56 protein-coding genes, 1 tRNA gene, 3 pseudogenes, 2 CRISPR repeat arrays and 1 riboswitch (1 of these 63 cut by a window edge) are annotated in these 55,595 nt (G+C 56.9%); of the genes and pseudogenes, 36 read left to right on the forward strand and 24 right to left on the reverse strand.

Features of this window, described 5'->3' with window-relative positions:
- The 5 genes from NF78_RS21780 to NF78_RS21800 all read left to right on the forward strand — a co-directional run.
- Positions 1–575, forward strand: partial view of a sulfurtransferase gene (locus NF78_RS21780; protein ID WP_035991614.1) — the 3' portion only. Its footprint begins 382 nt before the window's first position; only the last 575 of its 957 coding nucleotides appear in the window; the start codon falls outside the window, past its left edge; it ends in the stop codon at positions 573–575.
- A 134-nt stretch (positions 576–709) separates the two neighbouring features.
- A complete protein-coding gene (locus tag NF78_RS21785; RefSeq protein ID WP_035991615.1) occupies positions 710–916 on the forward strand; it encodes a hypothetical protein in 207 nt (68 codons plus the stop codon).
- Between the two features lie 89 nt (positions 917–1,005).
- Complete coding sequence (locus NF78_RS21790; RefSeq protein ID WP_035991616.1) at positions 1,006–2,172, forward strand: YeeE/YedE family protein; 1,167 nt, start codon at positions 1,006–1,008, stop codon at positions 2,170–2,172.
- Positions 2,173–2,195: 23 nt separating this feature from the next.
- Positions 2,196–2,825: a Uma2 family endonuclease gene (locus NF78_RS21795; RefSeq protein ID WP_035991618.1), complete on the forward strand. Its 630-nt coding sequence runs from the start codon at positions 2,196–2,198 to the stop codon at positions 2,823–2,825.
- A gap of 78 nt (positions 2,826–2,903) precedes the next feature.
- Entirely contained in the window at positions 2,904–3,845 is a 942-nt protein-coding gene (locus NF78_RS21800; protein ID WP_052050833.1) for a LysR family transcriptional regulator, read from the forward strand.
- Between the two features lie 312 nt (positions 3,846–4,157).
- Here NF78_RS21800 and NF78_RS31450 read toward each other — a convergent pair whose 3' ends face one another.
- Positions 4,158–4,454, reverse strand: a complete 297-nt coding sequence (locus NF78_RS31450; RefSeq protein ID WP_156119921.1) for a hypothetical protein — start codon at positions 4,452–4,454, stop codon at positions 4,158–4,160.
- 233 nt (positions 4,455–4,687) lie between these two features.
- A riboswitch (Glutamine riboswitch) is annotated at positions 4,688–4,770 on the forward strand.
- Positions 4,771–5,069: 299 nt separating this feature from the next.
- The gene (gene sir / locus NF78_RS21805; RefSeq protein ID WP_035991620.1) at positions 5,070–7,007 is read right to left on the reverse strand and encodes a sulfite reductase, ferredoxin dependent; all 1,938 of its coding nucleotides are present in this window, start codon (positions 7,005–7,007) and stop codon (positions 5,070–5,072) included.
- A 317-nt stretch (positions 7,008–7,324) separates the two neighbouring features.
- Here sir and NF78_RS21810 point away from each other — a divergent pair, with 317 nt between their 5' ends.
- Entirely contained in the window at positions 7,325–7,582 is a 258-nt protein-coding gene (locus tag NF78_RS21810; protein ID WP_035991622.1) for a chlororespiratory reduction protein 7, read from the forward strand.
- A 72-nt stretch (positions 7,583–7,654) separates the two neighbouring features.
- On the forward strand, positions 7,655–7,852 hold the full coding sequence (locus NF78_RS21815; RefSeq protein WP_035991625.1) for a DUF2283 domain-containing protein: 198 nt from the start codon (positions 7,655–7,657) through the stop codon (positions 7,850–7,852).
- Between the two features lie 493 nt (positions 7,853–8,345).
- On the opposite strand, the gene NF78_RS21820 is transcribed toward NF78_RS21815, so the two are convergent.
- The 3 genes from NF78_RS21820 to NF78_RS21830 all read right to left on the reverse strand — a co-directional run bounded on the left by NF78_RS21820 (position 8,346) and on the right by NF78_RS21830 (position 9,318).
- Positions 8,346–8,651 carry a helix-turn-helix transcriptional regulator gene (locus tag NF78_RS21820; RefSeq protein ID WP_318655498.1) on the reverse strand — a complete coding sequence of 102 codons (306 nt, stop codon included), beginning with the start codon at positions 8,649–8,651 and terminating at the stop codon, positions 8,346–8,348.
- A complete protein-coding gene (locus tag NF78_RS21825; protein WP_035993658.1) occupies positions 8,648–8,902 on the reverse strand; it encodes a hypothetical protein in 255 nt (84 codons plus the stop codon). The genes NF78_RS21820 and NF78_RS21825 overlap by 4 nt, the downstream gene beginning before the upstream one ends.
- A gap of 221 nt (positions 8,903–9,123) precedes the next feature.
- Entirely contained in the window at positions 9,124–9,318 is a 195-nt protein-coding gene (locus NF78_RS21830) for a helix-turn-helix transcriptional regulator (RefSeq protein ID WP_318655499.1), read from the reverse strand.
- Between the two features lie 194 nt (positions 9,319–9,512).
- On the opposite strand from NF78_RS21830, the gene NF78_RS31455 reads away from it, so the two are divergent.
- Entirely contained in the window at positions 9,513–9,716 is a 204-nt protein-coding gene (locus NF78_RS31455) for a hypothetical protein (protein ID WP_072016223.1), read from the forward strand.
- 212 nt (positions 9,717–9,928) lie between these two features.
- Here the strand turns inward: NF78_RS31455 and NF78_RS21840 are convergent, their stop codons facing one another.
- The 4 genes from NF78_RS21840 to NF78_RS21855 form a co-directional block, all read right to left on the reverse strand.
- The gene (locus NF78_RS21840) at positions 9,929–11,206 is read right to left on the reverse strand and encodes an FAD-dependent hydroxylase (protein WP_035991626.1); all 1,278 of its coding nucleotides are present in this window, start codon (positions 11,204–11,206) and stop codon (positions 9,929–9,931) included.
- Positions 11,207–11,334: 128 nt separating this feature from the next.
- The gene (locus tag NF78_RS21845; protein ID WP_035991628.1) at positions 11,335–12,018 is read right to left on the reverse strand and encodes a methyltransferase; all 684 of its coding nucleotides are present in this window, start codon (positions 12,016–12,018) and stop codon (positions 11,335–11,337) included.
- 161 nt (positions 12,019–12,179) lie between these two features.
- Positions 12,180–13,313 (reverse strand): glycosyltransferase family 4 protein, encoded by a 1,134-nt coding sequence (locus NF78_RS21850; protein ID WP_035991630.1) that lies wholly within the window; start codon positions 13,311–13,313, stop codon positions 12,180–12,182.
- A gap of 190 nt (positions 13,314–13,503) precedes the next feature.
- Positions 13,504–14,658 carry an NAD-dependent epimerase/dehydratase family protein gene (locus NF78_RS21855; protein ID WP_035991632.1) on the reverse strand — a complete coding sequence of 385 codons (1,155 nt, stop codon included), beginning with the start codon at positions 14,656–14,658 and terminating at the stop codon, positions 13,504–13,506.
- A 203-nt stretch (positions 14,659–14,861) separates the two neighbouring features.
- On the opposite strand from NF78_RS21855, the gene NF78_RS21860 reads away from it, so the two are divergent.
- The 3 genes from NF78_RS21860 to NF78_RS21870 are packed head-to-tail and all read left to right on the forward strand — an operon-like array spanning position 14,862 to position 16,943.
- Positions 14,862–15,344, forward strand: a complete 483-nt coding sequence (locus tag NF78_RS21860) for a MarR family winged helix-turn-helix transcriptional regulator (protein WP_225885392.1) — start codon at positions 14,862–14,864, stop codon at positions 15,342–15,344.
- Positions 15,341–16,150: an ABC transporter ATP-binding protein gene (locus NF78_RS21865; RefSeq protein WP_035991634.1), complete on the forward strand. Its 810-nt coding sequence runs from the start codon at positions 15,341–15,343 to the stop codon at positions 16,148–16,150. The genes NF78_RS21860 and NF78_RS21865 overlap by 4 nt, the downstream gene beginning before the upstream one ends.
- On the forward strand, positions 16,107–16,943 hold the full coding sequence (locus NF78_RS21870) for an ABC transporter permease (RefSeq protein ID WP_263970677.1): 837 nt from the start codon (positions 16,107–16,109) through the stop codon (positions 16,941–16,943). The genes NF78_RS21865 and NF78_RS21870 overlap by 44 nt, the downstream gene beginning before the upstream one ends.
- A gap of 12 nt (positions 16,944–16,955) precedes the next feature.
- Here the strand turns inward: NF78_RS21870 and NF78_RS21875 are convergent, their stop codons facing one another.
- A complete protein-coding gene (locus tag NF78_RS21875) occupies positions 16,956–17,744 on the reverse strand; it encodes a GDSL-type esterase/lipase family protein (protein ID WP_225885393.1) in 789 nt (262 codons plus the stop codon).
- Between the two features lie 317 nt (positions 17,745–18,061).
- Here NF78_RS21875 and NF78_RS21880 point away from each other — a divergent pair, with 317 nt between their 5' ends.
- Both NF78_RS21880 and NF78_RS21885 read left to right on the forward strand, forming a co-directional pair.
- Positions 18,062–18,643 carry an NADPH-dependent FMN reductase gene (locus tag NF78_RS21880; RefSeq protein WP_035991635.1) on the forward strand — a complete coding sequence of 194 codons (582 nt, stop codon included), beginning with the start codon at positions 18,062–18,064 and terminating at the stop codon, positions 18,641–18,643.
- Between the two features lie 148 nt (positions 18,644–18,791).
- A complete protein-coding gene (locus tag NF78_RS21885) occupies positions 18,792–19,328 on the forward strand; it encodes a hemerythrin HHE cation-binding protein (RefSeq protein WP_225885394.1) in 537 nt (178 codons plus the stop codon).
- A 185-nt stretch (positions 19,329–19,513) separates the two neighbouring features.
- On the opposite strand, the gene NF78_RS21890 is transcribed toward NF78_RS21885, so the two are convergent.
- Both NF78_RS21890 and NF78_RS21895 read right to left on the reverse strand, forming a co-directional pair.
- Positions 19,514–20,692 (reverse strand): esterase-like activity of phytase family protein, encoded by a 1,179-nt coding sequence (locus NF78_RS21890; RefSeq protein ID WP_225885395.1) that lies wholly within the window; start codon positions 20,690–20,692, stop codon positions 19,514–19,516.
- Positions 20,693–20,709: 17 nt separating this feature from the next.
- Positions 20,710–22,617, reverse strand: a complete 1,908-nt coding sequence (locus tag NF78_RS21895) for an FAD-dependent oxidoreductase (RefSeq protein ID WP_263970678.1) — start codon at positions 22,615–22,617, stop codon at positions 20,710–20,712.
- A 349-nt stretch (positions 22,618–22,966) separates the two neighbouring features.
- Between NF78_RS21895 and NF78_RS21900 the strand changes: the two genes are divergently transcribed.
- The 5 genes and pseudogenes from NF78_RS21900 to NF78_RS32585 all read left to right on the forward strand — a co-directional run.
- A complete protein-coding gene (locus tag NF78_RS21900; protein ID WP_263970679.1) occupies positions 22,967–23,368 on the forward strand; it encodes a peptidase in 402 nt (133 codons plus the stop codon).
- A gap of 84 nt (positions 23,369–23,452) precedes the next feature.
- Positions 23,453–23,525 (forward strand) — tRNA-Phe (locus tag NF78_RS21905).
- A gap of 218 nt (positions 23,526–23,743) precedes the next feature.
- A complete protein-coding gene (locus NF78_RS21910) occupies positions 23,744–24,250 on the forward strand; it encodes a hypothetical protein (protein ID WP_035990053.1) in 507 nt (168 codons plus the stop codon).
- 65 nt (positions 24,251–24,315) lie between these two features.
- Positions 24,316–24,582 (forward strand): annotated as a pseudogene (locus tag NF78_RS32580) (transposase); the annotation flags it as partial.
- A gap of 24 nt (positions 24,583–24,606) precedes the next feature.
- Positions 24,607–25,098: pseudogene (locus tag NF78_RS32585) on the forward strand (NADPH-dependent FMN reductase); the annotation flags it as partial.
- Positions 25,099–25,163: 65 nt separating this feature from the next.
- On the opposite strand, the gene NF78_RS21920 reads toward NF78_RS32585, so the two are convergent.
- Complete coding sequence (locus NF78_RS21920) at positions 25,164–25,682, reverse strand: FAD-dependent oxidoreductase (RefSeq protein WP_035991643.1); 519 nt, start codon at positions 25,680–25,682, stop codon at positions 25,164–25,166.
- Positions 25,683–25,817: 135 nt separating this feature from the next.
- Between NF78_RS21920 and xerC the strand changes: the two genes are divergently transcribed.
- The 6 genes from xerC (at position 25,818) to NF78_RS21950 (ending at position 33,259) form a co-directional block, all read left to right on the forward strand.
- Positions 25,818–26,429: a tyrosine recombinase XerC gene (gene xerC, locus NF78_RS21925; protein ID WP_081972832.1), complete on the forward strand. Its 612-nt coding sequence runs from the start codon at positions 25,818–25,820 to the stop codon at positions 26,427–26,429.
- 29 nt (positions 26,430–26,458) lie between these two features.
- Positions 26,459–26,917 (forward strand): hypothetical protein, encoded by a 459-nt coding sequence (locus tag NF78_RS21930; protein WP_263970680.1) that lies wholly within the window; start codon positions 26,459–26,461, stop codon positions 26,915–26,917.
- A gap of 135 nt (positions 26,918–27,052) precedes the next feature.
- On the forward strand, positions 27,053–27,448 hold the full coding sequence (locus tag NF78_RS29930) for an HNH endonuclease (RefSeq protein WP_035991647.1): 396 nt from the start codon (positions 27,053–27,055) through the stop codon (positions 27,446–27,448).
- A 346-nt stretch (positions 27,449–27,794) separates the two neighbouring features.
- The gene (mobF, locus tag NF78_RS21940; protein WP_052050835.1) at positions 27,795–31,145 is read left to right on the forward strand and encodes a MobF family relaxase; all 3,351 of its coding nucleotides are present in this window, start codon (positions 27,795–27,797) and stop codon (positions 31,143–31,145) included.
- Between the two features lie 137 nt (positions 31,146–31,282).
- The gene (gene cas6 / locus NF78_RS21945) at positions 31,283–32,410 is read left to right on the forward strand and encodes a CRISPR-associated endoribonuclease Cas6 (protein WP_035991649.1); all 1,128 of its coding nucleotides are present in this window, start codon (positions 31,283–31,285) and stop codon (positions 32,408–32,410) included.
- 72 nt (positions 32,411–32,482) lie between these two features.
- Positions 32,483–33,259, forward strand: a complete 777-nt coding sequence (locus NF78_RS21950) for a DUF4058 family protein (protein WP_035991651.1) — start codon at positions 32,483–32,485, stop codon at positions 33,257–33,259.
- A gap of 12 nt (positions 33,260–33,271) precedes the next feature.
- Here the strand turns inward: NF78_RS21950 and NF78_RS21955 are convergent, their stop codons facing one another.
- From NF78_RS21955 to NF78_RS29935, 4 genes are all read right to left on the reverse strand, one after another.
- Positions 33,272–33,628, reverse strand: a complete 357-nt coding sequence (locus NF78_RS21955) for a four helix bundle protein (RefSeq protein WP_035991653.1) — start codon at positions 33,626–33,628, stop codon at positions 33,272–33,274.
- A 527-nt stretch (positions 33,629–34,155) separates the two neighbouring features.
- Positions 34,156–36,984: direct repeats of the CRISPR family, unit length 34 nt; unit sequence GTTTCCGTCCCCTTGCGGGGAAGTGGTTTGAAAG.
- A gap of 239 nt (positions 36,985–37,223) precedes the next feature.
- The gene (cas2, locus tag NF78_RS21960; RefSeq protein ID WP_035991655.1) at positions 37,224–37,499 is read right to left on the reverse strand and encodes a CRISPR-associated endonuclease Cas2; all 276 of its coding nucleotides are present in this window, start codon (positions 37,497–37,499) and stop codon (positions 37,224–37,226) included.
- Between the two features lie 136 nt (positions 37,500–37,635).
- Complete coding sequence (gene cas1 / locus NF78_RS21965; protein ID WP_035991657.1) at positions 37,636–38,652, reverse strand: CRISPR-associated endonuclease Cas1; 1,017 nt, start codon at positions 38,650–38,652, stop codon at positions 37,636–37,638.
- Between the two features lie 241 nt (positions 38,653–38,893).
- The gene (locus NF78_RS29935; protein ID WP_035991659.1) at positions 38,894–39,127 is read right to left on the reverse strand and encodes a helix-turn-helix transcriptional regulator; all 234 of its coding nucleotides are present in this window, start codon (positions 39,125–39,127) and stop codon (positions 38,894–38,896) included.
- Between the two features lie 250 nt (positions 39,128–39,377).
- Between NF78_RS29935 and NF78_RS21975 the strand changes: the two genes are divergently transcribed.
- Entirely contained in the window at positions 39,378–39,602 is a 225-nt protein-coding gene (locus NF78_RS21975; protein ID WP_035991661.1) for a hypothetical protein, read from the forward strand.
- On the opposite strand, the gene NF78_RS21980 is transcribed toward NF78_RS21975, so the two are convergent.
- Both NF78_RS21980 and NF78_RS21985 read right to left on the reverse strand, forming a co-directional pair.
- Positions 39,599–40,012 (reverse strand): HNH endonuclease, encoded by a 414-nt coding sequence (locus tag NF78_RS21980; protein WP_035991663.1) that lies wholly within the window; start codon positions 40,010–40,012, stop codon positions 39,599–39,601. The genes NF78_RS21975 and NF78_RS21980 overlap by 4 nt on opposite strands.
- Positions 40,009–40,362, reverse strand: coding sequence for a hypothetical protein (locus NF78_RS21985; RefSeq protein ID WP_035991666.1), 354 nt, complete (start codon positions 40,360–40,362; stop codon positions 40,009–40,011). The genes NF78_RS21980 and NF78_RS21985 overlap by 4 nt, the downstream gene beginning before the upstream one ends.
- A gap of 188 nt (positions 40,363–40,550) precedes the next feature.
- Positions 40,551–41,432: a CRISPR direct-repeat array (repeat unit 35 nt; unit sequence GTTTCCGTCCCCTTGCGGGGTAATGAGATTTGAAC).
- Positions 41,433–41,835: 403 nt separating this feature from the next.
- Here NF78_RS21985 and cas10 point away from each other — a divergent pair.
- The 9 genes from cas10 to NF78_RS22030 are packed head-to-tail and all read left to right on the forward strand — an operon-like array spanning position 41,836 to position 50,766.
- Entirely contained in the window at positions 41,836–44,172 is a 2,337-nt protein-coding gene (gene cas10 / locus NF78_RS21990; RefSeq protein ID WP_035991668.1) for a type III-B CRISPR-associated protein Cas10/Cmr2, read from the forward strand.
- The gene (locus NF78_RS21995) at positions 44,169–44,975 is read left to right on the forward strand and encodes an RAMP superfamily CRISPR-associated protein (protein ID WP_052050836.1); all 807 of its coding nucleotides are present in this window, start codon (positions 44,169–44,171) and stop codon (positions 44,973–44,975) included. The genes cas10 and NF78_RS21995 overlap by 4 nt, the downstream gene beginning before the upstream one ends.
- The gene (gene csx10, locus NF78_RS22000) at positions 44,972–46,213 is read left to right on the forward strand and encodes a CRISPR-associated RAMP protein Csx10 (RefSeq protein ID WP_035991669.1); all 1,242 of its coding nucleotides are present in this window, start codon (positions 44,972–44,974) and stop codon (positions 46,211–46,213) included. Before NF78_RS21995 ends, csx10 begins: the two co-directional genes overlap by 4 nt.
- Before the next feature lie 2 nt (positions 46,214–46,215).
- Positions 46,216–46,710: a hypothetical protein gene (locus tag NF78_RS22005; protein WP_035991671.1), complete on the forward strand. Its 495-nt coding sequence runs from the start codon at positions 46,216–46,218 to the stop codon at positions 46,708–46,710.
- A gap of 54 nt (positions 46,711–46,764) precedes the next feature.
- Complete coding sequence (gene csx7, locus NF78_RS22010) at positions 46,765–47,613, forward strand: CRISPR-associated RAMP protein Csx7 (protein ID WP_035991672.1); 849 nt, start codon at positions 46,765–46,767, stop codon at positions 47,611–47,613.
- Positions 47,606–48,613, forward strand: a complete 1,008-nt coding sequence (locus NF78_RS22015) for an RAMP superfamily CRISPR-associated protein (protein ID WP_035991673.1) — start codon at positions 47,606–47,608, stop codon at positions 48,611–48,613. Before csx7 ends, NF78_RS22015 begins: the two co-directional genes overlap by 8 nt.
- Entirely contained in the window at positions 48,610–49,098 is a 489-nt protein-coding gene (locus tag NF78_RS22020) for a hypothetical protein (protein ID WP_052050837.1), read from the forward strand. Before NF78_RS22015 ends, NF78_RS22020 begins: the two co-directional genes overlap by 4 nt.
- Position 49,099: 1 nt before the next feature.
- Complete coding sequence (locus NF78_RS22025) at positions 49,100–50,137, forward strand: RAMP superfamily CRISPR-associated protein (protein ID WP_197064941.1); 1,038 nt, start codon at positions 49,100–49,102, stop codon at positions 50,135–50,137.
- The gene (locus NF78_RS22030) at positions 50,137–50,766 is read left to right on the forward strand and encodes a hypothetical protein (RefSeq protein ID WP_035991675.1); all 630 of its coding nucleotides are present in this window, start codon (positions 50,137–50,139) and stop codon (positions 50,764–50,766) included. Before NF78_RS22025 ends, NF78_RS22030 begins: the two co-directional genes overlap by 1 nt.
- 241 nt (positions 50,767–51,007) lie before the next feature.
- Here the strand turns inward: NF78_RS22030 and NF78_RS22035 are convergent.
- The 4 genes and pseudogenes from NF78_RS22035 to NF78_RS29940 form a co-directional block, all read right to left on the reverse strand.
- Positions 51,008–51,535, reverse strand: a pseudogene (locus tag NF78_RS22035) (IS66 family transposase); the annotation flags it as partial.
- A 92-nt stretch (positions 51,536–51,627) separates the two neighbouring features.
- Positions 51,628–51,915 (reverse strand): DUF4090 family protein, encoded by a 288-nt coding sequence (locus tag NF78_RS22040; RefSeq protein ID WP_035987051.1) that lies wholly within the window; start codon positions 51,913–51,915, stop codon positions 51,628–51,630.
- A gap of 56 nt (positions 51,916–51,971) precedes the next feature.
- Positions 51,972–52,679, reverse strand: a complete 708-nt coding sequence (locus tag NF78_RS22045) for a GntR family transcriptional regulator (protein ID WP_035987054.1) — start codon at positions 52,677–52,679, stop codon at positions 51,972–51,974.
- Positions 52,680–52,795: 116 nt separating this feature from the next.
- Positions 52,796–53,011 (reverse strand): type II toxin-antitoxin system HicB family antitoxin, encoded by a 216-nt coding sequence (locus NF78_RS29940; protein ID WP_072016071.1) that lies wholly within the window; start codon positions 53,009–53,011, stop codon positions 52,796–52,798.
- 371 nt (positions 53,012–53,382) lie between these two features.
- Here NF78_RS29940 and NF78_RS22050 point away from each other — a divergent pair, with 371 nt between their 5' ends.
- Complete coding sequence (locus tag NF78_RS22050; protein ID WP_225885396.1) at positions 53,383–53,961, forward strand: hypothetical protein; 579 nt, start codon at positions 53,383–53,385, stop codon at positions 53,959–53,961.
- 11 nt (positions 53,962–53,972) lie between these two features.
- Positions 53,973–54,113, forward strand: a complete 141-nt coding sequence (locus NF78_RS33095; RefSeq protein ID WP_156119961.1) for a hypothetical protein — start codon at positions 53,973–53,975, stop codon at positions 54,111–54,113.
- On the opposite strand, the gene NF78_RS22055 is transcribed toward NF78_RS33095, so the two are convergent.
- On the reverse strand, positions 54,102–55,547 hold the full coding sequence (locus tag NF78_RS22055) for an iron uptake porin (RefSeq protein WP_081972834.1): 1,446 nt from the start codon (positions 55,545–55,547) through the stop codon (positions 54,102–54,104). The two genes, NF78_RS33095 and NF78_RS22055, sit on opposite strands and share 12 nt — an antisense overlap.
- Positions 55,548–55,595: the final 48 nt, after the last annotated feature.

The following is a 55,595-nucleotide window of genomic DNA, read 5'->3' on the forward strand; positions in this document are numbered from 1 at the left end:
TTCTGGGCAGCACCATGGTGGCCTACCTGCTGGAGCGCGGCGGCTTGGACCGGGTATCGGTACTCGACGGTGGCTTCAAGGGCTACCGCGAAGCCAGCCTGCCCGTGACCAAGGCCTTTCCTCAGTACGAGCGGGGCAACTTTACCCTGGCCGACAACGAGGCCATTCGCGTCACCCTCGACCAGGTGCGCGAGTTCCTCAGCGGCGATGCCGACGTGGTCTTTATCGACCCCCGACCGGCGGCCCTGTTTGCCGGTGAAGAGGAAATCTTCATTCGCAACGGCCACATCCCTGGGGCCAACAACATTCCCTGGCCCACCTTTACCGCTGGCGAAGACAACTTCCACCAGCTCAAGGCCCTGGACGACATTCGGGCGCTGCTGGCGGCCCGCGACATCACCCCCGACGATGACATTGTGGTCACCTGCAGCACGGGGCGTGAGGCCACCCTCCAGTACGTGGTGCTGAAGCACCTGCTGGGCTACCCCAACGTACGGGTCTACGAAGGCTCCTGGACAGAATACTCTGCCCAGCCCGACCTGCCCGTGGCCACCGGACGGGATCCCCGCGCCTAGGATAGGTTGGCTAGCCCGGTCGCTGGACTGGGCTAGCGGCGCCTCGGCCCCAGGCAAAGGCTTGGGGCCTGAAAATACCGTACTTTGATGCTATACCCTTTCAACACAGTTTATTTCTTGGAGAAGTGCGATCTATGCTGCTGCGTCTGCTGCTCATTGCCAGTGCCCTCACCACCGTCAGCCTGGTGAATACGGCCTTTGTGTCCACTGCCCACCGTCCCACCCAATCTGACACCCTTGACCCGGTGGCCGCCTGTGCGCCGACCCCCGAACCCGAGGACGACAAAGATCCAGAACCGCCGCGCCGTCCCCGCCGCACAAGCCGCGTCTTTGAGAGTTAGCGCCAGGTTTTTGGATTCGGTTCTGTCGCCGCTGCTTCGTAACGCTCTGTATTTCACCGCTAACTTCTACTTCTAACTAGACGTGTGCCATGTCCTCTGCTGAGCTGATTCAGGTTCAACGCCCGCGATCGCAGTCGCCGCTGCTCTACCTGCTGCTGGCCCTGGTGGCGGCCCTGGTGCTGGGGGTATCTGGCTTTGGCTGGCAGCAGAGCGCCCTGGCCCTGGTGGGCACCCTGTTTGGCCTGACGCTGTACCAGGCCAGCTTTGGCTTTGCCTCCTCCTACCGCCACCTGCTGGTGCGCGGGGACGGGCGCGGGGTGCTGGCCCAGGTGCTGATGCTGGGGCTGGCGACGCTGCTGTTTGCGCCCCTGATTCTGGGCGGTGTGGGGCGTGGTGCCGTTGCCCCGGTGGCGGCACAGGCAGTGTTTGGAGCCTTTATCTTTGGGGTGGGAATGCAGCTGGGCAGCGGCTGCGCCTGCGGCACCCTCTACACCATCGGCGGCGGCAGCTCGATGATGCTGTTTACCCTGCTCACCTTTGGCACCGGGTCCTTTTTGGGCACCCTCACCAACGAGGCCTGGACGGGGCTGCCCCAGACCGAAGCCCTGTCGCTGATCGGCCTGTGGGGCTGGGTCGGTGTGGTTCTACAACTGGGGGGGCTGGGGGCGATCGCCTACGGGCTCTGGCGCTGGCAGCGCTCTAAGCTAGCCGAGGCCGAGAATTTTTGGTGGCGGCCCAGCTGGCGATCGCTGCTCTACGGTCCCTGGTCGCTGGTGGCCGGGGCGATCGCCCTGGCCCTGCTCAACACCCTCACCGTCCTGCTGGCCGGGCGACCCTGGGGTGTGACCTGGGGCTTCACCCTGTGGACCGCCAAGCTGGCCCAGCTGCTCGGGTGGGACCCGGCCACCAGCATCTACTGGCAGCAGGAGCATGTGGCCACTGTGCTCAACGCCAGCGTTTTTGCCGACGTGACTTCGGTGATGAACTTTGGCATCGTGCTGGGGGCGGCGCTGGGAGCGGCGATCGCCGGGCAGCTCACCGTCCGCAAGCCCCCCTCGCGGCGATCGATCCTGGCTGCGCTGATCGGCGGGCTGCTGATGGGCTACGGGGCCTGGCTGGCCTTTGGCTGCAACGTCGGTGCATACTTTAGCGGTATTGCCTCCACCAGTCTGCACGGCTGGCTGTGGATCGCCTTTGCGCTAGTTGGCACTGCCGTTGGAGTTAAGCTAAGACCACTGTTCCATTTGCAGAACTAGTCCCCCGCCCCGAGGGTCTACCCATGTACGCCGTTATTTCCCGCGACACCATCCAGCTACCGCCGGGCACGGTGGTGCGTATGCCGGGCACCTGGCAGGACTACCAGACCCTCTGTCACAGCCGGGGGAATAGCTCTATCCCTCGGGTCAAATACCGTAGCGGCGAGATTTTGCTCATGAGCCCCATGCCCCGCCACGGTCGGGAGGCCAGCCTGCTTGCCGACATTGTCAAAGCTCTGCTGGACAGCGTCGGGCGCAATTACGAAGCTTTCACCCCAATCACCATGGAGCTGCCTGAGACCAGCGGGATCGAGCCAGACTACTGCTTTTACATCGACAACTGGGCGGCGGCGGTGGGCAAAGACCGCATCCGGTGGGACGCTGAGCCTCCCCCCGATCTAGTGATCGAGATCGACATCACCTCCTACACCGCCGTCGAAGATTACGCCGCCTACCAGGTGCCCGAGGTGTGGCTCTATCAGCGGGGGCAGCTGCAGCTGTTTGCCCTCACCGCTGGGGGCTATCAACTGACCTCCACCAGCCGCTACTTCCCCGACGTCGCTCTGGCCGAGGTGGTGGCCGACACCCTGCAAGTCGCCGCCACCCAGGGCAGCGGCGCGGCCATTCAGGCTCTGCGTCAGCGCCTTCCCTGATGTCGCCAGTGAGCGGTTTTCTGCCCCGACCTGCGGTACGCTCATAGCACTTGTATACCGTGCACATGGCAGGGGGCGATGCGCGACAACACCCAGAACCAGATGAAGCTGTCGCAACTGCGAATCTTAGTTGCCGTTGCCGACCAGCAGACCTTTAGCGATGCGGCACTGCACCTCGATATGTCGCAGTCGGCGGTGAGCCACAGCATTTCGGCCCTGGAAGATCACCTGGGGGTGGTGCTGTTCTCCCGTGGGCGGCACGGGGCCCGGCTGACCCCGGTGGGCGATCGCATCGTCAGCCATGCCCGCACTATTTTGCAGCAGGCCGAGGCGATCGCCCGGGAGGCCGAGCTGGCCCGAGGTCTGCAGGGGGGCCAGGTGCGAATCGCCTCCTTCCGCAGCATTGCCATTCACCTGCTGCCCGATGCGATCGCCCAGTTCAAGCAGCGCCACCCCAACATTGCCGTCAACCTGAGCGAGCATGACAACTACCTCCAGGTTGAAAAAGCCCTGCGCGAGGGCCGGGCCGATATTGGCTTTACCCTGCTGCCCGCCGCCGATGACCTCGACACCTGGGAAGTGCTCGAAAACGCCTACGTGGCCCTTTTCCCCCCCGAGTTCAAATCTGCCGGGCCGCAGATCACCTGGGCCGAAGTAGCCCACCACCCGCTGATCATGCCCCCCGCCGATCGAATCATGATGCGCGATGTCTACGACCACGTGCAGGCCCACGGCTACCAGCTCAACGTCGTCTCCGAGGTTGAAACCGACACCACCATCGTCAACCTGGTGGCCCAGGGGCTGGGGGCCACCATTCTGCCCCGGCTGGCTGCAGAGCCAATTCCAGAGCGGGTGCAGGTGTTTGACCTGCCTGTACCGCTGGTGCGGGTGATTGGAGCCGCCGTACTGGGCAACGGCCTGCACACCCCCGCTATCTACGCCTTTCTAGACGTGCTGAAATCCCTGGGCAATTCCCTGGCGGCTCCCGCCACAGCAGCGGTGGGAGCCGGCCAGTCCTGAGCCAACGACCGTGCGCGACTTGCCGACAAACGGCTTAGTCATCCCCAGCCCAGAGGTGTGATGCTAGATCCGAATCGCATGCCCCCAATTCAAAACAGGTGGCTGGCGTAGGGGCATAGGCGAAGCCAGGCCGTTTTACGGTGTTTGTCCGGCCCCACCGGAGGTCGCCAAGGCGGATTGAGCATGAATCATTCAGGTTAGGGAATTCTGACGGTGGGGCGTCGGCAGCAGGCAAAAAAAGCCCTGCCGTTGGTTGAAACAGCAGGGGCCATGTCATGTCTGGTCGAAGGATTGAGTTGATGCGTAGCCGGTCTACAGTCCGTTGCCAAACCCTTTGCTCATCTCTAGACCAAAGCGGGTGAGAGTATCTGAGGTCCAGGTATTGCCGACCGTGGTTTGGGTTGTATCCGCACCAAAACCAAATGCCCGTGCCAGCCAGTGGCCCAGTTGAGTCAGCTTTCGAGTTGTCCAGGCTTTGATCAGGGTCACAGGAGAAGCTCCAATCGCCGGAGTTGAGTTGGGGAGAGAAGTAACGGTGGTCTTGCTGGCCACTTCTGCATAGTAAAAAAACGCATCGAAGACTACAAAAAGTAGCTTGCATCTTGCCATGAGTAGCTTTCATGAAAACTCTTGTGGCGTTTTGAAAAGCCTATTCGAAATATCTCCAGGACGACCCTGGGACAGCAGCCAACCCCTGCCATAGCGTGGGTTACAGCCCCCAGGGTCCGGGCTAAACGTCGAGTCGCTGAGCCTGTTGTTCGCAACAACCATTGCGGAATTATACAAACGTTGTTGAACCTCAAAAAACACGTTAAACTGTATTTGTAAATACAGAAAATGATGCCGTTCATCCTGTCTGCCCCCTGAGAGTGCTATCGCGAACCGACAGGACGGAAGTAGAGACCCCCTCTCGAAGGAACGCGCCTCAACCACTTTTGCCTTGGGAGGCGAACAACCTATGGATACTGCTCTTGTTGCCGGACTCGAAATTATTGCCGCTGTCACCGTGATGACGGTGGTGGTCTGCCCCATGCTGCTGTGGGTGCTGCCCAACCGCAGCAACCCGGTGGGTTAACAAACTCAAGGGTCGGGTGCCTGGTGGGGAGTGCCAGCAAAACTGGCTTACAACCCCAGACCCCCGACCCCTTCAGCGCTAAACCCTAAAAAAAGGGGATGGATTAAACAATCCATCCCCTTTTTTGCATCAGACGCTCTTGCGTCAGTCTAGCGACCGGGCTGTTGCAGATAGACGGCCAGGGCATCGGCCATCACCTGGGCCATGGGCCGCCCCTCTTTGTCAGCGGTGGCCTGCAGGGTCATAAACAGATCGTGGGAGATGCTCAGCCGGTGCCGCCCTTCCTTAGTGTGGCGTGGGGTGTACTGGTCCGCTTTGTAGGTGGCGGCGAACTGGCGCAGGGCCTCAAAGCCAACGCGATCGCAGAAATCGCCAAAGCTTTCGTCCTTCTTGCGCCCGTCGCGGAAGAACACAAACAAAGGCTCCAGGGTGGTCTCGATGTCGTTGTCGTGGAGGCGCTCCAGGTAGGGGCGGGCCAGTCGGGTCTGGTTGGGCGACCCCCCCAGCCATACTTGGTACGACTCGGGGGCGCTGCCCACAAAGCCCAGTTCGGCCATGTAGGGGCGGGCGCAGCCGTTGGGGCAGCCGGTCATGCGCACCACGAAGTGCTCGTCCTGCAGGCCCAGCTTGGTCAGTAGGCCCCGCAGCCGCCCCAGCACCGTGGGCATAATTCGCTCGCTCTCGGTCACCGCCAGGCCGCACAGGGGCAGCGCCGGGCAGGCCATCGCGTAGCGCACCAGCGGGTCTAGATCGGTCTCTTTGACCACGCCGTGACGGGTGAGAATGGCTTGGATTTCGTCCCGGTCGGCGGGCTTCACCTCGTAGAACAGTACGCTCTGGTTGGGGGTGATCAGCATGGGCAGGTTGAAGCGCTGCACGATCTCCTTCAGCGCTGTTTTGAGCTGTAGCCCCTGGCGATCGAGAATGCGGCCATTTTCAACGGGGACACCCACAAACCAGTTGCCGTCGCCCTGCTCATGCCAGCCCAGGTAGTCGTAGAAGGTCCACTTGGGCAGCTTTTTGAAGGGCTTGAGCGGCTTGCCCAGGTAGGTCTCCACCTGCTGCCGAAAGCGCTCTACGCCCCAGTCGTGGATCAGGTACTTCATGCGGGCGTGGCGGCGGTTGTGGCGATCGCCGTAGTCGCGCTGGGTGGCCACGATCGCCTTCATCAGGTCGTAGACGTCGGCTTTGTCCACGTAGCCAATTTCGTCGGCGGTGCGGGCAAAGGTCTCTTCTTTGTTGTGGGTGCGGCCCAGGCCACCCCCGGCCAGCACGTTGAAGCCCTTGAGCTGCCCCGAGCGATCGGTAATCACCACCAGGGTGACATCGTGGGTGTAGGCATCGATGGAGTTGTCGCCGGGCACCGTCACCGCGCACTTGAACTTGCGCGGCATGTAGTGGGTGCCGTAGATCGGCTCGACGCTGTTGTGGACGATGGTGCCGTTGCCATTGCGCTGGCGGGCCGCCACTACATCCGGGTGCTCCTCGGCGGAGAGGAACTTCTCGCCGTCGAGCCAGATCTCGTAGTAGGCCTCGGTCTGGGGCCGCAGCAGGTCGGCGATGTTGTTGGCGTACTCCTGGGCCAGCTGGTACTCGGGCCGGTTTTTGTAGGGCGCAGGCGGAGCCATCACGTTGCGGTTGAGGTCGCCGCAGGCCCCCAGGGTAGAGCCCAGACTGCGCACGATCGCGCCAATGGTGGCCTTCAGGTTTTTCTTCAGCACCCCGTGCAGCTGAATGCCCTGGCGGGTGGTGGCCCGCAGGGTGCCGTTGCCGTACTCATCCGAGAGGCGATCGAGGGTGAGGTACAGCTCTGGCGACAGGTACCCGCCGGGATTGCGGGTCCGCAGCATCATCTGGTAGTCCTTCTCCTGGCCCTTGGCGCGGTTGTCGCGGTTGTCCTGCTGGTAGGAGCCGTGAAACTTGAGAATTTGAATTGCCGATTCAGAGAAGTGGTTGGTGTCTTGCAACAGTTCACTAGCCACGGGCTCGCGCAAAAAGTGGCTGTTTTCTTTGATCACTTCCAGCTTGGAGGGAGTTGGCCCAGGGGCAGCAGAAGTAGGCGTAGATTTGATCGGGGTCTGAACCATGGCGGCAGGCAAATAACCGTAGACAGAAAACCCCAGGCAACGACACCGCTGAAGCAGCTGTTCCCTGAAGTGAGGACAGGGGAATTCACCGATTCTCCGGTAACTCGGTCGGAATTGTGGTGAATGCCAAACTCATCCTACCATCGGATCCAAATAATCGGCCAGCTTGCCCACGGAAATTCACAGTATTAAGAGTAGTTACCCCTATGCCCCCCGAGGGGATGCCGGCGCTCAGGACCCTCACTAACCGTAACCCAAACCGCGCGAAGGGGGCCAGGGCGTTTACGATCAAACCAAGTTTCCCTAAGGTTTTATCCATGCCCGACGCCATGATGTATCAGGAAGAGATGTTCGTTGTGCTGATGCCCGGCGCAGCGGAGGAATTTCTCACCCCCGAAGAGCTGCTGGAGCGGCTGACGACCATCCTGGGCGATCGCCAGGATGACCTACCCCATGACCTCCAGCGCTTTAGCACCATCGCTGAGCAGGCCCAGCACCTGCGCGACACCGCCTGCGACCTGGAGCTAGCCCCCGGCGAAGCCATGCAGTGGTACGTAGTGCGCTTGGAAAAGTAACGAGGCTGAACCTAGTGTGGTCATTACGGTCTATTAAACCAACCGCACTTTAAAGTATTGAAGGGCTTAGCCATGAAGGTGGTTTACGACACTGAGGTCGATGTCCTACGCATTCTATTCAGCGATGCAGCGATAGAAGAAAGCGACGAAGAAAAACCTGGCACCATATTTGACTATGACGTGGCGGGGAACATCGTCGGGGTTGAGATTTTAGATGCCTCAAAACGCATAGCCAATCCACGATCGATTGAGCATGTGGTAACGGGCTAAAACAATAGAGTTTGAGTCGTAGGGTGCATTCGCGGCTGAAGTCCCCACGTTGCAAAGGTAAGATCGCTTACATAAGCTGCAATACACTGCCTACCCATTGCAAGCCTCTCAACTTACAGACTATATACCCGTCGCTAGCTTGATTGTGAGCAAAACTGTAGAGTAAGGATATAGTATCGACTAAGAATATGATGATATTCTCAAATGAAATAAATGAATGTTTTCCAAAGGGAACAAAAGTTTCTGGGACTGTTTGTCAACATCGTCAATTTGGTTTTTTTTTAAGATTTCTGGGACTGATATTTTAGGTCTTGTTGATGTAAGTGGATGTAAAAATTTGGAAACCTATCCAGAAATAGGCTCGACAATTGAAGCTGTAGTTCTACAGTTTAGGGATTCTGAAAACCCTCTTAAAAGACATTTTCGCCTAGGTGTCAATATATCTACATTGAAAGGAGCCAGGTTTCTTTGAGAAACTAAGTTTCTGACCGTGCTACGGAGCATCATCTAGATACAAACGAACAAACTCATCGGCGGCTTCTGAGTTGATTTCCCGTAATGCATCCCTAAGTTGCAAGACCATCTCAGCTCCTGGGTCGCATACCTTGTTGACCCAGCAACACACGTTCGATCGCCCAACTCCCATCTTGACGGCCACCCGGTTCTGGCTGATGCGGTAAGTCTCTAATACTTGCCGTAGTGCTTTGCCTGCTTGTCCCATGCCATTGATCCTGGCAGAAGGCTGGAGCAGGGTCAGTTCTTGATTGGAGAAGATTTCGATTTGAGGGGTCTTCTTCATTCTTCAAGATCTGGGAGTTGCTCTAATTCATTTGCCAAAGCGTTTTGAAAATCTTCTTCACAGTGGCTGTTCAAATGAATGGCTGAAGCAATTAGTTCAGCCAATATATTTGCCTTTTGATTGTCTTGTAGCTCTGGAAGCTGAAGCTGGTGAATGAGCTCAAGCACCCGGCCACATTCATCTCCTAGTTCTTGAATCAAGACATTAAGGGTTTTATCCTGAATGGCCAAATTACGAATACCCAGTTGCATGGTCATCTCCCTAGACGTTTTCTAGCCTGTCGGATTCCTTTTTCAAAAGCCAAAATTTCTGTTTCCCAATGTTGGATGAGTCCTGAGTCAGGAAAATCTTTTTGGCGTTCTTGCCTGATCTTCGATAAGTGTTCATCAATGCGTTTTTGCAAGCTCTCAATTGTTTTTCGATGTTTCTTTTTACCCATAAAGACTTAGAGACACTTTCATCATAGTGATTTCTATCGCATGTCACCCAGATATAGGCGAACAAATTCTTCGGCAGCGATGGGGTTAAGTTGTCTCAAAGCTTCCTTAATTTCAAAAATTACATCTCCGGCTGGGTCACGGAGTTCTTTTACCCAGCGGTTTACGTTAGCGCGATCGGTGCCCATCGTCACCGCCAGTTTGTTTTGGCTAATGCCGTAGGTTTCCAAAACCTGCCGTAATGCGCTGCCTGCCCTTCCCATGCCCAAATTTTGGCAGAGGGGGCTAGGCTCGTCCATGTTGCCAAAGTGTCAGCGTTCGTTTATGCTGCCAATATGTCAACGTTGTTTTCGCCATGCCACAAGCTAACCATTCACTTGCCGACGCAACTTCCCAACTTCGCCACTCTGCTTTTCTTGCTGCTATGCCACAATCCACCAATGAGCCTGTTGGAAATCGTGAACCTGTGCAGCTAATGGTAATCGGCAGCGCTCAGGGCATTGAAACCATCGTGCAAACGCTGCACCTGCGGGGCTTTGCCCACGTCAGCGAGTGGAGCGTGGCCATGCCCCACAGCTCTGGCAGACTCATGCGAGTGCTCACCCGGTGGGTCCAGCAGAAGCGCTAAAACCCCGTTCTAGCGTTGACAGCACCCTAGAACGGGGCTCAAACCTATTAGTCTGCAAAGCCAAAGGTGCCAGGCCAAAGGTGCCAGGCCAAAGGTGCCAGGCCAAAGGTGCCAGGTTAGTGGGGCTTACGGTGTAGGGTGTACGGTTCACGGCAGTCCTTGAACCGTACACCGTGTACCCTGCACCTTTAGACCGTTAGAGCCTGTCACAATCAGGTCTGCCGTCCCAGACGGGCCAGGCGGGGCACTCGCCCCAGACGCCCGGTCATCAGCCGCAGGGCCAGACGCTTCAGGGGGGGCACCGAGCCCAGCACCCACAGCCCCGTCCGCCGCAGGACCACCAGTGGCCACAGTTGATTAGAGAAGGTGCGGGTCAGCAGGTCGGTAAAGCTTAGAATGACCCAGTTCTCTACGCGTCGCCAGCGCTCGTAGCGGCGCAGCACCGCCACGCTGCCCAGGTCCTGCCCCCGCTGGTGGGCGGCGGTGAGCACCTCCGCCAGCGCCGCCGCATCGCGAATGCCCATGTTGAGCCCCTGGCCACCGACCGGGTGGCAGCTGTGGGCGGCATCCCCCACCAGGGCCAGGCGGGGCTGTACGTAGCGATCGCACTGCATCAGCTGCACTGGAAACATGGCTGGAGCGGTCAGCCGCTTCAGGTGCCCCATCTGGGTGCCGTAGCGGCGCTCTAGCTCAGCCATAAACTCGGCTTCGGGCATTGTCAAAATCGCCTCCGCCTCGGCGTGGGGAGCCGTCCACACGATCTGGCAGCGCTGACCCGGCAGGGGCAAAATGGCAAAGGGGCCGCTGGGCCAGAACCGCTCGTAGGCGGTGTTCTGGTGCGAATGCTCCGGTTCTAGCACGGTGGTGATACAGGACTGGCGGTAGCGCCAGCCAACGCTGCCAATGCCCGCCCGCTGCCGCAGCAGCGACCCTTTGCCATCGGCGGCGACAAACAGGGGCGATCGCACCGCAATTTTCCCGTCGGGCAAACTCACCTCGGCAACCATTCCTGCACCCTGCTCGTAGGTTGCGCCCAGGCTGGCCGAGCAGAGGTAGTGAATGTTGGGAGCAGCGGCGATCGCCCCTTGCAGCGCGGCCATTAGCACCCCGTGCTCGGCCCCGTAATACACGGCATCGGTGCCCAGGTCGGTGGGTAAAAACTGCACCACCCGACCGTAGTCCCCGTCGGAGAGCTGCACTTTGTCAAAGTGGCAAATGTGCGGCCCGATCTGGGGCCACAGCCCCAGGCCCTTAAAAATATCGGCTGAGGTCAGTGAAAAGGCGTAGGCCCGCTGCCGGGAAGCGGCCCCCGCCGCCGTTTGGGCTTCGATCACCGCCACCTGCAGGCCGCTGGGGGCCAGCGTTGCCGCCAGAGTCAGCCCCACAATGCCGCCGCCGACAATGGCCACATCGACCGCCAGTTCAGAGCGTAGATCCGCCGGGCGATCGGCGGAGACCGGAGAGCGAAAGTGAGGAGTGGTAGCGGTCATAGGGGCAGGGTTCACCGTGGCTATAGATCTATTCTGGCCCCATGATCTATCAGAAATCAAGGCTAGCCAGGGCAATGGCGAGGTTCGGATCGGCGGTTGAAAGGAGTTTCCCCAACGGTGGGCAATGCCTAATCCTGACCATACAACAGGTCCATATCCGGGGCTTCTGTGCAGTAGAAGTGCACCCAGACGTAGGCGTGTTGAAACAGGGCCACCGCCAGGGCCGCCTGAGACCCGATCAACAGAGCGATCGCCCACAGGCCCAGAAAGGCAAAGACATACATGGCATTGCCGCTCCAGGCAAAGGCTCCCTGCTGTACCAGCGGCATGGTCCGGTAGTGCGATCGAAAGTGGTCGCCGCCAATGGCGCGGGGAATGCCAAAGTAGCGTGCCACTGACCAGAGGGTGTAGAGGGCCGGAATTAGCAGCGCCAACCCCAGCCCCAGGGCAATAGGCTGGGGCAGCGCTAGAGAGCCGCGATTGGCGATCGCCAGCCCGACAACCAAAATCGGACGGGCCACCAGCAGGGGCAGAAAGAGCAGTCCCCAGACCACCAGGTCATACTGGCCAAATGCTCTGGACAACAGGGACCAGCCGAGCTGCGATCGCCAGACCAGCCAGACCGCCACCTGATGCACAATGGCGGCCCCCACCGCCAGCCAGAACCAAACCTCGTCTTCAAGCCCCAACCAGGAACTGACCCCGAGGGCAGGAGCGGCAAAGGCCCAGGCCAGCGGTAGCAGTAGAATTAGCGCCACCAGGTGCCACGGCTGCCGCTTGAAGAAGAACTGGATAGAACGAGCCGCTTCCATGCCTGCTTCCTCCCTGGCTGATACTAATCACCGTCAGGGCAAGCCTCGAAACGTTGCCCTACACCCTCTTTATCTACCTCAAAAGTGGGCTGTGCAGAGTTCTTAAAAGCGAAAGAGCAGGTTGGGTGAAAAAGGCTTTTGGTCCGAAGTGATGACCCTTGCTAGGCGGCCATCGGCAGCGACGACTGACTCAAAATGCCCTGGTAGAACTGCTGCAGCTGGCGGGTGGCGGCGGCCCAGCCCCAGCGCTCGGCCTCGGCCACAGCATTGCGGCGCATGACTTCGCGCTCGGCGGTGGCCTCTATCAGGCGACGGGTGGCGGTAATGGCTCCCTCCTCGTCCTGGGGATCAAACAGGAAGCCGTTTTCGCCATCGGTGACGATGTCGGGGATGCCGCCAGAATTGGCTGCCACCACCGGGCAGCCCGCCGCCATCGCCTCCAGCAGCACCAGGCCCAGGGTTTCGGTGCGCGACGGGAAGACAAAGGCATCGGCAGAGGCGTAGGCGGCGGCCAGATCTTCCCCGGCCAGGTAGCCGACAAAATTAGTATGGGTGCCCTCAAAGTGGGCCTCTAGCTCAGCCCGGTAGGGACCGTCACCCACCAGCGCCAGCCGCGCGTCGGGAATGGCCTCCAGCACGGGCTTAATGCGATCGATCTCTTTTTCGGCGGAGAGGCGACCAATGTAGAGCAGCAGGGGCGCTTCGGGGTGGCCTTCGGAAAGGCGATCGCGCATCGCCGAGCTAGCCAGCTCGGGCCGAAACAGCTCGGTATCGACGCCGCGCTGCCACACCTGAATATTTTCGACGCCGTGCTCCGACAGCTCGCTCTGCATCGCCGTGGAAGTCACCAGGTTGATCTGGGCCTGGTTGTGCATGGCCTTGATCAGCTCCCACATCACCCCCTCCAGCATGCCCAGGCCGTAGTGCTCCAGGTACTTGGGCAGGTGGGTATGGTACGACGCCACCAGGGGCAAATCCATTGACTTGCTGTAATAAATGCCCGCCAGCCCCAGGACGGCGGGATTGACGACATGGACTAAATCGGGCTGAAAATTTTCCAGGGCTTCGCCGATGGAGGGGCGGGGCAGCGCCAGCTTTAGCTCGGGATAGAGCGGCAGCGGAAAGCCCGACACCCCGTGGATCTTGGCTCCCCGGTACTCCGTCAGCCCGCCCTCGGGGGAAAACACCAACACCTGGTTACCCTGGCGCTGGAGGTGATCGACGGTGTGCTTCAGGCGGGTGACAATGCCGTCAACTTTCGGCAAAAAGGTCTCAGTGAAGAGAGCAATTCGCATAGGGGGCTTGGGGGAGTGGATGGGTGGGCGGGTGGATGAGTGGGCGGGTGGATGAGTGGGCGGGTGGATGAGTGGGCGAGTATGGGCGCGTAACTTTTGCGATTGGCTGGTCTGGGCTGACTATTCCAGGAATAGCTTGGCTAAGCGTCAACTAACCCATCTACCCATCCACCCGTCTACCCATCCACGATCAGTCCCGCCGCCACTTGACCTTGGGCAGAATCTGGCTGTGGTCGACGCGGTCTTTGTACTTGATGGCAAAGTTGAGCAGACTGTCGAGCAGGGAGTCGGACAGCATGTGGGGTTGCAGGCCCAGATCCAGCAGGTTGGTGTTCTTGGCGTTGAAGTAGTGGTCTTCGGCCTCCACCCGGGGGTTGTCCAGGTGGTTGATTTCCACGTCTAGCCCCAGGGTATTGCCCGCCTTCTTCACCATCATGGCCAGGTCGCCGACGCTAAACATTTCGGTGAACTGGTTGAAGACGCGGAAGACACCGGGGTCGCCGGGGTTGGCGATCGCGATTTCAACACAGCGCACGGTGTCGCGAATGTCGAGGAAGGCGCGGGTCTGGTTACCCTTGCCGTAGACGGTCAGGGGGTGACCCACGGCGGCCTGAATACAGAAGCGGTTGAGGGCGGTACCAAAGACGCCGTCGTAGTCGAGGCGGTTGATCAGCAGCTCATCCATGCCGGTCTCTTCGGTGAGCACACCGTAGACCACGCCCTGGTTGAGGTCGGTGGCGCGCAGGCCCCACACCTTACAGGCAAAGTGAATGTTGTGGGAGTCGTGGACCTTGCTGAGGTGGTAGAAGGAGCCGGGCTGCTTGGGGTAGGGCAGGGTGTCCTTGCGACCATTGTGCTCAATGGTGATGTAGCCCTCTTCAATGTCGATGTTGGGGGTGCCGTACTCGCCCATGGTGCCCAGCTTGACCAGGTGGCACTCGGGGAAGTGGTCGCGCAGCACGTAGAGCAAATTCAGGTTGCCCAGCACGTTGTTGGCCTGGGTGAGCACCGCGTGCTCGCGGTCGATCATGGAGAACGGGGCGGAGCGCTGTTCGCCGAAGTGGACCACCGCACCCGGCTCAAACTCGAGCATGGTCTCCTCTAGGAAGGAGTAGTCGTTGATGTCGCCAATATAGAGGTCGATGTGCTTGCCGGTGAGGTCTTTCCAGCGCTGCAAGCGGCTCTGAATAGGAGCAATCGGGGTCAGCGTCTCGATTTGAAGCTGCGCGTCCCAGTGACGCCGCACCAAACTATCGAGGATGCCAACTTCGTAGCCGCGATTGGAAAGATACAGGGCAGTGGCCCACCCGCAATAGCCGTCGCCGCCAATTACAAGGACTTTCATATCAATGCTTCAATCTCTTTGCCGATACCAAGACAATCTACCAGGTTTAGCGGACCTGTAAACCACTGAATAGTAGATTCCGGGATCAGAGCTTTTTTTGCAGTTAGCGAATTGAACAGGGTTTTTTGCGTTTGCCGCACCTGCCGACTGCGGCCCACGTCGCCAAAATAATCAGCTAGACTAACTGTTAGTTTGGCTAACCAATGCAAAACCGCACTTTCCCAGCCGTGATGAGCTCAGCCCTGACCACTGACCACTGTGCGATCGACCTAATGACTGTGGTACCTGCGGTAACCCGGTTTTTGCGGGCGGGCATTCGCTGTCACGGCAAGCCCCACCTGTCGCTGTCGCAGCTGCGGGTGCTGTATTTTTTGCGGCGGCGATCGCGCGCTTCGCTCTCCGAGGTGGCCGACTATTTAGATGTCACGCGACCCACCATGTCGGCCATGGTGGAGCGGCTGGTGCAGCGGGGCCTTGTCGATCGCAGCGTCGATCCCGCCGAGCGGCGGCGGAGCATTCTCACCCTGACGCCCGCCGGTGAGGCCGAGATGAAGCGAGTCTACGATGCCACCTTGAAGACCGTTGCCGATCGCCTCGCGGGGCTGTCCGCAACCGATCTGCAACAGGTGCAAGCCGGGCTGGCAATTTTGGGCGGCCTATTTGATGAACCTAACGTGCAGAAATGATCGAAATCTACGAACTCACCAAACGCTTCGGCCCCAGGCCAGCGGTAGAGGGTTTCTCCCTCACCGTGGAACCGGGCGAGGTCTTTGGCCTGCTGGGACCAAACGGCGCGGGCAAAAGCACTTTAATTAAAATGCTCACCACCCTGCTGCCCGCCAGCAGTGGCCGAGCCGCGATCGCCGGATGCGACATTGGCCGCCAGCCCGCTGGAGTGCAGCGCCGCATCGGCTATGTGCCCCAGGCCCTCTCGGTGGATGGCACCCTGACCGGCTACGAAAACCTGCTGATTTTGGCCAAGCTCTACGGGGTGCCCCGCAGGCAGCGGCTGGAGCGCATCCACGCCGCTCTGGCCTACGTGGGCCTGGACTCGGTGGCCGATCGCCTGGTGAACACCTACTCTGGCGGCATGATTCGGCGGCTGGAGATGGCCCAGGCCACCCTGCACCGGCCCCCGGTGCTGTTCCTGGATGAGCCCACGGTGGGGCTGGACCCGGTAGCCCGCAAAGCCATGTGGGACTTGATTTTGCAGCTGCGGCGCGACTACGGCACCACGGTGTTTCTCACCACTCACTTTATGGAAGAGGCGGATGTGCTGTGCGATCGCATCGCCATGCTCTACCAGGGGCAGCAGGTAGCGATCGGCACCCCCGCCGCCCTCAAGGCCACCGTGCCCCAGGCCGAGGGCACCCCTGGGGCCACCATGGATGACGTATTCATCCACTACACCCAAAATTCGCTCACCCCTGAAACCGAAGGACGCTACCGTGACACGTCAACCACCCGCCGTACCGCTAAACGACTGGGCTAACCGAGGCCCAGTTACCGCCCCGATCGCAGACTTTATCGCTAAGGCCCTGGTGGCCGCCGAGCTGGAAATCCGCAAGCTGCGCCACGACCCCATCCAGCTGTTCACCCGCGCAGTGCAGCCGGTGCTGTGGCTGACCATCTTTGGCCAGGTGTTTACCCAGGTGCGGGGCATCCCCACCGGCGGCCTCAGCTACATCGACTTTATGACGCCGGGCATTCTGGCCCAGAGCGTGCTGTTTATGTCTATCTTTACCGGGCTGCTGGTGATCTGGGAAAAAGACCTCGGTATTTTGCACAAGCTGATGGTCAGCCCCGCCCCGAAGGCGGCCCTGGTGCTGGGCAAGGCGATCGGGGCCGGGGTGCGCTGCCTGTCGCAGCTGCTGATTGTCTATATTGTGGCGGCCCTGCTGGGGGTGGGGCTGAACTGGAACCCGCTGGCGGTGCTGGGGGTGGCCCTGGTGGTGATGCTGGGGGCGGCCCTGTTTTCCACCTTCTCGCTGATTGTGGCCTGCTGGGCCCAGACCCACGAGCGAGTGATGGGGGTGGGCCAGCTGATGATGATGCCGCTGTTTTTTGCCAGCAATGCCATCTACCCGATTGAGATCATGCCGGGGTGGCTACAGCTGGTGTCGCGGCTCAACCCGCTGACCTATATGGTCGATGCCCTGCGCCAGCTGATGCTGGTGGAACCGGCGGGCCACTACAGCCTGGGGCTGAGCCTGGCGGTTCTGGTAGGCATTGCGGCGGTGCTGATCGCCTTTTGCGGCCGCCTGTACCCGCGCCTGGTGCGGTAGAGCCCGTATTCCTCAGCGCAGGTAGCTGGCCAGCAGGCTGTAGCCCTGGGGGTTGAGGTGCAGGCCGTCGGTGGTGAGGTCGGTGCGCAGCAGCCCCTGGCTGTCCCTAAAGGCAGGCTGGAGATCGACAAACTCGACGCCGCGGCGGGGGAGGGCGATCGCCAGCTGCCCATTCACCTGCGCTACTTTGGCCGGCGGTATCGTGGGCCATCGCGTGGGCAACACTGACAGCACCACAATGCGGGCCTGGGGATGCTGTACCTTCAGTCGCTGGGCGATTAATTCAAGGTTTGAAACCGTGATGCTAGGGTCTGTGCCATTTTTGAGATCGTTGACTCCGGCCATGACGTAAACGTTGCTGGGCTGAACCGTCGCAAAGTAGGTGAGACGACGCACCACGTGGGTTGTCGTTTCCCCTGAGATGCTCTGGTTGAGCCAGAGGCGATCGCCCGCCAGCTGATCCTGCGGCAGCCAGAGGTAGAGCGAATCGCCCACCAAAACCGTCAGTGGGCTACGGCCCTGGCGGGCCGCCATGATAGTCGCCTCGTGGGCCAGCAGACTTTGCCACTGCTCATGGGTGGGCTGCTGGGAGGCGGTCTGCCACTGCTCGGCAAAGGTGCTGGGGGGGATCTGACTGTACAGTTGTCCGGCTTGCAGAGTCGCCAACCGCTGTACGTAAAGCTGGCCGCCCGTGCGGGGGCGCACCATCTCCGCCGCTGAGGGGATGGCGACAGAAGCATACCCCAATACCATAGCAGCGCTTGCCATAGCCAAAACCGTCAACCGTACCCAGCGTTTCATGGCCCCTTCCCCAGTGGATAAACGTCTCAGTGCGCCCACAGCATAGTCAGTCTTGAAACGCTGTCAAGTTTAAACTCACACAGCATTTCCTACGTCGGGAAATTGGGGCGCATGGCTGTTGGTGTACCTCACACGGCAGAGAAATTGTAAGGATATGTTCAACGTTTACTCAGAATCTGAATTTAGATTTGATTTGAGTTAGGTCGATAAAGCCTGCTAGGGTTGGGGCATCGATATCAATGTACTTTACCCAAGCTCAATCCGCTATAAACGACTGTTTTTAGCCGGGAAATGTCCTATTACCAAGGTGCTTTGCAATGGCTTTCAAGACAGTTGTTTTTTACGGCTCTTATCGGCGCGATCGCAACGGCATCCGTGCGGCCAAGTTTCTACTCAATCAACTGGCCCAGCGAGGCCACAATGCTATCTTTGCTGATGCCCTGGAGTACGACTTTGGCCTGCTCGATCGCATGTACAAAGAGCACGAGCCTGGTCAGGTTCCAGTCAAAATGGAGGAACTGGCTGAGCACATTCGTAGCGCCGATGGGTTTGTGGTGGTAACGGGCGAATACAACCACTCTGTTCAGCCGGGGCTGAGCAATTTGATGGATCACTTTCTGGAAGAGTACTACTTTCGCCCGGCGGGGATTGTGTCGTACTCGGTGGGGGGATTTGGCGGGGTGCGGGCCGCTGTGCACCTGCGGGTGATGCTGGGGGAGATGGGTATGCCCACCATTTCGTCGATGTTTGCGATCTCAAAGATTACCGAGGCGATCGACGCCGATGGCAAGGCCCAGGATGAGTCATTGATCAAACGCCTGGGTTCCTTTTTAGACGAGCTGGAGTGGTACGAAGAGGCCCTCAAGCGGCAGCGCGACGAAAAGGGAAGGCCCTTTTAGACAACTTGCGAGAGGGATGGTTTTCGACTCGAACCCTTCCAAAGAGGGAGGGTAGCTCTAAATTCCTACGGAATCATGAAAATTGTGGGCAATGAGACATCATCAAACTTCTCGGTAGGAAATATCTCCAATGACTGATATGACAACCATGGCAACTAAGCTTGCTGACCTAAAGCTGTTCCAAAATGTCTTGATCGACAGTGAGCAGAAGCTAATGGCGGCCACCAACGATCACACCATTCGTGAGCGTTTGGAAGGGATGCTAAAGAGCGATCGCGCCAACCTCACCAACATTGAAGAAGCTGCCACTAAATTAGGCTCCGCCGCAGAGCCGCGCGACATCACTCAAAAACATGCTGAAGCCGTCACTAAAATGATGAACGGTTCAGAATTGTCTCTATACGACAAGTTTTTTCAGCTTGAATTGCTGAAGCACCAGCAGACGATGAATGGTTTGGTGTTGCACAAAGTAGGCCAGTCCTTGAGCGATGACCTGCAAGACGCCATGGAGCCGCTCAACAAAGTCAACTTTGAGAATCGGGCCCACCAGGAAGTGCTCAAAGGCGTTCTCTACTTTGTAGGCACCCGCGAAATCGCCGGTAAAGAGCCTGACATGGGCCTGTGGGCCAGCGTTGAGCAGGGGATTGCCGCCCTCAAAGGGGCGATCGGCAGCGCCGTTAGCTAGTCAACTTCAGGGATCTCGAGGGTTGCTGAACCCAGGTGTGAATCAACAATTCAATCCCTTCCGTAGGCGCAAACGAGCGCTTGCGCCTACCCAAATTCATGTCTTAATTCAGCAACGCCGGATCTCGTAGGGGCATTGCACTGCAATGCCCCTAGCAATCGGGTGCAGCTAAATAGAATTCGGTACTACATCTGCAAGCGCAGCAGTAGCAGCTGGGTGGCGCGATCGCCCTCAAAGTTGTTGTCGCTCACCATCAGCAGGCTCTGGCTGCCGTCGCTCAAGCGCGGTCCTAGGGTCATGCCCTCCAGGTTGTCCACCGCCAGGGGGGTGTTGGCAAAGTCCAGCACCAGCTGCTTGCGAATCGGGGCAATGCCCGACACATCCCCGGCCAGGCTGGGGATGGTGGAGGTGTCGGTGGCCCCGCCCGTGGCCAGCTGAAACAGCTTTACCTGTAGGCCCCGCAGCCCAAAGGCGCGCTCCAGGGCCAGAAAGTGGCCCCCCTGATCGATCGCCAGCAGGGCAGTCAGGCCGTTGATCACCGCGCCCGACGGCTCAAGCTCAAGCGGGTAGCGATGCTCGGCAATCAGCGTGGCCTGGTCGTCGCCGATCAGGTAGTGCAAGAAGCGGCTGTTGAGGGGCTGGCTGGGGTCGTCGTTGTAGTCCTGCACCAGGGCCGACTCGGTGGCGGCAAACAGCCGAAACGGTTCGATCATACCCGCGCCGCCGGCGGTGCCCGCCACCGTCAGCGCCTCAAAGCTGAGGTTGTTTTGCACGCCGCGGGTGGGGCGATCGGGGTCATCGGGCAGGTAGCGCTCTGGGAGCCGCAGGGTGCTGATAATCTGCCCCGTCTGACGGTCAAACTCACCGATAAAGGGCGGCGCATTTTGCCGCACATCGCCTTCGCTGCTGATGAACAGGGTGTCGCGGGGCGAGAGGGCCATCCCCTCCGCATCGACACTGCCCCTGGGGTAGGGGGTGCCGTCTGCATCGAGCAGGGGGGTAAAGGACTGAAGGGTGACGGTGTCGAACCGGGGCTGACTGGCGCTGCCGCCCAGGCCGATCGCCAGGGTGTAGAACCGAACCGGGCCAAACCGACCGCGATCGTCGGAGAGGGCGTAGAGTAGGTCGCGGGGGCGATCGTAGACCAGGGCCGACAGGCCGCCGACGGTGGTGCCCTCAAAGTCCTGGGGCGGCAGGTTGTAGACATCCAGCAGCTCGACGGTGAGGGGAATAAACAGCCGATCTTCAGCTTTAATCTGGGGAATGGCGCAGCCGGTTGCGATTAGCACTAAGCCCAGCAGTAGACCCAGAACCAGCGATCGCCGCCCCACCATCCGCCACCCCCGGCACATCCCCTCCACCATCAAATCACCCCACCTCGTTACCAGGTAAACTGTAGCCCCTGCTCAATTAAAAAGGCCTGGAGGACCGGCATCTGCCCTGTCACCACGATCTGGGCCGGGGTCAGGTCGTTGGGCTTGCCGTAGCGCAACAGCCACCCCGCCGTCGCCCCCGCCGCGCCGCCAACGCTCCACTCGCCGTAGTGGACTCGCGTCACCCCGTTGACAATGTGGCTAACAGCCATGCTTTTACCGCCAATCAGCACATTGTCTACACCCTGGGGCACCAGCGCCTCCAGGGGAATCTGCAGAGGCCGCACCACAAACTCTTTGATACTCGCCCCCGCCGCCTCGTAGGTGGGCCGCCAGGACCGATAGCGACAGCCGTGGATATCGATATCGTAGTGGGCCAGGGCCACGGCGGTAGCCCGAAAGTCGCGCCCTCCGGTCATGTCTTCGCGCAGGTCGGCCTCCACCGCCATGAAGCTGTCCTGACCGTAGGCAGGGCGACCCAAAATCCGCCGCCCCTCCCGAATGTAGGGCACCATGCTGAGGCCCGACAGGGTTCCTAGGGGGGAGTCGCCGCCGCTCAACAGGGTGAGAGGCAGCTTGTTGGTGGCCTCGGTTTCGATCAGCCACTCGGCAAACTGCAGGGCGTGAATTTCGCCATAGTTGAGCGATTCGATCGATAGGCCCCCCAACCAGTCCTGCTGCTGCCCCGAAAGGCGCACATCCTCGTCGGTGAACACCAGGGGCGGGTCCATAAAGTGCCAGTCGTTGCCCTTATTCCAGTTGATCAGGGTCATTTCTCCCGGCTGGGTGTTATTGACATTGGAGTTGCCGGGTTTCTGGCTGACAATGCGGCGATAGTTAAACACGCTGCCAAAGTTAAAAAACGGAAAGCCCTCCAGGTCAAACTCCTGGCGGTGCTCAGCCTTGCTCAGGGCCGGGGGAATTTTTTGCAGCGCCTTCAGGCTCTCGTTTTTGTCGTTCAGGGTGGCCAGCACAAAGGGATAGGTGTAGGCCTGGGTGCAATCGGGGTTGTCCTGGCTGGGCGCGTTGACTTCGCCCGTAAACGCCTGGCTGTCGGACCCCAGCCGATGGGGCAGGTTGGCCCAGCCCACCAGCTCCCCAGTATCGGTGGCGTCGATCACAATCATGGGGCGATCGTTCGGTGACTGAAGCCGGATCGGAATTTTGTTGTAGGCGTCATCGTCGGACCAGGCATACCAGCGCTCCAGCTCCTGGGAGAGCCGCCCAGTGGGCACATAGCCCGGATCGAGGGGAATCCGGCGCACTCCATATACCGCCGTCACATAGCGACCCGAGGCATCAAAGGCCGCCCCCTTAAACGCCGTGGAGGTGGCCCAGCGGCTTTCGGGAGCGCTCTTGGCCGAATCGCGCAGCAGCATTTCGGCAGCAGTGGCCCCGGCTCGGGGGGAGAAGCACAGTTCGCCGACCCAGCAGCTGTTGGTTTTTTCAACCGGCAGCTGAGCCGGCAGCCCGGTCCAGGCCGGCAGGTACACCGGCTGGCGCTTGATCAGAGCCTTAAAGGATTCCCAGCTGGGGGAAAAGTTGCGCCGCCAGCGCATGGCCCGCGACTCGTCAATGGCCGACACCCCCTGGGAGCTGATCTGCCCCCCCAGCCAGGGCGTTAGCTCAATCATGCAGGTGGTGGCTCCGGTTTGCATCGCGTGGGAGGCCGCCGCGACCCCGCCCAGGGTGCCGCCAATCACCACCACCTCGCAGGTCCAGACTTCCTCGGCCAGGGGTAGCGGCATCAGGGTGGGGCGACCGTTGGCGGTCTGAATTTGGCGAATACCGGTGGCCAACTCGGCTCGGTTGACAATTTGCCCCACCGGGCGCTGGGAAAAGGTCAGAGGCTGCCGCCAATATTCGGTCGCCCCACGAAAGGCCACCAGCAAAAGCGTGCTGCTCAACAGGGCCATGGTCATCAGCGCTCGCCGACGCTGAGCCCGACGCCGACGCCGACGCTTGGTTTTTGGAGTTGATGGCAGTGGAGGATGGCGACGGCGATCCGGCATGGACAAAGACAGCGTACCTGCGGCATTGGTCGTCTGTGAGTGTAGCAACGATACGGCTAAACGACGCACCTAACCCGCAGTAAAATGCCAGCAATAGTAGCCTGGATATGTATAGTCTTTGTTTAATTCCTGAAGCAACTCAAGGATTTAGGCCATAATGGGCACGACCTCATGCCTGCTGGCATATTTGTCTCCCATCCTCTCAGAATCTATGCAATTTAACCTTCGGCGCGGTTTACTGCTTCCCCTCGCGTTGACAACTCTGGCTTTGACGGCCGTGCCGACTATGGCCCAAAACGCTGTATACACACCGATTCCCCTGCCAGCCTCGCGGGAAGTCAACGACAGGTTGAGCGATCGCGATATTCCCACCGGGGTCGGAGGCTTTGCCCGCGACTACACCGTTTATTTTGAGGCCGGTGACCAGGTGGCGATCGATGTCACCTCCGACGACTTCGACACCCTGGTGATCCTGATGAACAAAGACGGCGTCATCATCGGCGAAAACGACGATGGTCCCGACGGCACCACGAACTCCCTGCTCTTCGCTCGCATCAAAGAGTCCGGTACCTACACAGTGCGGGTGCAGGCCTACGCAGGCCAGGGCACAGGCAACTTCTTTCTCAAAGTGGCCCGCCTGCGGGAGGTCCAGTAGAGATTTCAGTATTTTTTCCCCGGAGCCTTGTCAGGGGTGACACCAGCTTGCTATCTTAAGTGAGCGCTGGAAATTGCGCTCCCTGCCGGGATAGCTCAGCTGGTAGAGCAGAGGACTGAAAATCCTCGTGTCGGCGGTTCAAGTCCGCCTCCTGGCATTCAACCAAACCAAGTGAAAAGCTCTGAATCTCAACGGTTCAGGGCTTTTGCTTTGGGGCCTCGTATTTTTTGCGTTGTCCATTTTTGGACACCTTTAGGCGAGTTTGGGGGACGGATTGGGGGAAAATTGGGGGAATTTTTTGGGGGAATCTCCGGACAATTGCCACGGTATCCGAAGAGGGGATAGTACGAATGCTCTTTATTCCCCGGTGCTGCCATGTACTCGGTCACCCCAAGAAGCAAAGGCAAAAAAGGCTCAGTTCAGTTCAAAAACACTAAAGGACGGCTGCAAATCGTCTTTTCCTACCCCTTTGAGGTGGATGGGGAGGTGCAGCGCAAGCGGTTTTACATTTCCACGGGCTTTGACGACACCCCCTTAAACCGCCAGCGGGTAGGCGACACCGTCAGGGCGATTCAGCGAGATATCGACTATAGAGAGGTGGATCTGAGCCTACAGAAGTACCAGACCGTTGGATCGCTAACCACGGTTTCCCCCATTTCCCCCAATCCGCCCGCAGCCCCTGAGATAGGGCTGGATGAGATTTGGGAGAAGTACGCCCAGTTCAAGAAACCTCAGATCAGCCCCAGCACCTACGCCAAGGACTTCACCAAGCAGAAAAATCACATCAGCCGGTTCCCCAGTCGGTCTCTAGACGAGGCTATTCTGATTCGAGACCATCTGCTGGCGAAGCTGACCCCGGATGCGGCTAAGCGCTGCCTGTGAAGTGACCCCCGATTTTCGGACACAAGGCTAAGAGCAGTATCCTTGTTCCACAGGAGGGGGCAACTATGAGCGCAAACCGACGACAGTACACAGCTGAATTTAAGGCCAAAGTGGTGTTGCAAATGCTAATGGGAGAGAAAACGTCAGCCGAGATTTGCCGAAGCCACAAACTCCATTCCAGCGTGCTTAATCGCTGGCGAAAGGAATTTTTAGATCACGCGACCACGATATTTGAGGCCGATTCAGGCCATGAGGCTGACCAACAACGGATTGCCGAGCTGGAGCGATTGGTGGGCCAATTGACGATGAAATTAGAGATTGCAAAAAAAGCCTCGCAGTCCTTCAATCAACTGGCCCAGCGAGGCCACAATGCTATCTTTGCTGATGCCCTGGAGTACGACTTTGGCCTGCTCGATCGCATGTACAAAGAGCACGAGCCTGGTCAGGTTCCAGTCAAAATGGAGGAACTGGCTGAGCACATTCGTAGCGCCGATGGGTTTGTGGTGGTAACGGGCGAATACAACCACTCTGTTCAGCCGGGGCTGAGCAATTTGATGGATCACTTTCTGGAAGAGTACTACTTTCGCCCGGCGGGGATTGTGTCGTACTCGGTGGGGGGATTTGGCGGGGTGCGGGCCGCTGTGCACCTGCGGGTGATGCTGGGGGAGATGGGTATGCCCACCATTTCGTCGATGTTTGCGATCTCAAAGATTACCGAGGCGATCGACGCCGATGGCAAGGCCCAGGATGAGTCATTGATCAAACGCCTGGGTTCCTTTTTAGACGAGCTGGAGTGGTACGAAGAGGCCCTCAAGCGGCAGCGCGACGAAAAGGGAAGGCCCTTTTAGACAACTTGCGAGAGGGATGGTTTTCGACTCGAACCCTTCCAAAGAGGGAGGGTAGCTCTAAATTCCTACGGAATCATGAAAATTGTGGGCAATGAGAAGGTTGCGCCCAGGCTGGCCGAGCAGAGGTAGTGAATGTTGGGAGCAGCGGCGATCGCCCCTTGCAGCGCGGCCATTAGCACCCCGTGCTCGGCCCCGTAATACACGGCATCGGTGCCCAGGTCGGTGGGTAAAAACTGCACCACCCGACCGTAGTCCCCGTCGGAGAGCTGCACTTTGTCAAAGTGGCAAATGTGCGGCCCGATCTGGGGCCACAGCCCCAGGCCCTTAAAAATATCGGCTGAGGTCAGTGAAAAGGCGTAGGCCCGCTGCCGGGAAGCGGCCCCCGCCGCCGTTTGGGCTTCGATCACCGCCACCTGCAGGCCGCTGGGGGCCAGCGTTGCCGCCAGAGTCAGCCCCACAATGCCGCCGCCGACAATGGCCACATCGACCGCCAGTTCAGAGCGTAGATCCGCCGGGCGATCGGCGGAGACCGGAGAGCGAAAGTGAGCGAACAAAAATGGAATGAACAACAAAAGAAAAAGCATGATATAAAAGAGTAGATCTCTTAATTCCCTTGATCTACTGTCCGAATCTAAGGGTTCACTTCACTGACCCAGCTCAAAGCCTGCTGTAGCTGGGCAGAGGAGGAAGGGCTGATCGAGGGCAATCCCTTTCTAACCATGAAAATCAAAGCTCCTAAGGGGTTGTCTGAGGATGAGGACGTAAACCCCTTTAGCAAGGAGGAGCGAGACAGGATTATTGCTGGGTTTGAGGGCGATCGCTACTACAGCCACTACACCTCCTACGTGCGCTTCCTCTTTGCCACCGGGGCGCGCCCTTCGGAAGTCATTGCCCTTCAGTGGAAGCACATTACTTCATCGGTCATCAAGTTCAGGCAGTCGGTAGTAGTCTCCGAAGATGGCTTGACTCTGAAGGAGGGGCTAAAGACTCAGCGGAAGCGCGATTTTCCTATCACGCCAGAGGTCAAGGCCATTCTCGATGCTATCAAGCTGGAGAAGAGCGATAGCAATGCCTTTTTATTCCCTAGTCCAAAGGGGAAGTTCATTGACCAGCACAACTTTTCTACCCGTGCCTGGCAAGCCGTCCTCAAAGCCTGTGACATTCCCTACCGCAAGAGCTACCAGTGCCGTCACACTTTCATCAGCCTGTGTGTAGAAGCTCATATCAATAGCACCGCCATCGGTCGCTGGACAGGCACCAGCGCTAAGATGATCGACAAACACTACGGGGCTACCAATTTCACAAATTTGAGGCCTCCTGACCTCACCTGATATGCTTCCGTGGTCAGCTCTGGTTAAACTTGGAAACTTTCCGTTCAGATCCGGGCTTAAACCTCTCACCGTTCAGCATACGGATGTCAGCGACCGTCACCCTTGATATCCCCGATCACATTCACCAGCGCCTGGTGAATACTGCCGAAGCCACGCAGCGCCCTCTCAATGACATTATCCTCAGGGCATTGCAAATCGGCAGCCCACCCCCTTGGGATGATGTGCCACCGGAGTTTCAAGCGGCATTAGCTGCCCTAGATCGGCTGGATGATGATGCGCTGTGGAGAATCGCCCGGGGCCAACGGGACGAAGCCGAACTAGAGCGGTACGACGAACTGCTTGACCGCAATCAGAATGGCAGTCTGACAGCAGCGGAAAAAAACGAGCTGACTGCCCTGAGGAAAGAGGCAGAGCGGTTTATGCTCTGCAAAGCTCAGGCAGCTGTTTTGCTGCGCTGGCGCGGCCATTCGATTTTGCCAGAAGCTTGATGACCAGCTATATCCCTGTAAACCTGCGTAACCGAGTTCGAGCGTGCGATCGCGATGGCTCTTCCGGGTTCAGGGTGATAAGCTCGGCTAATATTCAGGCGCAGCAAGGCTTTCAGCGAATGCAGGGAAAGTAAAATGTATCAGCCAGCACACTTTCAACCACAGATCCGGAAGAGCCATCGCGATCGTTGCTGCTACTGCAAAACCAGCGAGGCACTGAGCGGCATTCGTATGGCCTTTGATCACATCCACCCTCGTTCCAAAGGTGGCGAAACCTGCTTTGAAAATGTTTGCTTAGCCTGCCGATCCTGTAACGAGTTCAAGGCCAATTCGACAACAGGCCAAGACTTACTGACCCAACAAATTGAGCCACTTTTCAATCCAAGACTTCAAGACTGGCATCAGCATTTTGCCTGGAGCGACGATGGCACCCGAGTTGAAGGTGTTACCGCACGGGCTCCAGTCTTGGCGTTGCAGATGAACAACGCAGCCATCCTGGCGGCAAGGAAACGTTGGGTCTCAGTGGGCTAGCATCCGCCTAGGAACTGAGCCTGGGTATGTTCATTTTTGCCATAAAAGGCCATGGGCAGGAACGTGAAAAAACGTTCTTTTTCGTGACTCTGAGCCTCTGTGCTGAAAATATCTCAAATTATTCGTGACATTTTGTGTTGAAGCTGAGTAGGGGCTGACACCTCAATTTAGGATCAGGTGTATCAGATTGCTGCGCCCCTATCGGGGGCTTCGCGGAGAGGCCACACAGTACGCCAGGGTTTTGGCAAAAACCGGGCAACGGCTCTCCCCACAGGGTTTCTACCGTTTTTGAAGACGCTATCGCTTTCGCTCCAGGGTGGCGTCGTATTTTTAACCCAGCTTCTCCATGCTTTCCACGAGCAACCTCTCTGCTGCTCAAGCGGAGACGTATTACACCCACGAGGACTATTACTCGGCGGAAGAAGCCGCTCACCCGACAAAGTGGGTGGGGAAAGGGGCTGCGTCGTTGGGGCTAGCTGGGGTCGTCAATCAGCAGGAATTCAGCCAAATGCTTTCTGGGCAGGCTCCTGATGGGCGATCGCTGACGGGGAAAGTGGTTGACCCAGAAAAGCGGCGGGCAGCAACCGATTTCACCTTTAGCGCCCCCAAGAGCGTCAGCATTGCGGCCCTGGTGCAGCAGGACGAGCGGGTGTTGGAGGCGCATCATCAGGCGGTGGCGAAGGCAATATCGGTGTTGGAAGAGCGCTATGCGCAGACCCGAATTTCAACCGAGGCGGGGCGGACGAAGGTGACGACGGGGAATATTGCGGCGGCGGTGTTCACCCATGCCACCAGTCGGGAAGCGGAACCGCAGTTGCACAGCCATTGCGTGGTGATGAATGCGACCCAGTTGGCGGATGGACGGTGGTTTAGTTTGAGCAATGAGGCCGCTATAGCCAACCAGAAACTCCTGGGCCAGATCTACCAGAATGAGCTGGCCGTAGCCCTGAAGCAGCAGGGCTACCAGATTGAGCCCAAGGCCCACGGGCAGTTTGAATTGGTCGGATATTCGCCGGAACTACTGAAAGCCTTCTCGACCCGCAGGCAGCAGATCCTGAAGCTGATCGAGGAATGGGAAGCGAGCGGTTCAGAAAACAACCGGGCGATGAGGGAGACGGCGACGCTGGTGTCGCGGAAGCGGAAACCCAAGGAGGTGGACGAAGGGCTGTTGCAGCGGGGGTGGAATGCCCTGATTCAACTCAAAGGGTTGGAGTTGCCCGAATTACCCGAAAGCAATCCCCAAACCGTTGACGACCTGATATCGGCTACATCAGTTGTTGACACGGCGATCCAGCATTGTGGAGAGCGGGAGTCGGTGTTTCGGCGGACGACGCTGGAGCGGTTTGTGTTTGAGCACGAACTGGGGGCGCAGGGGTTCGAGGCAATTGAGGGAGCCATTGCCAAGAGCCCCGAACTCATCCGAGTCTCTGACGGCAAGTTAACCACCCAGACAGCACTCAATCTGGAACTCAACACCATTCGCTTGATGCAGCAGGGACGGGGGCAGGTGACGGCAATTGTCCCCAGCAGTGCCCAGTTGGACAGCCTGGTGAGGCATTCCTTGAATCCGGAGCAGCAAATCGCGGTGGAGGCGGCAGCAACTACGCCGGATGCGGTGATGGCGTGGCAAGGCGTGGCGGGGGCGGGTAAGACCTATGCCTTGAGCGTGTTGAAAGAACTAGCTCAGGGTCAGGGCTATATGATTCGAGGTTTGGCCCCCAGCGCTGAAGCGGCTCATGTGTTGGGCGAGTCGCTGGGGATTGAAACTACTACGGTTGCTGGACTTTTGGTGTCTCAGCCGTTGGATGTACTACCCCAGCCAACCCTCTGGATTGTGGATGAGGCAGGGCTATTGAGCATGAGGGATGCCCATGCTCTGTTGCGGCGAGCGACACTGGAGCAGGCCAGGGTGCTTCTGGTAGGGGATACCCGGCAGTTGTCAGCGGTGGAAGCGGGCAACCCGTTCAAGAGCTTGCAGGCGGGGGGAATGACAACCGCTTACCTGGAGACCCATCGGCGGCAGCAGACTGGGGTGCTGCGATCTGCCGTGGAGTTGGTGGCCCAGGGGCAGGTCAGCGAGGGGATTGAACTGCTGGCGCAGGCCGGATATGTGAAGGAAGGATCTCAAACCCAGGAGCGGATTAAGCAGGTTGCTGCTGATTATTTGACGTTAGCGGCAGGGGATCGGGAGGCCACACTAGTGTTGGCGGGAACCAATGCGGAGCGGTTAGCCCTGACCCAAGCGATGCGATCAGGATTACAGGATGAGGGGGCTTTGGGTGCGGACAGCTTTGTGATGCAGAGCTTGCGCCGCAAGGATTTGACCACGGCTCAGGCCAGTTATCTCAAAGCTTACGCACCGGGAGATGTACTGGTGCCGATTCAGGATTACCGGAAGCAGGGGTTGAGCCGAGGGGAGCAATACCGAGTGATCGCGGTCAATCCCGAGGCCCAGCAGGTGGTGCTGGAGACGCCGAGTGGATCGGTGTTGTCGATCAATCCGGCAGCGTGCCCTCGGAAGACGGTGTACACGACGCAAGCAATTCCTGTGGCGGTGGGCGATCGCCTCAAATGGACACGCAACAATTCCAAAGCCGGAATCCGCAATGGGCAGGGCTTTGTGGTGACGGGGCTGGAAGCTGATGGAATAGCGACGATTCAAGATGGGGCAGGGCAAACTGCCACGATCAACCTCAGTGGGAATCAATACATCGACTACGCCTGGGTGAGCACCACCTACAGCAGCCAGGGCAAGACAGCAGAGCGGGTACTGGCGCTGCTGGGCGAAACGACAAATCGAGAAGCGTTTTATGTGGCGATTTCCAGAGCTAAGCGGAGCGTGACCCTCTACACCACCAGCCAGGCCAACTTGGTGCGACTGGCCCAGGTGTCGCGGGCCAAGGAAAACGTCAGTGACTACGTGCCCTTAACTGAGCAGGTAATAACCTATGGACAGCACGAGCAACGGAAAGAACAACAGCCAGAAACCATCTCTAGCTTTGACCCCAGAGCAGTGGGAGAGCGTATTGGCCAGCGTGTTGCAGAGCAGCTTAGAGCCGCTACGGGCCGAGACTTGCATGAACACTCAGCGGGTGCTGCACCTGGAAGATCACGTCCAGACTCTTGGAGAGGATTTGGCGATGTGGCCGCGACACTGGAACCAGAGCTTGGGGTGCTTGGTCGCGCAATTGCAGCGTATCGTCAGCGACGAAACTTCGTCCGATGCGCAGGCGACCTTGCAGGAGCAGTTGCGGCGGTTAATTGCGGCCTTGAGCAGTTGGGCCGGGCAGCTCAAGACCGAGCTGGCCTTGCAGCAGCAGTTGATCGACTCACTAGAGCGATTGGAAGGACAGTGGGTCGAGAGCCGCAAAAGCTAGATGCCCCGGAACCGAAGGTGACAAACACGAGGGAGCAGCTTTTGGCGCTTTGGGGGAAATACTCGGCGGGGTCGCCATCGACGAGTTTGGAACTGCGGGTGGCGCAGCGGGCGTTTCGGGATGGGTATTCGGCTAAGGAGGTGACGCTGATGCTGGTGGCCGGGAGCGAGGTGGTGAGGCAGATTCACGATCGCCAAGGGAAGCAGGAGGCAATTGCCTTTGCCCAGCACATTGTAAAAATCGCGGGTCAGCAGCCAACTCAGAGGGCTCAAAGGTCTAGGCAGCGAGAGTGTAACAAACTCGAGATAGACAGCTTTTAATATGATGCGTCTGGTGCCTACTCTGGGTTGAGGTTAAACGCCTGAGGCGCGATCGCGCCCCTTCCCCCAAATTCATCAACATTAGCTTCCCCCCGAGGGGATTGAAATATACTGGGCCTAAGCATTTCGGTGACCCTATGCCCAGAGCTGCTCCCAAAATTGCCCCAGGAACTGAGCTAGACCTAAATGCCAAAACCCTGTGGCCTACCCAAACCGAACTGGTCAGTCTGCGGTTTGACCTAGTGGCCGACCATGGCTACGAGCTGTACCCGCAGTACACCATCGGCCTGCACGCCTGGTTTTTGCAGCAGATTCAGGCGTTTGACCCGGCGCTGTCGGCGCAGCTGCACGATGGCGAGACAGACAAAGCCTTTAACCTTTCTGGCCTGAGCGGTCAGTTTTCGACCCAGAGCCGCAGCCTGCAACTGCAAGCGGGGAAGACCTACCAGTGGACCGTCAACGGATTGACGAAGCCGGTGGTGGCGGGGTTGGCCCAGTGGCTGAAGCAGCTGCCTGAGGTGGTGGCGCTCAAAAATGCGCCGCTGGCTATTCGCCGGGTGAGCTATGGCCAGGAGCCGACCACCTACGCCAAGCTGGCAGCGGTAGAGCCGGGGCGCAGCCTCAGCCTCACCTTTGTTAGCCCCACCAGCTTTCGCCGCAAGGGACACCATTTGCCGCTGCCCTGGCCCCGCAATGTGTTTCACAGCTACCTGCGGCGGTGGAATGAGTTTGCCAACCGCCCGGTGGACCAAGATGCTTTTCTCGACTGGGTGGATGACTGTGTGGTGTTTCAGCGGCACGAGCTGGCCAGCGAGAAGATCGCAGCGGGCAAGCGCGGCTCGGTGACGGGGTTTACTGGGGCGGTGACCTATGGGCTGGCGGGCAAAACGGCCGCCCAAGAAGAGTTTGAGCAGCTGTTCTACACGCTGGGGCACTATGCGCCCTACTGCGGCACGGGGCACAAAACCACCTTTGGTCTGGGGCAAACGCGCCTGGGCTGGCACCTGAACCAGGCGGAACCCCAGGCGGTACCTGTGGCCCAACGGCTACTGGCCGATCGCATTGACGAGCTGACGACCTATTTCATTAACCAAAAGAAGCGCACCGGGGGCCACCGCGCCCAAGACTCGGCGGAAACCTGGGCAACGGTTTTGGCGCGGCGGGAGTTGGGGGACTCGCTCCAGGCGATCGCGGCAGACCTGGGCATTCCCTACGAGACGGCGAAGACCTATAGCAAGCTGGCGCGGCGAGCGATCAAGGGTTAGGTGAAGGGGTAGAGGTCGTTGGCTTTGGCTTCTGGCCTAAACTGGGGACAGCATCATTCTGAGTTGTCTCCAATGCCATCTCCTTTCCCAGGCATGGATCCATACCTTGAGCATCCCAGGGCGTGGCCAAACATTCACCACCGATTGATGACGGCGATCGCCGATGATCTGGCCCCAAAGCTGCTGCCCAAATACCAGGTGCTGATTGAGGAGCGGGTGTACCAGGTCGATGGTCAAGACTCCATTGTGGTTGGGGTGCCGGATGTTGCGGTGACCAAAGGGCGTCGCAACCAGAGCGCCAGTGCCCTGGCGACGGCACCGCGCCCCAGCGATGCTGTAACGGTGACGCTGACGATTCCTGAAACGATTCGGCAGGGCTATTTAGAAATTCGAGAGATTGCGACCAGCCAGGTGGTAACCGTGGTGGAGGTGCTGTCGCCAACTAACAAGCGCCCTGGCCGGGGACGGCTGGAGTACGAGACAAAACGGGCTACGCTGCTGGGCAGTCTCTGCAATTTTGTAGAAATTGACCTGCTGCGCCAGTGGGCTCCGTTGGATATGCCGCAGGGGGTTAAACCTTCCGCCTATCGCATTTTGGTCAGCCCTCAAGACCTGCGGCCCCAGGCCAGTTGGTATGGGTTCAATCTGGCGGACCCGATTCCCCTGTTTGATCTACCGCTGCAACCGGAGGATCAGATTCCGGTGGTGGATTTGAAAGGGCTGTTGGATGGTATCTACGATCGCTCGGGCTACGGCCTGGTGATTGACTATGCCCAAGACCCGGTGCCGCCGCTAGACCCAGAGGATGCAGCATGGGCGAGGGAGTGGTTGGTGAAGGATGAAGGATGAAGGCAGAGGGAGTTAGGTCGGTCTTTTTTGCTTGGCGTTTTTGACTAGGGTGACGAGAATTGCGGTCAATTCGTCTGCTTCCTGGGCGAGGGTATTCAGGCGGTTGGCTTCAATCGTTTCGGATTCGGCTAATAGTTCTAGCCAGTAGGCAGTTTCTTCCAGCTCTTGCAGTCCACCATTAAGCTTGCTAATAAACTCGGCGGATGATCTGGCGCGATGGGCTTCTCGGTAGTGGGCACCCACTGAGGTGCCGCTACGCAAGATTTGTTTGCCAAGCACCTGGGCCACCGTGGTGTTTGGCAGGGCGGAATACAGTCGTATGATTCGCAGGGCAAAAGCTTTGGTTCTTTCCTTGAGGTCGCTGGGCATAGATTTTGGGCAGTGTGGTCTCTGTTAGAGTGCCCTGGAGGAAGGACGAAGTAGGAAGGCAGAAGGATGAAGGGGACATTGGCTACGGGTGAGGAGAAGCGATGTGGGGCAGAAGGATGAACACCTGTCATCAAAATACCTGGCATCGGTAAAAGGCTTGGGTGGGGAAGCGACCCACCAGACTACCCACAGACAACCTTTTCATCCTTCATCCTTCTGCCTTCATCCTTGCTTGAGGTTTCCGTCCCCTTGCGGGGAAGTGGTTTGAAAGTTAGCGAATGGTTAGGGGATCTGAAGGAGCAAGTCTCGTTTCCGTCCCCTTGCGGGGAAGTGGTTTGAAAGTCGTACCCCTAGTTCGTCCTTGATGCCGTCGTAGGCGTGTTTCCGTCCCCTTGCGGGGAAGTGGTTTGAAAGCTAGGGATGAATCTGCCCACGTTAATACTAACTATTGGATCGTTTCCGTCCCCTTGCGGGAAGTGGTTTGAAAGTTCTGTTACGGTTTCGGTTTGCATTCCTCGAACTGAAACGTTTCCGTCCCCTTGCGGGGAAGTGGTTTGAAAGTAAATATAATTGATGGGTGCATCCGTTTTTACTTATGTTTCCGTCCCCTTGCGGGGAAGTGGTTTGAAAGGAGCGAACGCCTTGCCATCCATCGCCCATCGCTGTGGTTTCCGTCCCCTTGCGGGGAAGTGGTTTGAAAGATGGGGCTTTTGCCGCCTTCAAGCATTGTTCCTGAGATTGGTTTCCGTCCCCTTGCGGGGAAGTGGTTTGAAAGCCCAAGGGCGGTATCCCCAAGCGAGGTCAGGTGTTCGAGTTTCCGTCCCCTTGCGGGGAAGTGGTTTGGAAGTTGGCGTTTACTAATGCCACCAAAGACGAATTAATGTTTCCGTCCCCTTGCGGGGAAGTGGCTTGAAAGCGAGGAAAGGCATCATCAGCGCCCTAGCCCAGGAGTTTCCGTCCCCTTGCGGGGAAGTGGTTTGAAAGCCTCGGGGGCGACTGCTGCGGCGTGGGGGTTCTGTTGTTTCCGTCCCCTTGCGGGGAAGTGGTTTGAAAGTCAAAAACCGTCCTATTAATTAAAAGGTAAATTAATGTTTCCGTCCCCTTGCGGGGAAGTGGTTTGAAAGCAGTGTAATCCCTGATGCTGGGTTCAGTCCCATTGGGTTTCCGTCCCCTTGCGGGGAAGTGGTTTGAAAGCGAGGAAAGGCATCATCAGCGCCCTAGCCCAGGAGTTTCCGTCCCCTTGCGGGGAAGTGGCTTGAAAGCGAGGAAAGGCATCATCAGCGCCCTAGCCCAGGAGTTTCCGTCCCCTTGCGGGGAAGTGGCTTGAAAGCGAGGAAAGGCATCATCAGCGCCCTAGCCCAGGAGTTTCCGTCCCCTTGCGGGGAAGTGGCTTGAAAGCGAGGAAAGGCATCATCAGCGCCCTAGCCCAGGAGTTTCCGTCCCCTTGCGGGGAAGTGGCTTGAAAGCGAGGAAAGGCATCATCAGCGCCCTAGCCCAGGAGTTTCCGTCCCCTTGCGGGGAAGTGGCTTGAAAGCGAGGAAAGGCATCATCAGCGCCCTAGCCCAGGAGTTTCCGTCCCCTTGCGGGGAAGTGGCTTGAAAGCGAGGAAAGGCATCATCAGCGCCCTAGCCCAGGAGTTTCCGTCCCCTTGCGGGGAAGTGGCTTGAAAGCGAGGAAAGGCATCATCAGCGCCCTAGCCCAGGAGTTTCCGTCCCCTTGCGGGGAAGTGGCTTGAAAGCGAGGAAAGGCATCATCAGCGCCCTAGCCCAGGAGTTTCCGTCCCCTTGCGGGGAAGTGGCTTGAAAGCGAGGAAAGGCATCATCAGCGCCCTAGCCCAGGAGTTTCCGTCCCCTTGCGGGGAAGTGGCTTGAAAGCGAGGAAAGGCATCATCAGCGCCCTAGCCCAGGAGTTTCCGTCCCCTTGCGGGGAAGTGGCTTGAAAGCGAGGAAAGGCATCATCAGCGCCCTAGCCCAGGAGTTTCCGTCCCCTTGCGGGGAAGTGGCTTGAAAGCGAGGAAAGGCATCATCAGCGCCCTAGCCCAGGAGTTTCCGTCCCCTTGCGGGGAAGTGGCTTGAAAGCGAGGAAAGGCATCATCAGCGCCCTAGCCCAGGAGTTTCCGTCCCCTTGCGGGGAAGTGGCTTGAAAGCGAGGAAAGGCATCATCAGCGCCCTAGCCCAGGAGTTTCCGTCCCCTTGCGGGGAAGTGGTTTGAAAGCCTTCACTGAAGCCATGACTAAACCGCGCAGCCTTAGAGTTTCCGTCCCCTTGCGGGGAAGTGGTTTGAAAGCTACACATTTACCAACAATAGATAGACTCTTTCGAGGTTTCCGTCCCCTTGCGGGGAAGTGGTTTGAAAGAATGTACTTATCAATCTTCAAAAGGCAAAACTTACGTGGTTTCCGTCCCCTTGCGGGGAAGTGGTTTGAAAGAGGCATCTATGGAAGATCTGACCGCTATGCTGAACGACCTGGTTTCCGTCCCCTTGCGGGGAAGTGGTTTGAAAGTGAGTGACTTTGGGCGGACGTTTCGCGCTCGCTTGTTTCCGTCCCCTTGCGGGGAAGTGGTTTGAAAGATTAATGGATCTTACAGGTTTAGGTCACGCTATCAGCAGTTTCCGTCCCCTTGCGGGGAAGTGGTTTGAAAGACAAACATTGTCTCTCAGAGTTTCATACTTTTCACCATGTTTCCGTCCCCTTGCGGGGAAGTGGTTTGAAAGAGGTGGGGCCAGGTGATGTTGCTCGATCCGACGCGTTTCCGTCCCCTTGCGGGGAAGTGGTTTGAAAGCTTCGCTTGGTAATTCACCTATCAAAGCACCGCAGCATGTTTCCGTCCCCTTGCGGGGAAGTGGTTTGAAAGCCAGCATCTTTCAAGACCGACAGCAGTACCCCACGTTTCCGTCCCCTTGCGGGGAAGTGGTTTGAAAGGAACCATTGGGCAGCAACCCCAACCTGGACCTTGACGAGTTGTTTCCGTCCCCTTGCGGGGAAGTGGTTTGAAAGTGGCAATTCCGACCATAGCGCCTGATTTAAATGCTCGACATGTTTCCGTCCCCTTGCGGGGAAGTGGTTTGAAAGAATCTAATCGGCCTCAGTCGAGGAATGTTGGGTTTCCGTCCCCTTGCGGGGAAGTGGTTTGAAAGTGGCCTGCACGAGTTTATGTGCGACCATCGGGTAAAGGTTTCCGTCCCCTTGCGGGGAAGTGGTTTGAAAGCCTCGTACCCAGGGCGGTGCAACACTCGAAAATCCATCGTTTGTTTCCGTCCCCTTGCGGGGAAGTGGTTTGAAAGGAAGAAATGGGATTCCCCGGTGTATCGAAAGTTGATTGTTTCCGTCCCCTTGCGGGGAAGTGGTTTGAAAGTCACCTGTTCTGAAAACATTATTCAGAGCGGGTTTTAGAGGGGTAAAACCACGGAGGGGCAAACCTTGTCCTAATCTTACCCCACAAACCACAAAAATTGATCAAAAGAACAGCTTGTAACCCTTGCAGGCCAAGCTATCCACGGAAGTAAACGAAACTATGTAGTTTTCAAGGTGCGGCCCACCTGCGTGGAGTTATCCCACACTGTAACCACAAGCTCGGCCGCTGTCGAGCCTTGGTTAAAAAATGTACGACGACGGCGGCGGCTCCGGCCTGGCGCTACCGATCGTCTTCGTCTTCGCCACCGCCTTCGGCGGAATCCAATAGATTCTCACATTGTCTTCCGCATGGTTGAGCCGCCCCGCCATCTGCTGATACAGCCGCTCCATCTCCGCCTGACTCAAAAAGCACTCAAACACACTCTCCTGCACCCGCCGCCCGTGACCCTCCAGCAGCTTAGAGAGCCGGTAGCGACGGCGATTGTCGGGAATGTCGTAGACGATGAGGACGAGCATGGGGGGGAAGAAATAGTGAAGAATGAAAATGGAAGAACGAAAAAAGAAGGCAGACAGGGGGAGAGGAGGAGTGGATGGGTGGAGTGCTATCTAATTTCACTCTTCGTTTTTCGTTCTTCGTTTTTTGTTTTTAACGCTACGTTTCACGGCGGAAAGGCTCATAGGGCGCATCGTCGAGCAGGCAGGCTTTGTAGCGGCGAATCTGGAGCTGGATGATGCGGCGGTAGGGGACTGGGTCGCGGGCATCGGGGTGGTGGAGGGTGGTCATGATGCGGTCTTCAAAGGCTTGCAGGTAGCGGCGGCGGGCGTCGTCGGTGAGGTAGACGGCTCCGTTGGCCTTGGGCGGTAGAAAGGCATCGGGCTTGAGCACCTGCTGGTTTAGCAGCGTCAGCACCAGCGTATCGACGATGGGCGAGCGAAATTCTTCCATCAGGTCAAAGGCCAGGTGGGCTTCGTGGCGATCATTTCGGTGCAGGTTGCCTAGGTAGGGGTTGAGCCCCTCCAGGTGCAACAGACTGAGCACATTGTTAAACAGCAGCGTGTAGCCAAAGCTCAGCAGGGCGTTGACCGGGTCGGTGGGCGGACGGCGCACGCGGGTGGTAAGGCTAAAGTCGGGGTTGGCGATTAGCTGGCCTAGGGCAGGGAAGTAGTAGGCAGCGATCGCCCCTTCGTGGCCCCGCAGCTGGTCGAGGCCCGTATCTGTGGCGCTGAGTTGGTCAATGGCGGCCAGGTCGCGATCGATACGGCTAATGGCCAGGGCAACGGTGTCGAGCTGGCGGCGGCGGTTCAGCTTGAGCAAGAGCTGCTTCGAGTTCCAGGCTTTGCCCCGCACGATCGCTTGGGCCACGGCCCACTGAAAGGTAAGGTCGTCGCGGTGGGCAAACTGGGCGGCGACGGCGCGGTGGTCGTCGTACTCGGCGCTCCACAGGTGGCCGCGATAGGTGCCGCTCTGCGACAAAAACACCACCGGAATCTGACGACTGAGACAGGCGGCCATGGTGGGGGTGGTGAGGGAGATATTGCCAAACACCATCACCTGTTCCACTTCGGTCATGGGAATGGCAACATCGGTGCGATCGGGACGCGACAGCACAAAGCGCCCATGCTCTTTTTGCAGCCGAGTCCCCTGCTGGGTGAGATACAGTAGCGACATTTTCAGGTCTCCTGGTGACGGCAGCGTTCTACTTCACCTTTCCCGCTGCGAGGGTAGAGAACTGGTCAGCAAAAGTACCGAACTTTTCCGTAAGGGTACTGATGATCCTGGGGGAAAGCAGGGAAAGAACGAAGCGCGAAGAAAAGTAGGGTGTGTTAGGCCCAAGGTAGGTTTGGCAAGTGCCCCAATCTGAGTCTGGGCCGTAACGCACCGCGCGAGCACGCACCACAAAAGGAAGTTGTCAGGTATTAGGGTCTTGCTGGTTGGTGGCATTCACCAGGTCTTGAAACGAGCAACCCAAAACTTCCATCAGCTGTTGAATTTCAGCAAAGGTTAATCGGGGGTCTACAACTCCCCGCTCCCAAGCGCTTACAGACTTTACCGTGACACCCATAGCATCAGCGAGTTGCCGTTGGGTCAGCCCTGCCCGTTTTCGTAAATCGGCAAAGGTCAATTGATCATTCCCATCGGACATACTATACTTTGAGGTGTACACCTAGAAGTTTATTCTTGGCCTAAGGTATACCGAAGCAAGCGCCCAAAAAGCCAGCAATTTGGGCTGTTGCCTTGGGTGTCTGTTTCGTTCGACCTGTCTTTAGTCTCTCATCAAATTTCCCTGAAACGGCTGCCTCAGGCCGTCAATTCGTGCTGCCAATTATTACGACAGCCCATCTCCTGCCTTTCGTTCTTCCCTTTTCGTTCTTCGTTCTTCCTTCTTCCTCCCCATGTCCTACCGCACTCTCCTCTACCCCTGGTGCATTGTGCGCCTGCTGCCCCAACTCCAGCGGGTAACCGTGGCCCGGTTCCGCAACCGCAGCCAGGCCGAAAACCATCTCAAGGTTCTGCGACGGCTGATGCCCACCGCCGCCTTTGTAATTGTGTTTGACCCGCCTGCGCCAGTACCCGCTTTGACCAGGCCAGAGCAGATAACCCCATCAACGCCTTCTTAGCAGTCATCATCCACTCTATTCGCGGCGGCTCGCTGTCGTTCAGCCATGCGATCGTCACTATTGAGCTGTAGTAGGTGGACGGTTGTACGACCTTCGGGAGTGAGGCCATTTACGCGATCGCCCTGCAACTGAAAATGTTCGGCCCAGGTCTGTTCGCGAGGGTTGAAGAGAAAGCTAAATCCTCCGGTTTCAGGATCAAATGAGCCCAGGTCTGTTCCTTTAAAGCGGTTACAGCGCCAACAGGCATAGGCCAGATTTTGGGGATCCGTCTTACCACCGTGTTTCAGGGCCACGATGTGATCGACTTCGTGGGGAAAAAAACTCACGGCGGCAGGCAGCAGACAATATTCGCAACGACCATTAGCGCGGCTTTCTACCAACCGCCGAATTGATGCAGGAATGGCTGTCACGATGTGGGTGAGGCTGTCAGATAAGGCAAATTGCCTAGCTTAATCATCACCATGACATGCTCGATACGTTCATACTCAGCTAACTCTTCGGCTTCTGAGGCAGACAAATCGCCCTCTTTGGCCTTCATGACTAGCTCTTTCAACCGAGCCTGCATGTCTTCTGTGGGCCTAAAGTTGGCGATATCGGCTGGCGTAGGCTGGCTGGCCAAAAAGCTCAGCACATAGCGATAAACCCTGGCAGGTAAAGGGGGCTGCTGCAAGCACTGCTGCAAGAGCTGAGGCAGGCGATCGCCCAATTGCTGCAACTGCTCTGACAACTCATCCGGCACGTCGATGGTAATGGTGGCCATGGGCTTTGAGGTGGATAGTGTCTCTGTGGCTATTGTAGTGCCTGGGGGAAAGGGAGAAGGCAGAAGGCAGAAGACCTGAAATCGAGACATCGAGAATCAGCAAAAGGCTTTGATAGCAAAGCGCCTCATCTGGTTACTTACAGGCACCCCTTTCATCCTTCCTCCTTCTGCCTTCATCCTTGCTTGAGGTTTCCGTCCCCTTGCGGGGTAATGAGATTTGAACAAGACCCCCCGAGCCCGGGCTGCATAACCCTTGACTAGTTTCCGTTCCCTTGCGGGGTAATGAGATTTGAACTTTCTCTATGCATGAGCATGAGCTAGAAGCCATCTAGGTTTCCGTCCCCTTGCGGGGTAATGAGATTTGAACAGCTAAAAGCAAAGGAGTCCAGATTTCAAACTGAAACGTTTCCGTCCCCTTGCGGGGTAATGAGATTTGAACCTTTTCCGAGGCGCTCCCGGCGGGAACCGTGATGGTTTCCGTCCCCTTGCGGGGTAATGAGATTTGAACGCAGCATTACGGGATGCTTGTGACCGCATGGGGTTTCCGTCCCCTTGCGGGGTAATGAGATTTGAACCGGCCGTGAAGGTCAGCTTGCTGATATTCGTGCGGTTTCCGTCCCCTTGCGGGGTAATGAGATTTGAACATGATTTCTCTAAAAGCCTGTGGCTGTATCTGTCGGGTTTCCGTCCCCTTGCGGGGTAATGAGATTTGAACACCCACCTACCGGGAGTATATCACCCAATCCACTATATGTTTCCGTCCCCTTGCGGGGTAATGAGATTTGAACTCATTGGCAACATGTCTTCTGGGTCTGTTATCATCACGTTTCCGTCCCCTTGCGGGGTAATGAGATTTGAACGTTGGGTCTGATCCCGTCGAGGCAGTGGCTCCTCAACGTTTCCGTCCCCTTGCGGGGTAATGAGATTTGAACTGGTAACGTTCCTCGGCCCCGGCCGAGGACTCTAGTTTCCGTCCCCTTGCGGGGTAATGAGATTTGAACGAGTAGGGAATTTTAGCAACGGTCGGGTGTCCTTGTTTCCGTCCCCTTGCGGGGTAATGAGATTTGAACCCCCTCGATCTAGAACCCTTGCAGGGCAAGGCTTTCAACACCCCAAATCTGAGGGGGTCAACCAAGAGGGCAAATACTTGAGAATTGCTGTCAATAACCCACCCTCAGAAAGGGCTGAAACCCTTATACGGAAAGGCATCTGAGGAGGTCAACGAGATAATGCGGTTTTCGAGGTTCGGCAGCCCCCCTCAGGAAGGGGTGTTGTTGAGGCCATACTACTCAACCTTATAGCGATTTGCCAAGAAAAATCAGAAATTTCTCCATAATTTCCGTAATTGGGGTTGGCGAAGACGTAAAGAGAAGTTAACATCCTCTGGGTTTTCTCGTAGGTCGAGGTTAACGTCGAGGGAGCTAAGCAGCCCAAGGGCTGTAACCAGCACACGCGAGAAGGTTTTGGCTTGGTATGAACGATTTGCGTCAACAGGTTGCAGGGGCGATCGCCCAATGCCTCACATGGAACACCACCCTTGACCTCGAAGTCATCCTTACCAACCTACAAGCTGCTACGGCTAACCTACAGACTCCCTTCGATGCGATTCAAACAATTGCTGACCTAAAGCGACTGGTCCAAGATCACCCCGTTCTGTGGAACCAAAAAATTGGCTTGGTCTATGGCGGCGCAACCAAAATCAAACAGTATGTGTTCGAGTCTGCCGACCTGCAAGAGATTCGCGGCGCTTCGGCCCTACTCGATCGCATCAACCTGATCGATCTGCCTGCCTTTTTTGGTAGAGAGCAAGACGGCGATCGCTTCCCCCAGTGCCAGCAGGCCGCCAGCTATTGTGAACGGGTGCGGTCTGAGTGGTTGCAGCAACATTTCCCCAAGTTGGTCGGGGCGCTCACCCCAGAGATGGTGATTTACTCCACCGGGGGTAACATTCTGGCCTTTTGCCCGGCAGAGTTAGTAGACGATTTGGCTGATGCGATCGAAAAGCGCTACACCGTTGAAACGCTGACCGCCAATGCCTGCGCTGTGGGGGATAGCTTCTACCCATTAGAAATTTATCTAGGCTTGCTGAAAGACCCCATTGGCAACACGTTCTGGTTAGATGCGGTGCAAGCAAACCGGGACAATTTTGCAGTGCAAGCTTACTTTGGGTTTGAGCAAAGTGCCGATACCCAAGCGGTTGCAGCAGCTTTTCGACAGCGCAAAGGCTTTAGCGAACTGGTGGGCAAGCTAGCGAACCAGTTCAACCAGCGCCGTAGCGGCTACGATACCCCCGGCTCGTCACGGCCTAGTCGGCGCTACCCACCCATGTTTGAAACCCATCCCTACGTGATGCGAGATGACAGCGACCGACGATCGGCGGTGGTTAGAGTTGAGGCAGCACATCTTCCAGATGCACCAAAATTCTCTGAACCTACTGCTCGTAAGCGCCGAGTTGGCCAGCTTACAAAGCGGGAAGAAACCGAACGGCAGCAGTGGTATACCAACTACGGATTTAATCAATACTGGGACGCCACCACCGCTGATGATTCACTGGGAAGCTGGGTTGAAAAGTTTGAGCAGTTTCTTCGAGATTCCCAACTGGTTGAGCAGTACGATCCACGCCTGGAGCTTTTGGATAGTGCTGGTCAGCCTAGGGAGCGTCATCGCCGAGAGGCGCGATCGCTGACTGAAATCGGTGCTGCCAGCGATGGCTTTGTGGCCTACATCTACGCCGACGGCAACAACATGGGAGCTTACATCCGCGACCAGATCAAAACCCCCGAGCATTATCAGCAATTTAGTCAAGATGTTTTTGAGGCAACAGAGCAATCAGTTTACTGGGCCTTAGCTCATTTACATCCCTATCACTACACCCCCGACGCCAAGTCCTCTCGCAATAACAAAAGTCCGGTGTGGATTCATCCTTTCGAGATCATTACCATTGGCGGGGATGATGTGCTGTTAGTTGTTCCCGCCAACACCGCTTTAGAGGTCGCTAAAGCCATTGGCGATAAATTTGAAAAGATATTAGCGCAAACCGGGCGCTACGACTTGGCACCTGATGCCACAAAAGACCCTACTGCCTGTCACCGTTATAGTTCCAGCACGGCCTCGCCCTCAAAGAGTCAACTGAGCATCTCTAGCGGGGTGCTGATTACAGCGGCCAATACCCCCATTTACTACGCCGACAAACTGGTCTCGCAATTGCTGAAGTCTGCGAAGAAAAAGGCGAAGACGCTCAAAGGCAAAGGTTATTCTGGCGGCACCGTAGATTTTCTCACTCTCAAGGCCGTCACCATGATTTCCTCCAATATCGATGCCTTCCGCCAGGAGGGGTTGACAGCGCGGTTTCGACAAGATCAAGAGCAGCCGCAGAGAGAGCAGTGGCTCAAGTTGTATGCCGCACCCTACACCCTCCACGAGCTGGGCGGACTGATCGAAACTGTGAGAGCAGTGAAGCGGGCAAAGTTTCCGCGATCGCAACTCTACCAAATCCGCAGTTTGCTAGAGCGGGGTCGCCGCACCGCCATTCTGAACTACCGCTACTTTCGGATACGGCTGAGCCAAGATAACCAGCGCCCCTTAATTGAAGACTTTGAAGAAGCCTGGTGTGAGGCTGCGACCAACAACGGCAACCTGGCCCCTTGGCTTCCCCCCATTCGCACAGAGAATAGAACAATCTACGAAACCCTATGGCGCGAACTGGTGGAGTTGTACCCCTTCATTGTGCTGCCTGAAGGAGATGAGCCTGCCCCAGAGCGATTGCCAGAGATGCCGCAGTCAGCCAGTACCGGGGAGGCAGCACGATGATTCAGCTCAGCACCGTCAATCAGCAGCTTGCCCAGGCAAATCAGTCTGACACTATTGATCTCACAGCCGTCATCGACACAGCTCTCTGCGTGGGTGCGGGCGGCTCTTCTGGTTCCCTGGCCGACAAACCCATGCTCAAAGCTGCCGATGGCCGCCTGGTAATTCCGGCATCACAGCTTAAGGGGCGGCTCCGCCACGAGTGCGAAAAACTAGCGCGGGCCTTGGGCTGGCCCACCTGTACATCTCCAGTGGCGCAAACCATGTGCCCCCAAGTAGGCTTGAGTAATCCTGCGTTTCAGATAGAGGACTATGCCCTCGACCTAACCTTTGCAGATAATCGCCCCCAGCATCATTGCCTGACTTGCCAACTGTTTGGCAACCCTGCTTTACCCGCCCGGCTGCAATTTAGCGACCTGGTCTGCACCACCCCGCCCGAAGACATTCCCGAAGTGCTGCGGCCCGGTGTCAGCATCAACCGCCGCCGCCGCACCGCTGAAGATCAGAAGCTCTACTTCTTAGAGACCTCCCCTGCTAACGCCGCTCTAGAGTTTTCAGGTGTGCTAGCCCTAAATCCAGCTCTGGTTCAGAATCGACCCGATTTCGCCAAAGCTCTTATTCTGGCGGGGCTGCGCCACATCCATGCTCTGGGAGGCGGCAAATCCACTGGGCTGGGCTGGCTCCACTGGCAGTCAACCGCCTTTGACCACCCTGGTATAGACCCAGCCGTCTGGGATTTTCTCGGCAAGAAAAAGCCAGACCGAGCAGCGGCTCAGCCCAGCGAGACAAGGGAGGCGGCCGCATGAAGCAGATTACCCTTACCATTACAGCCCACTCCCCCTTAGCGATCGGCCAGCGCAAGCCGGGTGGCTCCGTCAGCGAAGCGATGGACTACATCCCCGGTACGGTGATTCGCGGTGCGATCGCAGGCCAGATTTTACGCCAGACCCAGGAGACACCCGAGACGGGGGATGATTTTCATCGGTTGTTTGTCGATGAACAGGCCGCTGTGTTTCGCAACGGCTACCCGGCGGTCGCCAGGGTAAATGACGATACCTACGAACTTAGAGCCGAAGCCATCTCTGTCTTGCCCGTCACGGCGCTGAGTTCTAAAACTGACGGTGGCTTCAAGCCCGGCAAAGCAGGCGTGTTTGACTCGCTCATCGACAGCTACTGCGCTAAAGAGCATGGCTTGTTTTATGAACCTAATGACATAACGGGCAATCGCGTAGAACCCTTTAGCGGTTTCTACAGCAAATCGGGCACCTCCCACGCTACCCACTCGGTTAACAAGCGCCTGTTGACACGGGTAGGCATCAACCGCCAACGGGCCACCGCCCAAGATGAAATTCTCTACAGCCTGGAGGTGTTGAATGAAACCCAGGGAAAACAGCAGCCAGTGCCCTCGGTCTACCGCAGCACCATTTTGGTGAATGACGATGCGCTGGCTGAGCAACTGTTGGCGTTTATTCAGGGCAATGGCGACCGCATTCGGCTGGGCGGCTCCGCCTCACGGGGGCTGGGTCAGGTAAGCATTGCAGCAACTCTTGCTGAAGAACCAGCAAACTCTCTGCCCCATAGGGTTACGGCCTTTAATACCAAGTTACAAGAGCGCTGGGCGCTATGGAATACCTTTGGTAGTCTTGATCCCGACCCTCTGCAAGATCGCCTCTTTTTCACCATTGACTTTCAGGCTGATGCGATTCTTACCGAACACTGGCGACGCACGATGGTGTTGTCTGAAGCCATGCTGAAACAGTCTGCCGATCTTGCCAGCAGTGAGATTAGGTTAGAGATGGCCTACAGCAGCTATGACTACCGCTCGGGATGGAATGCCGCCTGGGGGCTACCCAAGGATGTGGAATTAGTGACCAAGATTGGGAGTGTGTTTTTGTACAGCATTCCAATGTCGGAGGGCGACGGTTGGTATGAGTGCCTGGCTCAGCTAGAACGCTGGGGTGTGGGCGATCGTGCCAGCGAAGGCTTTGGCCAAGTTCGAGTCTGTAATGAGTTTCACCAGGTTATGCGAGAGGCGTCGGTATAAATATGGATGCTAATGATCAGAAAATCAAGCTCAAAATTCAAAAGGAAATCCTTCAATCTGAAGATGATCTGGTGAATTGGATCGAATCAGCTCTGGAAAAGTGCAAGTATGGTCGGCCTAATACTCGAAATGAGCTAGAAGAAGCTCAATTTCGTAATCTAGTTAGGGTTGCAGACTCAACAGAAAGTCCTGCGGTGATCAAAAACTTCTTGAGATATCAAGTAGGTCGAGACGAAAAATGGGGCCGGGGAAAAGACTCACTAGCTGAACAAATTATTTTAGACATTGATGGAAACCTAAGGCTAGAAGCAGGAAAAATCGCCAATAAGGCATCTAGCACAGACACGAAGATAATTCAGATCGAACTAATTCGTCGCTATCTTGGTTATGGTTCTCGTTATCTTAAGTATCTCAAGGTGGAAGACAAAAACAAGCAAGGAAATGTTGCCAAAGAAAACAAGACAGGCAATTCAGAAGTGATTAAAAAGCGAACTTGATGACTCCACCCCTCCCACGGCTAAATCCTTGATCAACTCTCTAGTTCTTCCAGTATGTTTCACATATTCAAAAATCGCCTTGAGATAACTGGCACCCTCACAACCATTACGGCCCTGCGTATCAGCCAAGGGCGCTCTACAGAGCCGATTGGGTCAGACCTGCCGGTTGTCAAAGATTCCTTAGGCAGACCCCTGATACCAGGATCAAGCTTTAAAGGAGCTATGCGATCCCGCCTTGAAGCGTTTATGCGGGGCATTGATCCGACTCTTGCTAAGGAACCCTCTGAGCTAGTGAGTCAGGCGATGAACTCCCATGTCAAAACCCTTAAAGAGCAACATAAGGATGATGATCAAGCGCTGACCAAAGCTTTAGATAATTTGACGGATGAGGTTTCTAAAGTATTTGGCACTCCTTGGCAAGCCAGTAAATTTCAGGTGCAAGACCTGATGGTAGAGGCTGATACCTGGTTTGGCCAGTACCAAGAGCGCGATGGGGTTGCCATTGACCGCGACACCGAAACCGCTTCCGATGGCAAACTCTACGACTTTCAAGTAGTGCCTGCGGGTACGTCCTTTGAGTTCAAAGCCGTGGTCGAGAATGCCGACCCCTGGGAACTGGGTTTGCTGATGGTGGGCTTGCACCAGTTTGAAGCTCAGCAGATCCCTTTAGGGGGCGGTAAGTCGAGGGGATTAGGTGTTGTCAGTCTAGAACTCGATGAAATGATTTGGGTAAATCCAGATGGTTCTGAGGCACTAGTTAAGTACTTAGAGCACTTAGTTAATAATCAGCTCCAGTCTTACAACAAAACAGCACACGAGATTCAGTCTCTTAAACGGGAGTGGTCTACAGCGCTCATTCACAAGCTAACCCAGGCCGTATCAGCGGAGAAAGCCCATGCATAAGCGCTTTGTAAACCACTGCACTATCAACCTGACGATTTCTCCCCGTGGGCCGGTGCTGATTAAATCTGGCAAAGAGGGAGCTGATCCCACCAAGCCCGATATGGAATTTGTAGAAACGTATCACGGCGGGGGGCGCTCTATTTACTTGCCAGGTAGCTCTCTCAAAGGGGCTTTGCGTGCCCACGCCGAGCGCATTGTGCGCACCATTGGTAGCGATCGCTTTCCTCCAGACTTACCAAACTTAGATCCCCAAGATGATCTGCCTATACCTCTATGGGCAACAGATCCATTGAATCAAAAAAGTTACAAGTATCTAGAGACGCCGCAAAAAGAGAAAGATACGCAAACCATTTATCGATGGTCATCGTTTACCGACCAGCTGTTTGGCAGTGTGGCGATCGCCGCTCGCTTGCGCATAGAAGACGCCTACCCAGACCCAGAGCAACCCAAGCCCCGGCTTGAAGAACGTAATGGGGTAGCCATCGATCGCGTCTTTGGATCGGTAGCAGTGGGGCCGTTTAACTACCAAGTCTGCACTGAAGGAGCATTTCGCACCAAAATTCACCTCAAAAACTTCACTCTAGAGCAGCTGGGGCTGCTGGGGCTGGTGTTGCGTGACCTGCGAGAGGGATGGTTTGGGCTGGGTTTTGCCAAGTCGCGGGGCATGGGCCTAGTAGATGTCAAACTTAACGACGCCAGGATTGAGTATCCCGGCTGTGTGCTGGAAGGTGGGCAGATCTACACCCTGGGCAGCCAGACCCCGTGGGAGGCCGTTGCCCTCAAAGGATCTGGAGCATTTTTGCCTGAGGCAGAGCGCCAAAACTACGGATTTCCCAAAAAAGATGTGCAACCACTCGATGCCTCAAAGGCAGAATTCATCCTTGAGGAGATGGACTACGGATTGGGAGTACGGCTTAGTTGGTCTGACAACCAGATTGATGACCTGTTTCGGATGGCGGTAGCAGCCTGGCGCAAACGGCTGCAGGAGGTAGCCGCGTGACCCAGGCACAAGAGCAAAACACTACCGATCGCCCCTTTGTCGGTGACAATGCCATTCCGCTAGACACCACCGCACTGGTAGCTCTAATCAAGCATTACGTGGCAGAGCCTATATGGCACTGCCTGCGTTGGCCTCACACCATTTCTCTCGGGGCAGGGTTGCCCAGTACCACGGTCCTTGATTGCCCAGAGGGACAGGTATTTAATCGCGATCGCGAGCTGCGCTGGAGACGGCGACAAGATACCTACACGGTGCTGCTACTCTCTAGCACCCCAGTTCCTGATACCGACCTGAGAGCACTAGTGAATCCTCAGCACCAGCGACAAACCTGGCAGATTCGCAACCTAAATGCTCAGTTTTATCCCACCACCGAAACCCGGTTTCCGCAGGGGATTACCTATCCTGACCGGCTCGACATCGGGCAGCGATACTTTATTGATGAGCAAACTGGCATTGTGCAATTTGTGGCATTGAGGGCTTTATAACATGACCGCAAATCGACCTAGCAAGCCTATCCGGCGATCGCCCCAATCTGATGAAGGGCCAGATAAGCCCTATGCTCTGGTGTCATTTCCTCGGGAAAAGCCGTTTCTTAAACCCCCAGTAGGGCACCATCGCTACAGAGCAGACGCTTACCACGGCACCCTATTTTTGACCCTCAAGGTATTGACGGCCCTGTATGTCTCGACCGGGGTGACAGCTTTGGGTAGTGATATGGGTAGTCGAGTACCGCTCGTTAAAACTATGGTGCAGGGCAGGCAGCAGCAATTGCTGATTCAGGGCAGTTCGCTGAAGGGCTGTGTGCGTGCCATCTATGAGGCCATTACCAACAGCACCCTGGCAGTCATCACCAACCGCTATCGGCAAAAAATGCCAAAAGAGCGTCTGCCCTGCCGCAGCAAAGATAGTCTATGCCCTGCCAGCCAAGTATTTGGAGCACTCGATTGGCAGGGGCTAGTTCACTTTACCGACGCCACTTGTACCTCAGCCAAGTCAGTGACGGGGTTTATGCCCTCGCTCTACCGTCCTCGACCCGAGGAGCGAGATGCCTACTATGACCGAGAGTATGCGGCGGGGCGCAAGTTTTATCGCCATGCGGTGAAGGCAGTAGATAAGGGCGATCGCGGTATTCCAGTGCAGCAAGCAGGTACAGAGTACGTATTTAAAACCCAGCTGCACTTTAGAAACCTGACTGAGGCGCAACTGGGGACGTTGCTAATTGCCCTGGGACAGGATTCGCAGTACCCCATAGCGCTAAAGCTAGGTGGCGGTAAGCCAGTGGGCATGGGGACAGTGCAGGTGTCGGTGCCGACCCTGGAAGTGACGCAAGACGTGCGCGATCGCTATGCTAACTACGACCCACCCGAAGCCGAAACCCTGACCGGCGAAGCGGTAACACTGTTTATTCAAAAAATGACCCAGGCCGCTAAGTCGAACCAACTGGTGGAGCTACCCCAGCTAGAGGAACTGGCGGAGATTTTGCGCTGGCCCACTGACCGCACTGCACCGGAGGGAATGTACTAATGCTGGCAACCGAAGAACTCACTGAGGCCCAGTGGCAGATTGCCGATGCGATCGCCCGGCAGCTAGTGATTGAAGGTACAGATGTGAATGAGTTCCGCAAAGCGATTAGCTATTTGCGCGATCGCCAGGATGAGTCAGACGCTGGCAAGAAGTTTTTTGACTATTTGAAGACACTGGCGCGTCATGGCAATGCGATTGGCCACAGCAAGCGAACACAGGGCTACTACCAAAGCCTAGATGCAGTGTGTAGTCAGTTTTTAGAGAACTATAAAGATGATGCCCCCAGAACGCTGCACATTTTGAGCTGGGCGGCTCGCCTGGTGCAGTACTACGACAAAGGAGTACCGACTGGGGAAATCGAGAAGCCCACTGTTTTTGTGTCAGAGCGAGAAGCAGAGATTAAGGCTATAACCGAAGCTCACAAATTTGAAGTAGGGCAGGAACTTGAAGCAGTTGTCACAACTATAAAGAACAGTAAAGTAACCTATGAAATTTTGGGGAGCATTAAGCTTACTCAAAGAGAGCCAAAAATAGCAGATAAGGTACATGAAGGGCAAGCTCTTAAGGTAGCGGTTGCTGAGCTGAAGGAAAATGGATCAATCAAAAAAGTGAAAGCTGCTATAAACTAGCTTTGAACGACTTCACAACAGCATGAAAACATAAAAATGCAGCTAATAATCTCGGGCAATCCCAACATAAAATCAATTCAAAAGGTAGTGTATCTGGCAAACAAATTTTATTCTATGAAAATCACAAACGTGCTTTTCATAGACAATGTTTCTTCTGTAGAAGATGAAGAAGGAAATCAAGTTCGTCAAGGATCTATTTTCGATCAGCAAGGTAATTCGTAAGCGTCCCTCATCGAACTTTCTAAGCTAGAGAGAGAGGCTGACCATGAGCCTCCAGAGAGTCCTCCTGCTCGGGCTCAAATTGAGGAAGTAAAGATGGCGCGGGCCGGTTCAACCGAGCGGCGGCACAGGTTTGACTGAGGAAGGCCAAGACATTGCGATGCTGAGCCTTCAAGGAGGTGACCACCGTCAGCATGCGCGAGACAAACTGACTTCCTCCATGAGACTGGGAGCCAAAACTGGTGCGCCGCCAGATCACCGCTGGACGCAACGCCCGCTCAGCAGCATTGTTGGTCGGCTCCACCCCTGGGGTCTGCACAAACGTCCAAAGGGCGGGTTCTACCTGTAAGAGTTGCTGGCAGGTGCGGATGGTTTTAGCTAGCGGCGTCTTTTCGGCGATGGCGATAGGCAGGGCTGTCGCCGCAACGAGTTCAGCCTTAAAGCCAGCCCGCAAGGGTTTGACGAACTCGATAAAGTCGGAGCGTACCAAGGTGCCATCACGCACCCGGTGCCACCAGCGAAATAATCGCCGCTGCCGCCTCAGCAGCGCCCCAATCAGGGTTGTTGCTGTTGGGTGAAAGGCAGGGTTCACCCAACCTCCGAGAGCCCAAATTTTTGGGCTTGACGCTGCCCTAGATAAAACTACTTGCCGCCGTAGAAATAGGCGATCTCTTTGTCTTTGAGAGGGGCAAAGTCGGCGGCAGCCAGCATGGCGTTCAGCTCATCCTGGGAAAAATGCTTGGCCCCAATTCGCACAATCCGCGATCGCATGGAGTTGGAGACACCGCTGCGCTGCCGCCCGGCTTCTTTCGCCATTACCTGGTGGTAGAGGTCGAGCTTGGCAGGGGGAATGGGGGTGCCGTCGAGATCGATGCCGGCTGCGATCGCGGCATCAACGGCATCGGCCCCGGTGGTGGGAGTCTGAGACATGGCGGTTTCTGCTAGGTGAATCGTCTCAAGATCCTACCAGACCGCGATCCCCGTCGTCAGGACGGAACCGCCGCAACCGGCTGATGGCCCTCAATTTCTTTGACCACGCGGGTTTTGCTGGCCCGCAGGTGCTGGGTGATGGCGCTGACGGCCACCTCCGAGTTGCGGCTGAGGATGGCCTCGTAGATCTGGCGGTGCTCCAGGCGAATATCGAGCACGTTGGGGTTTTGCTGGAGGGTCTGGATCCGCAGCAGGGCCATGGCGTCAAACAGTGAATCGAGCAGCGACACCAGCCGCCGATTGCCCGAGCTTTCGGCAATCAGGTGGTGAAACTGGTAGTCCACGTTGAGCAGCCCTTCGGGGGAGAGGCTGCCGTGGCTGTTGGCGGTGGCCCCCTCGGCCTGGGCCACGCAGAGGGCAATTGCCTCCAGCTGCTCCGCTGTGGCGTGGGTACAGGCCCCGGCCACCGCCAGGGCCTCCAGGGCCAGCCGACAGTCGTAGAGTTCTTCGGCATCGGCGGCAGTAATGGTGGTCCCCCGCAGCCCGCCGCTGACATCGGCGGTAACCAGCCCGTCCTGCTGGAGCTGGCGCAGCGCCTCGCGCAGGGGGGTGCGGCTCACCTGCAGCCACTCGGCCAACTGGGTTTCAACCAGGCGATCGCCTGGGGAGAGGTCGCCGGTCAAAATCGCCGAACGCAGCGCGTGGTACACCTGCTCGTAGAGCGACTTGCTGCGGTTGATGATCGGTGAAGAGGATAGAATCACAGGGGGTTTAACCTCTGGCGCAGGTGGAACACTGGCCGATGCCAGTGTACTGAATTTCTATAGACACCCAACCCTTCTTGCGCTATCCCCAGGGCATGGTGCCTGGGGCTAAGGCGCTATGCGGCGACTTCAATGTAGGCGGAGGTGGTAGAAGGTTGCGGAACGTCTAAGCCTTCTAGCTTGAGGCTTTCGAGATGAAACTCGATCGCTTCACGCATGTTGCTTTCTACCTCAGCCCGAGTCGTCCCAGTCGAAATACAGCCCGGTAAATCGGGGGAATAGGCCGAAAAGCCTGTCTCAGTTGGTTCAATGACGATCAAATATTGAGTCACGACTTAATTCCCGGTTGTTGCAAACTCGGATTCCAGCTATCTCGATCTCGTCGCTCATCGCTTCACCTTACCGGGACTCCTAGCCCAAAATCCCTAAGCCTTCGTTAAATTCCTGGGACGGTTACGGTAATTCTATTGAGGGAGAGCGCAATGAGATAGTAAGACATTATATAGATAGTGTTTCTATTGAGTCAACGCTGGTAGAAAGGAATGAACTACACCAAGCAATCCCTAGAATTCTGAGCGAAAAGTTGAAGTTTTATAATCGATCACAAATAGTTGTTGATCTAACCAATGGAGACAAATATATTTCAAGCACTCTGTATGCATCTGCAAGTTTGTCCCAGATAGAGAACTTGTTTTTCTTGGTTGTGAATCGGGATAAATTTAATACTCCACCGGAAGAGCTCTCTGACAATGATTACAGAATCGACGTTATTTCTCCACTGAGCAACTTGGAAAGCATCGGGAAATACACTTTTTTTGAAATTTTTTACTACAAAGAAAAAATTTCTGAGTTGACGGCGAAATTCAGTGATGTAGAATTCAAGAGTAGTTTCTTGAGGAATCAGCTAAAGTTGCAATTAGAAAGCTGTATTGACAGCTATTTTCTAGAGCAATATCCTGATGCTATTGCTAAAATCAGCCAAATAATCGAAGAAATTTCTCTTGAAATTCCTGATCAAATAAAGCAGATCGCTGCAGGGGAGATAAAAGAGAAGACCTCCCTTAAGACTTTGGATGACTCCATTAAATGGCTAAGGAGTTATTTTTGTGAACCTCTTCGAGGCAAGCGAAATAAAAGCCTTTCTGAATATGAGCAGCAATTGAAAGAACTGCAAACCTGTGACAAACTTATGGATCTGGTCAGGGTACACAGAAACATAAGCGGGAGCATGTCAGGTTTGCAAGGTCGGCTGAAACAGGTGAGGATGCAAGTGTTGACCTAAAGGCCTAACTGATGACCCCTGAGAAAGCCACCCAACTCAAAACTCATCTCGCAGCAATCGCTCAATTGCTCTACGAGGAGAGCGATCCGGCTGACATGCAGACTCTAGAAATCACCACGGTGAACAGCATCACCCGCGTATCAAAGCGCTGAAAGCCGTAGCGAATGGCCAGATCGCCCAGCCCGCCGCCGCCGACTACCCCCGCCATGGCTGAGTTGCCAATCAGGCTGATCACCATCAGGGTGAGGCCCAGCACCAGGGCGGGCAGCGACTCTGGAATCAGCACATTGCGGACGACTGGCAGTGGGTAGTTGACCACCGTACACGCCAAATCTTGCGCCTTCCACCAGGAAGTTGTTGATCCCGAGACCCGCCGTCCAGCTAAAGTCGTCTCCCCCGGTGAACGAGGTAAACGCCCCGTGGCCAGCGATAAAGAACCCGCCAAAGTTGAGGTTCACCAGCCCTGCAAAGGTATCGGTGGCGGTGGGAACCGCAAAGCCAGCGGCCGCACCATCACTGTGCAGATAGGCCGCCGCTAAATTGAGAATTCCAGCGTTGACCAGATTAAGCTGAGCGATGTAGCTCTGGTTTCGGGCAGCGGCAATACCAACGGCAGGGTTGGTAGCACCGCCAGGATTCGAAGCGGTGTAGCCCAAGTCCAGAATCAGGTTGTCGGTGAAGGCGATGTTCAGGCCAACGCCAGCACCGTTAGACGTGCTGCCAAAGGTGTCATAGAACTGAACGCGACCCGCGTTGGCCACGGAAGGGCCATCGAAGGGGCGGGTAGCGGGGTTTACCCAGTCCCTGCCAGCGTTGCCTCGCGCAGAAACAGTAGCATTGATGCGGTTGCCGAGGGGAAAGCTGTAGGCGAAGGTGGTGACATCGACGTTAAAGCCACCGCCAGCAGCGGTAGCTAGACCGCCCAGAGGGTTGCCGGGGCCACCCGTGATAGCGTTACCATCCCCGGCCTGTAGACGAATGCGCAGGCGATCGCGACCGGAAAAACTCGTGTCAAAGTTCAGACGAGCCCGAGAGGCAACACTGGTGCTGGTTTCGGGAGCCAGGGTGTCAAAGGGCGTGATTAAGTTGAATACCGCCTCACCGCGCAGTTTGGTGGTAGTCGAGAACTGCTGAGCCCGCAGGGTCGCGGTTTCGGCTTCCAGAGCATCGACACGACCGCGCAGGGTGGCCAATTCGGCTTGGAACTCTTGCTGTAGGCGGCGGATGGCAGCCAAATCTTCGGGGTCAATGCCCGATTGGGCAATCAGGGTAGCGATCACATCCAGGCAGGCGTTCAGACCGGCAGCAAACTCAAAGCGGGTCAGGGCACGCTGACCCCGGAAGGTGCGATCGGGATAACCCTGGATGCAGCCATAGTTCTCCACTAGGCTTTGCAGCGCTTGGAAGGCCCAGTCCGAGGGCAGCACGTCGGTCAGTTCCGACACGCTGGTGATCTGAGCCAGTTGAATCGGCTCTTGATCGAAGCTGCCGACCTGGAGGGGCTGGGACTCGGCTGCGATCGCCGCACCCGACACCGCCACAGCAGCAGGCACCGCCAGCAGCGATTGCCACAGTAATTTAACCATTCGTTTTCCTCACACCATAGATAGATACGTTGGCGGGGCAAATATGCC

The sequence above is a fragment of the Leptolyngbya sp. KIOST-1 genome (assembly GCF_000763385.1).
Lineage (GTDB): Bacteria > Cyanobacteriota > Cyanobacteriia > Phormidesmidales > Phormidesmidaceae > Nodosilinea.

Coding starts and splice junctions, on each gene's coding strand:
- NF78_RS31450 (WP_156119921.1), bottom strand. CDS start 4,454: ATGGCAAGATGCAAGCTACTTTTTGTAGTCTTCGATGCGTTTTTTTAC.
- NF78_RS21855 (WP_035991632.1), bottom strand. CDS start 14,658: ATGAAAGTCCTTGTAATTGGCGGCGACGGCTATTGCGGGTGGGCCACT.
- NF78_RS21785 (WP_035991615.1), top strand. CDS start 710: ATGCTGCTGCGTCTGCTGCTCATTGCCAGTGCCCTCACCACCGTCAGC.
- csx7 (WP_035991672.1), top strand. CDS start 46,765: ATGTTTCACATATTCAAAAATCGCCTTGAGATAACTGGCACCCTCACA.
- NF78_RS21840 (WP_035991626.1), bottom strand. CDS start 11,206: ATGACCGCTACCACTCCTCACTTTCGCTCTCCGGTCTCCGCCGATCGC.
- NF78_RS21875 (WP_225885393.1), bottom strand. CDS start 17,744: ATGAAACGCTGGGTACGGTTGACGGTTTTGGCTATGGCAAGCGCTGCT.
- NF78_RS22005 (WP_035991671.1), top strand. CDS start 46,216: ATGGATGCTAATGATCAGAAAATCAAGCTCAAAATTCAAAAGGAAATC.
- mobF (WP_052050835.1), top strand. CDS start 27,795: ATGCTTTCCACGAGCAACCTCTCTGCTGCTCAAGCGGAGACGTATTAC.
- NF78_RS22025 (WP_197064941.1), top strand. CDS start 49,100: ATGACCGCAAATCGACCTAGCAAGCCTATCCGGCGATCGCCCCAATCT.
- NF78_RS21795 (WP_035991618.1), top strand. CDS start 2,196: ATGTACGCCGTTATTTCCCGCGACACCATCCAGCTACCGCCGGGCACG.
- NF78_RS21845 (WP_035991628.1), bottom strand. CDS start 12,018: ATGGAAGCGGCTCGTTCTATCCAGTTCTTCTTCAAGCGGCAGCCGTGG.
- NF78_RS21955 (WP_035991653.1), bottom strand. CDS start 33,628: ATGCCCAGCGACCTCAAGGAAAGAACCAAAGCTTTTGCCCTGCGAATC.
- NF78_RS29935 (WP_035991659.1), bottom strand. CDS start 39,127: ATGTCCGATGGGAATGATCAATTGACCTTTGCCGATTTACGAAAACGG.
- NF78_RS21810 (WP_035991622.1), top strand. CDS start 7,325: ATGCCCGACGCCATGATGTATCAGGAAGAGATGTTCGTTGTGCTGATG.
- NF78_RS21890 (WP_225885395.1), bottom strand. CDS start 20,692: ATGGTGGAGGGGATGTGCCGGGGGTGGCGGATGGTGGGGCGGCGATCG.
- NF78_RS21790 (WP_035991616.1), top strand. CDS start 1,006: ATGTCCTCTGCTGAGCTGATTCAGGTTCAACGCCCGCGATCGCAGTCG.
- NF78_RS22055 (WP_081972834.1), bottom strand. CDS start 55,547: ATGGTTAAATTACTGTGGCAATCGCTGCTGGCGGTGCCTGCTGCTGTG.
- NF78_RS21800 (WP_052050833.1), top strand. CDS start 2,904: ATGCGCGACAACACCCAGAACCAGATGAAGCTGTCGCAACTGCGAATC.
- cas2 (WP_035991655.1), bottom strand. CDS start 37,499: ATGCTCGTCCTCATCGTCTACGACATTCCCGACAATCGCCGTCGCTAC.
- NF78_RS21910 (WP_035990053.1), top strand. CDS start 23,744: ATGTACTCGGTCACCCCAAGAAGCAAAGGCAAAAAAGGCTCAGTTCAG.
- NF78_RS22030 (WP_035991675.1), top strand. CDS start 50,137: ATGCTGGCAACCGAAGAACTCACTGAGGCCCAGTGGCAGATTGCCGAT.
- NF78_RS21860 (WP_225885392.1), top strand. CDS start 14,862: ATGCAAAACCGCACTTTCCCAGCCGTGATGAGCTCAGCCCTGACCACT.
- NF78_RS31455 (WP_072016223.1), top strand. CDS start 9,513: ATGCCACAATCCACCAATGAGCCTGTTGGAAATCGTGAACCTGTGCAG.
- csx10 (WP_035991669.1), top strand. CDS start 44,972: ATGAAGCAGATTACCCTTACCATTACAGCCCACTCCCCCTTAGCGATC.
- NF78_RS21920 (WP_035991643.1), bottom strand. CDS start 25,682: ATGCTTTTTCTTTTGTTGTTCATTCCATTTTTGTTCGCTCACTTTCGC.
- cas6 (WP_035991649.1), top strand. CDS start 31,283: ATGCCCAGAGCTGCTCCCAAAATTGCCCCAGGAACTGAGCTAGACCTA.
- NF78_RS33095 (WP_156119961.1), top strand. CDS start 53,973: ATGACCCCTGAGAAAGCCACCCAACTCAAAACTCATCTCGCAGCAATC.
- NF78_RS21815 (WP_035991625.1), top strand. CDS start 7,655: ATGAAGGTGGTTTACGACACTGAGGTCGATGTCCTACGCATTCTATTC.
- NF78_RS21985 (WP_035991666.1), bottom strand. CDS start 40,362: ATGGCCACCATTACCATCGACGTGCCGGATGAGTTGTCAGAGCAGTTG.
- NF78_RS21865 (WP_035991634.1), top strand. CDS start 15,341: ATGATCGAAATCTACGAACTCACCAAACGCTTCGGCCCCAGGCCAGCG.
- NF78_RS29930 (WP_035991647.1), top strand. CDS start 27,053: ATGTATCAGCCAGCACACTTTCAACCACAGATCCGGAAGAGCCATCGC.
- sir (WP_035991620.1), bottom strand. CDS start 7,007: ATGGTTCAGACCCCGATCAAATCTACGCCTACTTCTGCTGCCCCTGGG.
- NF78_RS21850 (WP_035991630.1), bottom strand. CDS start 13,313: ATGCGAATTGCTCTCTTCACTGAGACCTTTTTGCCGAAAGTTGACGGC.
- NF78_RS21820 (WP_318655498.1), bottom strand. CDS start 8,651: ATGAAGAAGACCCCTCAAATCGAAATCTTCTCCAATCAAGAACTGACC.
- cas1 (WP_035991657.1), bottom strand. CDS start 38,652: ATGTCGCTACTGTATCTCACCCAGCAGGGGACTCGGCTGCAAAAAGAG.
- NF78_RS22040 (WP_035987051.1), bottom strand. CDS start 51,915: ATGTCTCAGACTCCCACCACCGGGGCCGATGCCGTTGATGCCGCGATC.
- NF78_RS22015 (WP_035991673.1), top strand. CDS start 47,606: ATGCATAAGCGCTTTGTAAACCACTGCACTATCAACCTGACGATTTCT.
- NF78_RS21950 (WP_035991651.1), top strand. CDS start 32,483: ATGCCATCTCCTTTCCCAGGCATGGATCCATACCTTGAGCATCCCAGG.
- NF78_RS21895 (WP_263970678.1), bottom strand. CDS start 22,617: ATGGCCCTGTTGAGCAGCACGCTTTTGCTGGTGGCCTTTCGTGGGGCG.
- cas10 (WP_035991668.1), top strand. CDS start 41,836: ATGAACGATTTGCGTCAACAGGTTGCAGGGGCGATCGCCCAATGCCTC.
- NF78_RS21995 (WP_052050836.1), top strand. CDS start 44,169: ATGATTCAGCTCAGCACCGTCAATCAGCAGCTTGCCCAGGCAAATCAG.
- NF78_RS21975 (WP_035991661.1), top strand. CDS start 39,378: ATGTCCTACCGCACTCTCCTCTACCCCTGGTGCATTGTGCGCCTGCTG.
- NF78_RS21885 (WP_225885394.1), top strand. CDS start 18,792: ATGGCAACTAAGCTTGCTGACCTAAAGCTGTTCCAAAATGTCTTGATC.
- NF78_RS21825 (WP_035993658.1), bottom strand. CDS start 8,902: ATGCAACTGGGTATTCGTAATTTGGCCATTCAGGATAAAACCCTTAAT.
- xerC (WP_081972832.1), top strand. CDS start 25,818: ATGAAAATCAAAGCTCCTAAGGGGTTGTCTGAGGATGAGGACGTAAAC.
- NF78_RS21880 (WP_035991635.1), top strand. CDS start 18,062: ATGGCTTTCAAGACAGTTGTTTTTTACGGCTCTTATCGGCGCGATCGC.